This is a genomic window from Cellulophaga lytica DSM 7489, assembly GCF_000190595.1.
In the GTDB taxonomy this organism is placed as follows: Bacteria; Bacteroidota; Bacteroidia; order Flavobacteriales; family Flavobacteriaceae; genus Cellulophaga; species Cellulophaga lytica.
In genome coordinates this window covers 1,020,858-1,078,528 of record NC_015167.1, presented here as the reverse complement: position 1 = coordinate 1,078,528, position 57,671 = coordinate 1,020,858, and the positions used below count along the sequence as shown (strand labels likewise).

Annotated in this window: 64 protein-coding genes (1 of these 64 only partly in view); 14 read left to right on the top strand and 50 right to left on the bottom strand. The window is 31.9% G+C overall.

What is annotated here, in order from left to right; genetic code table 11:
• Positions 1-13: 13 nt before the first annotated feature.
• The 19 genes from CELLY_RS04845 to CELLY_RS04755 all read right to left on the bottom strand — a co-directional run bounded on the left by CELLY_RS04845 (position 14) and on the right by CELLY_RS04755 (position 16,291).
• Positions 14-475 (bottom strand): RDD family protein, encoded by a 462-nt coding sequence (locus CELLY_RS04845; protein ID WP_013620541.1) that lies wholly within the window; start codon positions 473-475, stop codon positions 14-16.
• A gap of 222 nt (positions 476-697) precedes the next feature.
• The gene (locus CELLY_RS04840; protein WP_013620540.1) at positions 698-1,687 is read right to left on the bottom strand and encodes a hypothetical protein; all 990 of its coding nucleotides are present in this window, start codon (positions 1,685-1,687) and stop codon (positions 698-700) included.
• Between the two features lie 242 nt (positions 1,688-1,929).
• Positions 1,930-2,334, bottom strand: a complete 405-nt coding sequence (locus tag CELLY_RS04835) for a hypothetical protein (protein WP_013620539.1) — start codon at positions 2,332-2,334, stop codon at positions 1,930-1,932.
• Positions 2,335-2,655: 321 nt separating this feature from the next.
• Positions 2,656-3,297, bottom strand: a complete 642-nt coding sequence (locus CELLY_RS04830) for a hypothetical protein (RefSeq protein ID WP_013620538.1) — start codon at positions 3,295-3,297, stop codon at positions 2,656-2,658.
• 163 nt (positions 3,298-3,460) lie between these two features.
• The gene (locus tag CELLY_RS04825; protein ID WP_013620537.1) at positions 3,461-4,192 is read right to left on the bottom strand and encodes an NAD-dependent epimerase/dehydratase family protein; all 732 of its coding nucleotides are present in this window, start codon (positions 4,190-4,192) and stop codon (positions 3,461-3,463) included.
• A gap of 195 nt (positions 4,193-4,387) precedes the next feature.
• Positions 4,388-4,615 carry a hypothetical protein gene (locus tag CELLY_RS04820; protein ID WP_013620536.1) on the bottom strand — a complete coding sequence of 76 codons (228 nt, stop codon included), beginning with the start codon at positions 4,613-4,615 and terminating at the stop codon, positions 4,388-4,390.
• 17 nt (positions 4,616-4,632) lie between these two features.
• Entirely contained in the window at positions 4,633-4,995 is a 363-nt protein-coding gene (locus tag CELLY_RS04815; RefSeq protein ID WP_244847070.1) for a DUF2185 domain-containing protein, read from the bottom strand.
• Between the two features lie 41 nt (positions 4,996-5,036).
• Positions 5,037-5,663 carry a DUF3885 domain-containing protein gene (locus CELLY_RS04810; RefSeq protein ID WP_013620534.1) on the bottom strand — a complete coding sequence of 209 codons (627 nt, stop codon included), beginning with the start codon at positions 5,661-5,663 and terminating at the stop codon, positions 5,037-5,039.
• Between the two features lie 24 nt (positions 5,664-5,687).
• A complete protein-coding gene (locus tag CELLY_RS04805) occupies positions 5,688-8,432 on the bottom strand; it encodes a hypothetical protein (RefSeq protein WP_013620533.1) in 2,745 nt (914 codons plus the stop codon).
• 219 nt (positions 8,433-8,651) lie between these two features.
• The gene (locus CELLY_RS04800; RefSeq protein WP_013620532.1) at positions 8,652-9,317 is read right to left on the bottom strand and encodes an SMI1/KNR4 family protein; all 666 of its coding nucleotides are present in this window, start codon (positions 9,315-9,317) and stop codon (positions 8,652-8,654) included.
• A 161-nt stretch (positions 9,318-9,478) separates the two neighbouring features.
• Positions 9,479-9,895, bottom strand: coding sequence for a hypothetical protein (locus CELLY_RS04795; protein WP_013620531.1), 417 nt, complete (start codon positions 9,893-9,895; stop codon positions 9,479-9,481).
• 329 nt (positions 9,896-10,224) lie between these two features.
• A complete protein-coding gene (locus CELLY_RS04790) occupies positions 10,225-10,884 on the bottom strand; it encodes a hypothetical protein (RefSeq protein WP_042256662.1) in 660 nt (219 codons plus the stop codon).
• A gap of 234 nt (positions 10,885-11,118) precedes the next feature.
• The gene (locus tag CELLY_RS04785; RefSeq protein WP_013620529.1) at positions 11,119-11,877 is read right to left on the bottom strand and encodes a porin family protein; all 759 of its coding nucleotides are present in this window, start codon (positions 11,875-11,877) and stop codon (positions 11,119-11,121) included.
• Positions 11,878-11,932: 55 nt separating this feature from the next.
• The gene (locus tag CELLY_RS04780; protein WP_013620528.1) at positions 11,933-13,120 is read right to left on the bottom strand and encodes a PDDEXK-like family protein; all 1,188 of its coding nucleotides are present in this window, start codon (positions 13,118-13,120) and stop codon (positions 11,933-11,935) included.
• A gap of 217 nt (positions 13,121-13,337) precedes the next feature.
• Positions 13,338-14,084: a hypothetical protein gene (locus tag CELLY_RS04775; protein WP_013620527.1), complete on the bottom strand. Its 747-nt coding sequence runs from the start codon at positions 14,082-14,084 to the stop codon at positions 13,338-13,340.
• A gap of 4 nt (positions 14,085-14,088) precedes the next feature.
• On the bottom strand, positions 14,089-14,664 hold the full coding sequence (locus CELLY_RS04770; RefSeq protein ID WP_013620526.1) for a hypothetical protein: 576 nt from the start codon (positions 14,662-14,664) through the stop codon (positions 14,089-14,091).
• Positions 14,665-14,825: 161 nt separating this feature from the next.
• Positions 14,826-15,245 carry a hypothetical protein gene (locus tag CELLY_RS04765; RefSeq protein ID WP_013620525.1) on the bottom strand — a complete coding sequence of 140 codons (420 nt, stop codon included), beginning with the start codon at positions 15,243-15,245 and terminating at the stop codon, positions 14,826-14,828.
• The gene (locus CELLY_RS04760) at positions 15,238-15,693 is read right to left on the bottom strand and encodes a hypothetical protein (protein ID WP_013620524.1); all 456 of its coding nucleotides are present in this window, start codon (positions 15,691-15,693) and stop codon (positions 15,238-15,240) included. The genes CELLY_RS04765 and CELLY_RS04760 overlap by 8 nt, the downstream gene beginning before the upstream one ends.
• Positions 15,694-15,856: 163 nt before the next feature.
• Positions 15,857-16,291, bottom strand: a complete 435-nt coding sequence (locus CELLY_RS04755; protein ID WP_013620523.1) for a hypothetical protein — start codon at positions 16,289-16,291, stop codon at positions 15,857-15,859.
• Positions 16,292-16,585: 294 nt separating this feature from the next.
• Here CELLY_RS04755 and CELLY_RS04750 point away from each other — a divergent pair, with 294 nt between their 5' ends.
• Positions 16,586-18,886 (top strand): DNA topoisomerase 3, encoded by a 2,301-nt coding sequence (locus CELLY_RS04750; protein WP_013620522.1) that lies wholly within the window; start codon positions 16,586-16,588, stop codon positions 18,884-18,886.
• Between the two features lie 7 nt (positions 18,887-18,893).
• Here CELLY_RS04750 and CELLY_RS04745 read toward each other — a convergent pair whose 3' ends face one another.
• From CELLY_RS04745 to CELLY_RS04725, 5 genes are all read right to left on the bottom strand, one after another.
• Positions 18,894-19,688: a CPBP family intramembrane glutamic endopeptidase gene (locus CELLY_RS04745; protein WP_013620521.1), complete on the bottom strand. Its 795-nt coding sequence runs from the start codon at positions 19,686-19,688 to the stop codon at positions 18,894-18,896.
• A 78-nt stretch (positions 19,689-19,766) separates the two neighbouring features.
• Positions 19,767-20,300 (bottom strand): DUF4269 domain-containing protein, encoded by a 534-nt coding sequence (locus CELLY_RS04740; protein ID WP_013620520.1) that lies wholly within the window; start codon positions 20,298-20,300, stop codon positions 19,767-19,769.
• Between the two features lie 60 nt (positions 20,301-20,360).
• On the bottom strand, positions 20,361-21,404 hold the full coding sequence (locus tag CELLY_RS04735) for an ATP-grasp domain-containing protein (protein ID WP_013620519.1): 1,044 nt from the start codon (positions 21,402-21,404) through the stop codon (positions 20,361-20,363).
• Positions 21,405-21,445: 41 nt separating this feature from the next.
• Complete coding sequence (locus CELLY_RS04730) at positions 21,446-22,198, bottom strand: hypothetical protein (protein ID WP_013620518.1); 753 nt, start codon at positions 22,196-22,198, stop codon at positions 21,446-21,448.
• A 184-nt stretch (positions 22,199-22,382) separates the two neighbouring features.
• Positions 22,383-23,384 carry an NAD(P)/FAD-dependent oxidoreductase gene (locus CELLY_RS04725; protein ID WP_013620517.1) on the bottom strand — a complete coding sequence of 334 codons (1,002 nt, stop codon included), beginning with the start codon at positions 23,382-23,384 and terminating at the stop codon, positions 22,383-22,385.
• An 82-nt stretch (positions 23,385-23,466) separates the two neighbouring features.
• On the opposite strand from CELLY_RS04725, the gene CELLY_RS04720 reads away from it, so the two are divergent.
• Positions 23,467-23,841 carry a Fur family transcriptional regulator gene (locus CELLY_RS04720; protein WP_013620516.1) on the top strand — a complete coding sequence of 125 codons (375 nt, stop codon included), beginning with the start codon at positions 23,467-23,469 and terminating at the stop codon, positions 23,839-23,841.
• An 11-nt stretch (positions 23,842-23,852) separates the two neighbouring features.
• Here CELLY_RS04720 and CELLY_RS04715 read toward each other — a convergent pair whose 3' ends face one another.
• The 3 genes from CELLY_RS04715 to CELLY_RS04705 form a co-directional block, all read right to left on the bottom strand.
• Positions 23,853-24,539, bottom strand: a complete 687-nt coding sequence (locus CELLY_RS04715) for a GNAT family N-acetyltransferase (RefSeq protein ID WP_013620515.1) — start codon at positions 24,537-24,539, stop codon at positions 23,853-23,855.
• Positions 24,540-24,639: 100 nt separating this feature from the next.
• Positions 24,640-25,017, bottom strand: coding sequence for a DUF2200 domain-containing protein (locus CELLY_RS04710; protein ID WP_013620514.1), 378 nt, complete (start codon positions 25,015-25,017; stop codon positions 24,640-24,642).
• 16 nt (positions 25,018-25,033) lie between these two features.
• On the bottom strand, positions 25,034-25,873 hold the full coding sequence (locus CELLY_RS04705) for a hypothetical protein (RefSeq protein ID WP_042256657.1): 840 nt from the start codon (positions 25,871-25,873) through the stop codon (positions 25,034-25,036).
• A 793-nt stretch (positions 25,874-26,666) separates the two neighbouring features.
• Here CELLY_RS04705 and CELLY_RS04695 point away from each other — a divergent pair.
• Entirely contained in the window at positions 26,667-27,203 is a 537-nt protein-coding gene (locus CELLY_RS04695; RefSeq protein WP_244847068.1) for an MCP four helix bundle domain-containing protein, read from the top strand.
• 49 nt (positions 27,204-27,252) lie between these two features.
• On the opposite strand, the gene CELLY_RS04690 is transcribed toward CELLY_RS04695, so the two are convergent.
• The 18 genes from CELLY_RS04690 to CELLY_RS04605 all read right to left on the bottom strand — a co-directional run bounded on the left by CELLY_RS04690 (position 27,253) and on the right by CELLY_RS04605 (position 42,002).
• A complete protein-coding gene (locus CELLY_RS04690; protein ID WP_013620510.1) occupies positions 27,253-27,831 on the bottom strand; it encodes a hypothetical protein in 579 nt (192 codons plus the stop codon).
• 161 nt (positions 27,832-27,992) lie between these two features.
• Positions 27,993-28,523: a hypothetical protein gene (locus CELLY_RS04685; RefSeq protein WP_013620509.1), complete on the bottom strand. Its 531-nt coding sequence runs from the start codon at positions 28,521-28,523 to the stop codon at positions 27,993-27,995.
• Between the two features lie 102 nt (positions 28,524-28,625).
• The gene (locus CELLY_RS04680; RefSeq protein WP_013620508.1) at positions 28,626-29,270 is read right to left on the bottom strand and encodes a hypothetical protein; all 645 of its coding nucleotides are present in this window, start codon (positions 29,268-29,270) and stop codon (positions 28,626-28,628) included.
• A gap of 136 nt (positions 29,271-29,406) precedes the next feature.
• Positions 29,407-29,652 carry a hypothetical protein gene (locus tag CELLY_RS04675; protein ID WP_013620507.1) on the bottom strand — a complete coding sequence of 82 codons (246 nt, stop codon included), beginning with the start codon at positions 29,650-29,652 and terminating at the stop codon, positions 29,407-29,409.
• An 89-nt stretch (positions 29,653-29,741) separates the two neighbouring features.
• On the bottom strand, positions 29,742-30,470 hold the full coding sequence (locus CELLY_RS04670; RefSeq protein WP_013620506.1) for a hypothetical protein: 729 nt from the start codon (positions 30,468-30,470) through the stop codon (positions 29,742-29,744).
• Positions 30,471-30,693: 223 nt separating this feature from the next.
• A complete protein-coding gene (locus tag CELLY_RS04665) occupies positions 30,694-31,329 on the bottom strand; it encodes a hypothetical protein (RefSeq protein WP_013620505.1) in 636 nt (211 codons plus the stop codon).
• Between the two features lie 421 nt (positions 31,330-31,750).
• On the bottom strand, positions 31,751-32,086 hold the full coding sequence (locus tag CELLY_RS04660) for a hypothetical protein (RefSeq protein WP_013620504.1): 336 nt from the start codon (positions 32,084-32,086) through the stop codon (positions 31,751-31,753).
• A gap of 186 nt (positions 32,087-32,272) precedes the next feature.
• Positions 32,273-32,476: a hypothetical protein gene (locus CELLY_RS04655; protein ID WP_013620502.1), complete on the bottom strand. Its 204-nt coding sequence runs from the start codon at positions 32,474-32,476 to the stop codon at positions 32,273-32,275.
• 180 nt (positions 32,477-32,656) lie between these two features.
• Positions 32,657-33,046 carry a DoxX family protein gene (locus CELLY_RS04650; RefSeq protein ID WP_013620501.1) on the bottom strand — a complete coding sequence of 130 codons (390 nt, stop codon included), beginning with the start codon at positions 33,044-33,046 and terminating at the stop codon, positions 32,657-32,659.
• 23 nt (positions 33,047-33,069) lie between these two features.
• The gene (locus CELLY_RS04645; RefSeq protein ID WP_013620500.1) at positions 33,070-33,726 is read right to left on the bottom strand and encodes a peroxiredoxin-like family protein; all 657 of its coding nucleotides are present in this window, start codon (positions 33,724-33,726) and stop codon (positions 33,070-33,072) included.
• A gap of 68 nt (positions 33,727-33,794) precedes the next feature.
• Positions 33,795-34,967, bottom strand: coding sequence for an MFS transporter (locus CELLY_RS04640; protein WP_013620499.1), 1,173 nt, complete (start codon positions 34,965-34,967; stop codon positions 33,795-33,797).
• An 85-nt stretch (positions 34,968-35,052) separates the two neighbouring features.
• Complete coding sequence (locus CELLY_RS04635; RefSeq protein WP_013620498.1) at positions 35,053-35,937, bottom strand: helix-turn-helix domain-containing protein; 885 nt, start codon at positions 35,935-35,937, stop codon at positions 35,053-35,055.
• Positions 35,938-36,225: 288 nt separating this feature from the next.
• Entirely contained in the window at positions 36,226-37,857 is a 1,632-nt protein-coding gene (locus tag CELLY_RS04630) for a M26 family metallopeptidase (RefSeq protein WP_013620497.1), read from the bottom strand.
• A gap of 282 nt (positions 37,858-38,139) precedes the next feature.
• Positions 38,140-39,006 carry an alpha/beta hydrolase family protein gene (locus tag CELLY_RS04625; RefSeq protein ID WP_013620496.1) on the bottom strand — a complete coding sequence of 289 codons (867 nt, stop codon included), beginning with the start codon at positions 39,004-39,006 and terminating at the stop codon, positions 38,140-38,142.
• A 68-nt stretch (positions 39,007-39,074) separates the two neighbouring features.
• On the bottom strand, positions 39,075-39,284 hold the full coding sequence (locus CELLY_RS04620; protein WP_052306518.1) for a cyclic nucleotide-binding domain-containing protein: 210 nt from the start codon (positions 39,282-39,284) through the stop codon (positions 39,075-39,077).
• Between the two features lie 134 nt (positions 39,285-39,418).
• On the bottom strand, positions 39,419-39,643 hold the full coding sequence (locus tag CELLY_RS04615; RefSeq protein ID WP_042256650.1) for a cyclic nucleotide-binding domain-containing protein: 225 nt from the start codon (positions 39,641-39,643) through the stop codon (positions 39,419-39,421).
• Between the two features lie 287 nt (positions 39,644-39,930).
• On the bottom strand, positions 39,931-41,547 hold the full coding sequence (gene pckA / locus CELLY_RS04610) for a phosphoenolpyruvate carboxykinase (ATP) (RefSeq protein ID WP_013620495.1): 1,617 nt from the start codon (positions 41,545-41,547) through the stop codon (positions 39,931-39,933).
• Between the two features lie 68 nt (positions 41,548-41,615).
• On the bottom strand, positions 41,616-42,002 hold the full coding sequence (locus CELLY_RS04605; protein ID WP_013620494.1) for a DUF423 domain-containing protein: 387 nt from the start codon (positions 42,000-42,002) through the stop codon (positions 41,616-41,618).
• A 79-nt stretch (positions 42,003-42,081) separates the two neighbouring features.
• Here CELLY_RS04605 and CELLY_RS04600 point away from each other — a divergent pair, with 79 nt between their 5' ends.
• The 6 genes from CELLY_RS04600 (at position 42,082) to CELLY_RS04575 (ending at position 47,553) form a co-directional block, all read left to right on the top strand.
• Entirely contained in the window at positions 42,082-43,455 is a 1,374-nt protein-coding gene (locus tag CELLY_RS04600; protein ID WP_013620493.1) for a saccharopine dehydrogenase family protein, read from the top strand.
• Between the two features lie 48 nt (positions 43,456-43,503).
• Positions 43,504-43,974 carry an Lrp/AsnC ligand binding domain-containing protein gene (locus tag CELLY_RS04595; RefSeq protein ID WP_013620492.1) on the top strand — a complete coding sequence of 157 codons (471 nt, stop codon included), beginning with the start codon at positions 43,504-43,506 and terminating at the stop codon, positions 43,972-43,974.
• 59 nt (positions 43,975-44,033) lie between these two features.
• A complete protein-coding gene (locus CELLY_RS04590; protein ID WP_013620491.1) occupies positions 44,034-44,393 on the top strand; it encodes a hypothetical protein in 360 nt (119 codons plus the stop codon).
• 236 nt (positions 44,394-44,629) lie between these two features.
• Positions 44,630-45,460 (top strand): MbnP family protein, encoded by an 831-nt coding sequence (locus CELLY_RS04585; protein WP_013620490.1) that lies wholly within the window; start codon positions 44,630-44,632, stop codon positions 45,458-45,460.
• Positions 45,461-45,543: 83 nt separating this feature from the next.
• The gene (locus CELLY_RS04580) at positions 45,544-46,572 is read left to right on the top strand and encodes a cytochrome-c peroxidase (protein WP_042256646.1); all 1,029 of its coding nucleotides are present in this window, start codon (positions 45,544-45,546) and stop codon (positions 46,570-46,572) included.
• Between the two features lie 3 nt (positions 46,573-46,575).
• On the top strand, positions 46,576-47,553 hold the full coding sequence (locus CELLY_RS04575) for a transporter family protein (RefSeq protein ID WP_081457530.1): 978 nt from the start codon (positions 46,576-46,578) through the stop codon (positions 47,551-47,553).
• Positions 47,554-47,697: 144 nt separating this feature from the next.
• Here the strand turns inward: CELLY_RS04575 and CELLY_RS04570 are convergent, their stop codons facing one another.
• From CELLY_RS04570 to CELLY_RS04555, 4 genes are all read right to left on the bottom strand, one after another.
• The gene (locus CELLY_RS04570) at positions 47,698-48,396 is read right to left on the bottom strand and encodes a zinc metallopeptidase (protein ID WP_013620487.1); all 699 of its coding nucleotides are present in this window, start codon (positions 48,394-48,396) and stop codon (positions 47,698-47,700) included.
• Between the two features lie 90 nt (positions 48,397-48,486).
• The gene (gene ald, locus CELLY_RS04565; RefSeq protein WP_013620486.1) at positions 48,487-49,587 is read right to left on the bottom strand and encodes an alanine dehydrogenase; all 1,101 of its coding nucleotides are present in this window, start codon (positions 49,585-49,587) and stop codon (positions 48,487-48,489) included.
• A 164-nt stretch (positions 49,588-49,751) separates the two neighbouring features.
• Positions 49,752-52,805, bottom strand: a complete 3,054-nt coding sequence (locus tag CELLY_RS04560; protein ID WP_013620485.1) for a leucine--tRNA ligase — start codon at positions 52,803-52,805, stop codon at positions 49,752-49,754.
• Positions 52,806-52,930: 125 nt separating this feature from the next.
• Positions 52,931-53,488 carry a porin family protein gene (locus tag CELLY_RS04555; protein WP_013620484.1) on the bottom strand — a complete coding sequence of 186 codons (558 nt, stop codon included), beginning with the start codon at positions 53,486-53,488 and terminating at the stop codon, positions 52,931-52,933.
• Positions 53,489-53,648: 160 nt separating this feature from the next.
• On the opposite strand from CELLY_RS04555, the gene CELLY_RS04550 reads away from it, so the two are divergent.
• From CELLY_RS04550 to CELLY_RS04530, 5 genes are all read left to right on the top strand, one after another.
• Positions 53,649-54,527, top strand: a complete 879-nt coding sequence (locus CELLY_RS04550; RefSeq protein WP_013620483.1) for a cell division protein FtsX — start codon at positions 53,649-53,651, stop codon at positions 54,525-54,527.
• A gap of 44 nt (positions 54,528-54,571) precedes the next feature.
• Positions 54,572-54,838: a DUF3098 domain-containing protein gene (locus tag CELLY_RS04545; RefSeq protein WP_013620482.1), complete on the top strand. Its 267-nt coding sequence runs from the start codon at positions 54,572-54,574 to the stop codon at positions 54,836-54,838.
• A 3-nt stretch (positions 54,839-54,841) separates the two neighbouring features.
• Positions 54,842-55,627: an undecaprenyl-diphosphate phosphatase gene (locus tag CELLY_RS04540; protein WP_013620481.1), complete on the top strand. Its 786-nt coding sequence runs from the start codon at positions 54,842-54,844 to the stop codon at positions 55,625-55,627.
• Between the two features lie 10 nt (positions 55,628-55,637).
• Positions 55,638-56,348 carry a tRNA pseudouridine(55) synthase TruB gene (gene truB / locus CELLY_RS04535; protein ID WP_013620480.1) on the top strand — a complete coding sequence of 237 codons (711 nt, stop codon included), beginning with the start codon at positions 55,638-55,640 and terminating at the stop codon, positions 56,346-56,348.
• Positions 56,349-56,458: 110 nt separating this feature from the next.
• Positions 56,459-57,136, top strand: a complete 678-nt coding sequence (locus CELLY_RS04530; RefSeq protein ID WP_244847066.1) for an energy transducer TonB — start codon at positions 56,459-56,461, stop codon at positions 57,134-57,136.
• Here CELLY_RS04530 and CELLY_RS04525 read toward each other — a convergent pair.
• Positions 57,119-57,671: the 3' portion of a thioredoxin family protein gene (locus tag CELLY_RS04525; protein WP_013620478.1), read on the bottom strand. The gene runs 77 nt beyond the window's last position; 553 of the gene's 630 nt are visible here — the last part of the coding sequence; its start codon lies beyond the right edge, outside the window — the gene reads right to left on this strand; the stop codon is at positions 57,119-57,121. The two genes, CELLY_RS04530 and CELLY_RS04525, sit on opposite strands and share 18 nt — an antisense overlap.

The following is a 57,671-nucleotide window of genomic DNA, read 5'->3' as shown; positions in this document are numbered from 1 at the left end:
TACCATACGTTTTTTATTCCGTTTTTTTTAATTCAGATGTTTTCACAACAATTGTATTTCCCCAAATATCTCCTAATCGTTGATTTTTATCTGTGTTTTTTATTGTTATAATTCCGATTAATCCAAAAAAGAACATATCGATTGGGTCAAGTAAATGTCTTTTAAAAGATTCTCCAAAAGTCAATTTTCGGTTTGTTCCGTTTTTCGGAATCGGTTTAAGTCCAACTAATGAATTCCCGAGAGTTGCTCCGAATCCAATTTCAAGTCCAACAGTCATAATCAGCCAAAAAGCAATTGGAATTAATCCTGGTAATCCATTCAAGGAATATCCTCCTTCGTCATTCGGTTCGCCAAGAGTATAAATCAGAAAGAATGTAACCGCATAAATTATAATGTAATCTACTAATCCAGCAGCAAATCGGTTTCCAATATTCGGTTCAGTTTTAATTTTGGAAGTCAAGTTTGTTTCGTTCATCGGTTTTTCTCAAATGTATGGTAACGGTTGGGCTAAGCGTAGTGCGGAGTCAAGGAAACTTTTCGTTTCCGTCTACGCACGAAGCTAAAGCTTATTGTTTTGATTTATTTTTTCTATTCTAAAGCTAAATCCATAAGATTTAGCGGACTTAGTAAACAAGCCCAAGCCCTTAAATATAGCACTTTTCGCCCTATTTGCTATAGGTATTGTTACCTGTAGTTTTCATTTCCGTTGGTAAATTGAATGCATTTGTCCATCCCAATTTTCACCTCCAATTTCTAGTTCCATTTCTTGCTCTGTCAAACGCACGATACGGAAGGTCCTGAACTTTTTACCATAAAGAAAAATTAATCCTCCAGACCCGCTGAGTTCCCACTTGCTTGTAGAATTCTGCCCTATACTAGTAATTTTAATTGAATCTTTAGAAACAGTAATATGTTCAATATAATTTCTCCAAAATGGGTCAATAATTGGAGTCGGTTTTTTTAGGTCATTTTGCTTTATAACTTGCCATTTCCCAATTAACTTGTCCAATTTAGTTTTTGCTTGCTCAACAAATACATAATTTTGAATTTTATCGTCGTATGTAGATAGATAAACTTTTTCATTGATTGCTGAGTCGATTTTTATGGGAATTGAATAAAGATTATTGCTAAATAAAAGGAACTTTAAATTTTCAAAACTTTCGATAGACCATTCGTTTTTGGATATTTTTTCATTATTCCCGTCATAATGAATCATCATAGTATCATTAACAAAATCTGCATTCATAATTGATTTATTACCATTATACCGATATGATTTACCTACTGGATTCCAACTCACATCTTTAAATTGCTTAGGTATTTTTTTAAAAACAGAATATGATTTTGAAGACTTAAAGTTATTAAAAATGATACTGTCTTTCGCAAAGATAAATTGCCCCTCTATTTGTCCGATTTGATCCTTAAATATTAGTTTTTGGGTTTTTGGTTGCAAATCTAATACTGTGTCCAATTGTACGAATTGGTCTTGATTGGTTGGGAATTTTATTATTCTTATTTTATTGTTCTTGATGTTTAACAATATTCTAGATTCCAAATCAAGATTCTGTATTTGCCCATTTTCATTTGAATAGTAGGTGTTTATCCAGTTTCCATTCAATTCAAGTTCATTCGAGCAGGAAATAATACCAATAAAAATGAGAATTGCAATTGGGACAAAGTTTTTCATAAATTACAGGTAACGGTTAGTATAAGAAACGTAGGGCGGTTAAAAAGCACTTTCGTTACGGTTTATTACTTAGCTAAATATAAATATTTTGTTTTTATCTTTTCTTCTATAAATGCCAAATTTTATATTTAGCGGACTTAATTAATATTCACAGACCTTTGGGTTAAGCACAAACGCCCGTATTGTTTATAGGTTTTGTTGTGCAACGTATTTTATTTTTTCCTTACTTCTCGCGGTCTTATTTAATCCAATGCGTTTTGGTCAACTCCGTAATATTCAGCTCCAAATCGGTCGCTCTTTTCCAAGTATTTTTTTATTAAACCGTTTTCATCTTCTACATAATTGTTTATACCTAAAAAGGAAACATTTTCCTCATATTTATGCACCATAATAACTCTAGGTTCTCCAACCATAGGAATAAATGGAGAATCCTTTTCATGTCCAATGGTTGGGTTATCCTTTTCTAAATCGTAAATGTATGTTACGTCCACTTTTCTGTTTTGATAGGCAAATTCTTTTTCGACTTTTATTATAAGTCCTTGCACTTCAACAAAGTCCTCTTCATTATAATCTTCAAAATTCTTTGTCGATTTTTCTCGACAACCGTGAAATAAAACGATAAGTGAAATAATCAGAAAATTTCTCATGGTCAATATGTTGCCCAACTATATATAAACTCAATTAATTGCGTTTATTTTGCCAATATGGGTGAGTAAACGCACATTTGGCTTTCTAGTTGTTTTATTTTCTTACAATATAAATTAATTTTTTATACTGTAATAATGGAAATGTGTAATTGGTATATTTTTTAGTACAATTGGTAATTATGCATAAAAAATTCTAGAGATGTAAGTTCCCTATACTTTACTTATGTAGTGGTTTTTTATAAGAATAGTTGCGGGTTTGTAACGCTTTTTTGTTAAGTACTAAGTAGCAATTATTTTATATGGTATTGGGCACAGTTTTTATTACAGGTTGTAATTTCCTTTTGCCCATTTTATTGTCGGTTCAATCCATTCCTTTAATGGTTTAAATAAAAATCCGTGTCCCATTCCAGAATTCAGTTCTATTTCTTTAAAGTGTTTTATTTCACAATTCGAGATTTTCTTTCGTTCCAATGCGGAAACTCCAAATGGGTCGGATTTTTCGTAAATAGTTAAAATATTTCCGCAAAAATTAATTTCAGGTATATTTTGAATATCGCTATTCCTAAAACTTGCAATAAATACAAAATTTAAATCCTGATTATTTGCTAAAGTCGAAACATATTGAGCTATATAACCACCTTTTGAGGTTCCAACAACAGTTATTTTTCTTGGTTCTACTCCATTTTTTATTAAACTGTCAATTTGGGTTACAATTCCAATTGCGTATTCTCTTGCGTTAACATTTCCACTCCGTTTTTCGCTTATTACTTTAAGTCCCCCTTTTTTAAGTTCAGCAATAATTTCGCTGTATTCAGTTCGCCCAAATTCGGGATGTAATTCATTCAGTGCGTGTTCTTCTAAAAATCGGTTATGAAGGAAGAAAACAAATCGGTCATCATTCTTGTTTTCGCATACAAACAAAATTGAGCAAAAAAGAATTCCAATTAATGTGCTTGTTTTCATCTTTTTTTTCGTTTCCTGAGGTTGCTTACAACGTTCTTGTAATTGGTTTGTTACGCCGTTTATGCACCTAATTTAGCAAATATAAACCTAATAGAATATTCCGCATAAAGATTCTAATGTAGGTTAAAACTAGCAATTAATTTTATACGGGTTGTAGCCAGTTTTACTCCGCTGCGAGCTTGAACAGGGTAAATGCGTCTGCTTTGGGTCTATACCCAACTTTTTCTTTCGATTCAGTAATATCCAATCGTTTATACCTGTTATCGGAAATAGCGTTCAGAACCTCATATTTAATATTTTCTGTTTCGATACATCCAATCAATAATTGATTAAAATCATCAGGATGCAGAAATGCACTTAAATCCCTCGCATTCATTTCAGTAAAGTCTTTTGGGAATTCGTACGCACCAATTCGCAGGCAAATGGCAGAAATTCCATTGTTATATGCATGGTAAGCCGCTAAAGCTTCTCCAAAACATTTTGATACTCCATAAATATTTTTCGGCTTAACGAGCATATTCTTGTTAACTTGGATATCCGTCGGATAGCTTTCTATGGTCTGGGCACTACTCGCAAAAATCAGTCTTTTGCATTTTGCTTTTACTGCTGCTTTAAAAATATTCTGTGTGGTTTTTATGTTAGTTTCTAAAATCTCGTCCGATTCAGAAATCGGGTCTACTATTCCGGCCAAATGAATTACGGTATCGATTCCTACGCATAGTTTTGAGCAAATTGAAAAGTCCATCAAGTCTGCTTTTTCAATTCGCACATTGTTCGAAAAAGTACTGCTGTCCGTTACAATGTCTGCAACGGTTATTTCATATTTGTTGCTGAAGTTATGAACGAAATGTTTGGCTATTTTTCCAAATCCGCCGGTTATCAAGATTTTTTTCATTGAATGTATGGTGTTTCTTTAAATGTCTAGTCCTGAAATATGGCTATAACGTTCTTGTAATTGGTTTGTTACGCCGTTTATGCACCTAATTTAGCAAATATAAACCGAATAGAAAGCCCGATAGTTCACAAGCTTAGGGATTCGTAAGTAGGCTAGAACCTAGCAATAAAATATATGCATTGTTGCCAGTAGTTTTTATTTTCGCAAATCTTTATCGGTCATTTCAGAATCGTATTTCTTTCCGTCTTTATCAAAACTCCAAACATTTGAGATTTCACGAACTTTAGGTAATTCAGACTCGTTAGATTTAACTTTCTGTTTTACTATCCTGCGATATTTTCTATTAGCATCTTGCTTATTTTCTTTCTCCGATTTCGCAGTTGTGATTCCACGAATTTTAGTTTTCTTTTCCGATTTGCTCATAAAAATCTATTTTCTGATTAGAGTCTAAAAGGATTCCATTTTTGACCAATTCCATTGCGTTCCGCTCCAACTCCAATCGGCATTTCAAATAATTCATTCAGAGTATTATCTAATTCAACCGCATTTTTCAAAGAAATGATTTTTGCGTTTTCCTCCGCGTGGTCATTTTGTCCGCATAAGAATTGCCAATCTCCGTCGCTGTCGTGTGTCGCATACAAAATCGGACTTTTCTCATCAGTTACGTGATTACAAGTAAAAACAGCTTTATTTTCAGGATCACTAAATTTAAATTCAGTTTTATTTTTGTCGTTTTTCCCTTGTCCAAATACATTAAATATGCTCATAAGAGTTATTGAAGTTATTAAAATTAGTTTTGTCATTCTTTCATAGATTGCGGTTATACATTGTTGGCAATAGTGATTTATTTAAATTGTTTTTCCATTTCATTTCGTTGATTTTCAACTATCCAATTGTCAAATTTCACCAAATTCTCTTTTAAATCGTCTGTTCTGTTACTAAACATTAAACAACCTCTGTCATCGTACATCCAAAACCATTTTTTCGATTTAGGTTGAAAAAAATAAACGAGTTGATGAATTGTTGGTGAAAATCCCATTTCTGTATTCGCTATTCCGTTAAATATTTTCGAGTATTTAATTTTGTCTCTTTCCGTTCTATAAATCGATAATTTGCCTTTTACACGCTCAATATCAAAATATCTTGTAACTAAATCCTCTTCAGACTGTTCAGCTTTTATGCTTTCCGATTTTAGTAAGCTGTAAATGTGATTTGGTGTTTGAGCAAACATTTCTTCGATAAAGTCATAAATTATAATGTAAATTTTCGAATTTCCATTTATTTGATTTTCAAACAATTCAGTCGCACGTTTTGTCGCTTGATTTACTCTTTCTTTAGTTCCATTTTCAAATGGGTCTCCAAGTTTAAATCTTAAATGAAATTTTAGTCCGCGTTCTATCGTATTGAAATCTGTCAGGTCAATAGTCGAATTCAAGTATTCTAATTCTTTTTCGAGGTCTTTTTTCATCATTATAGCCATTGTTGGCAAATCGTTTTAGTATCGTTCTTCGAAATTACCTTCAATAACGGCTTCCCAATATTTTCTATCATCTCTTTTTTTTATATTCTTTTTATTTTTTTTAAGAGAATAAGAATCCCACCAATCGTTCCAATTAGGGTCTGCTTGGTCAGATTCAATCAATCTGTCGAGGAGTTTTTTTAGATACTCATTTGCTTGGGGGTACATACCTGTTTCAAACCTCATTTGGGCTAATGTCTTAAATGCATCCTTATGGTATCCAAAATCAAATAACAACATTTCTAAAATTTCATATCCGCTTTTTATCAATTCAGCCTGTTGTTTATTATTAGCTGTAGAATTTGGGTTTAGCATCGGGCCGTTCCAAATAACATTTCTTAAGAAATTTCCTGACCGAAGAGTTTCATTGTTGTAATTATCTAATAATACTCTTACCATCTTAGAATCTTGTCTATAATAAATAGAAAAATTCAATAAATTCAATTGGTAAGTTTCTGGATTTGATGTTATAAATTCAAACATGATAGATTTATTCCAATCATCCTTATAACTACCGGTTATTCCCATTATTTCAGCATATTGTGTCCCTAGTTGAATGCCTAATAATTCAACTTGTTTATTTTTCAAACTAGAATTAACTATTAAATCATATCCCAACGCTGATTTACTTGACTCTTTCTTAGGCATGGACATATAATTCCAAGAATGGTTTAACCATACTTCGAAAAACGTAGCTAAATCATCTCCATACAGATTAACTCCATCAGCTAAAGGCAATAGATCTAGAGATAAGTAGCGGTGAACATGTTTGTTGTATTTATATAAAACTTCTTCACTGAACTGTTTGAAAATTTTTGCTCTATTTTCTTTAACCCAGTCGGCGTAGAACTTCTTATTAGCTTCAAAAACCATAAAGAAACCCTCTCTTTTTTTCGCATAGAGCAATAATTCGAGAGATTTGTATTTTGGGGTTGGCTTATTTAGTGAATTAAAGATATCTATTACTTTTATTGTGTCATTTACATCAGCAGAACGTAATAAATGTTGCAGTTTAATAACGTCAGAGTTCTCAATATTGTATTTCGTTTGGCCACCAAGTAACTCCGATATTTTATTGAAACTATTAACCGATAATGACTCTGCAGCAGCATCTAATGGAGTTTTACCAGCAATACTAAAATCAACAGAAAATCCTAGGTCAGCAAATTTTTGTATCGTATTTGGTGCATCTAATAATGCCGCCATATATAGAGCTGATTGAACTTTTTTATTTATAACAGTTTGAGGTTTTCCTACCAAATCGGTATTTAAAAATGCAAATACAACATCAGCTTTATCAATTTTGATGGCATAAATAATTGGTAGTGAATTATCAATCTTAACAGTTTGATGTAAACCTGCACCAACAATATTAGAAACCACTTCTTGATCATTTTCTTCAATGGCTTTTTTAAATGAAGATTCTAAACTCAATTTTACCATTGCAAATTCAGAAGCTTTTTCACCTGAAAAATAGTTTGAATTTTTAGATTTAGCTGTAAGGAAGCTAGAATAAGCAACTAAAGGGTTGTTTATTCCTGCATAATGCCCCATTGTGTAGTAGTAGTCAGCTTTGGGGTTTTCTGTCGCTGCTAATCCTGCAAATCTCATTGCTCCTTTTTGAAAGACTTGTTCGCCAGTTTTTTTATAAAGCGCATATTTTCTTTTTGCTGCATTTATATATTGAATATCCTTTGCAACAAGATTGTTTACAGTATAATTTTTCTTTACAGGAACAGAACAATTGTTTTTTAGCCATGATGTATTGTTATAGCTAAAATTATTTTCCATATTTTTTTTATGGCATTCTAAATTATCAATATAGGCTAGCATATAGGCTTCTTCTTCTTTACTGTATGCATATGCAGCTTTTTCATAATATTGATTAATAGCTTCATCATTAAGTTCTACTGCTTTGGTGTAAAAAGCAGTCATTTTTTGTTGTACTTGATAAGCCAAACGACGTTTAGTGGCTTCAGCCTTTCTTCTCGCTTCTCTTTTAGCTTCTCCTTGGTCTAGTAATGATAATGCACTAAACATAGCACCTTCATAATTTCCAGTACTTAAATCGTTTAAAGATGAACTTAATGTGTTGGATAGTTGACTTAAATTATCAGCTTTATTTTGAGCCTCTAAGTCTGCGATAGCTTGCATGTTAGAATTAAAATTTTCTAATAATACTTCTGGAGTACTAGTACTATTCAGTTGTCCATAAGACTTTACTTGTTGTGCATAAGCTCTTGCAATGTTTTCTCCTTGTGTTTTTAGGTTCATTGCTTTATTGTAGTTCACAAGGCGATTTTCCATCTCTATTTGAGTAGAAGACTTACTATTTGAATTATTATTCAGTTTTGATGAGGCATTTGACCCATTTTTTGTCTTTTTTTTGCAATCAGAAATAGACGTAGATGGAACACTTCCATATGATGAATATTTAGAGCTTATTTGTCCTTTTATCATATTAAGGTGATCTACTAATCGCTGAAGGTCAGTATCAGAAAGATTACCTCCATTCTCGCATTCGCACCTATAATTATACCAAGTACCTAATTGAGTCCAGGCTTGAATTTTATCACCACTACTTACTCGTTCTGTAGGTGTCCAAGAATCTGCTTGCTCAATTTTTGAAACGTAACTCTGAGCTTCAGGACATTGTGCATTTGTTTTATTTACAGTAATTAATTGTAAAATTAAGAGGAACAAGATATTAATATATTTCATGTCTTCGATTTGTCTTTTTTAATGTTAGCCAACGGTTTAGTATATGGTTTGTTACGCCGTTTATGCACCTAATTTAGCAAATATAAACCGAATAGAAAGCCCGATAGTCCACAAGCTTAGGGATTCGTAAGTAGTCTAGAACCTAGCAATTAATTTTATGCGGTGTTGTGGTTAGTATTTTATTTATTTCTAATATTTTAAGTCAGATAAAATGGTTATTTATCCTAATCCTAATTGATAGTCCAAATCTAATTCTCTAATTACTTCTCCTTTAGAATTTGTTAATATTTTTAGCCATTCTGCAAAATTTTCAACTTTAAAATGTAGTTTTTTGTCACTTAAACTATAATAAGCTAAGGGCCATTCTCCATCCTTGGTGTCTTCTGAAGTCAACCAACACCAAGCTCCTCCATTTGAATCTTCAGACATTAAACATAGTAATGAGTCCACTTTTATTTCTTTATTATCTAATTCTATTTTTTCATTCAATTCATTTCTATAATCAGATAGCCAAGACCTATTTCTGATACTGTCTATTGAATTTGTATAAATCCAAGTTCCACCGTCTCCAAAATATTTTAAAAACAACTTATATGATAGAGGTAAAGTTAAATTTATTTGCTTTTCAATTTCAATTATTTCTGTTTCTGTTAAAGTCGGTTGAACATCGTCGTGAAACTGAAACTCTTCTAACATTTTAATAAGTAGCCTAGATATTTTATGTTTATTATGTGAAGATTTGTTAATAGCTTGTATTCTTCTAGCTATTTTAGCCCTTTCCAACATTTTAGTTTTTATTTCATTAGATTTTTTTTTGTTTTCAAGATGTAAAAACCTAATTATTAATGAAGCAAAAAATACAATAGCTAAAATTCCAATTTTCATTTTATTTCATATAGGTTTTATGTTCTACGTATTGTTTGGATATTAACCACAACGGTAGGTATAACCGAAGTTACGGGATTAAAGTTAATGTTTTTCGGCTTATCACAGACATTAGCAATTGTGAGTGGATTCGGACGTAGTCGAATCCGCCGTAATTGCGGTTATACATTGTTGGCAATAGTATTTTTAATTATTATTTCATTCAGTTTTTGAGAGTCAGAATCCGCAATTTCATTCAAGTCAAACGTAATTTTATTCTCATTAGTTTTTGTAATAGTCAAAGTTTTTTCGTTCAGTTCAGTCGTTTTAATTTGGTCGAAACTCAAGGACTTTCCCCAAAAAGAATTCACTCTAATATTTGCTCCTTTTTTATTCCATTGAACATAATTTTTATACCAAAACATTCTACTATAAAAGGCAACTTGAAGTAAAAATCCGATTGCACTTATTCTTTTATTCAGTTTTGGATTTTCGAAATCAAAGAGTTCAAATGTTCCAACTAAAATAAAAATAAGAGAAAGGATTAAAATCGTAATCCAAATCAAACTTTTCATATTGTCAAAATGTATTCTTTTCATTTTTTATCAATTTTCCGTTTTCTGGGATATTATTGCCAACTATATATAAACTCAATTAATTGCGTTTATTCCGCTAATAGCGGTAAATAAACGCACATTTGGCCTACTAGTTTATTTTTTGTTGTTTAATTTTCCTACAATGTAAAACTATTTTTTTGCTTTACAAACAGTAGTATTACCGTATAACTAGTTTTCCTAGGTTAAACCAACAGTAATATCTCATTTCCCATATTTTAAAGTATGGTTCAAAAACATAAAACTATTACTAATCCAGAAATATTAAAACCCGTATATTTTATTTATTTAAGTATGTTGTATACTTTTTTAAACTAATTAATATGTACACCTTTTAATTCAGTTGGTGGTGGTGGGGCAGGTATATCTAAGTGGCTAAAATCTTCAAACAATATATTGTAATTAAAAAGAGTTGTATCTTTTTTAAATCTGGTAACAATTTGTTTTAGCACTTCTTTAGTTTTGGCTATTGGGTAGTTATCCTGTATGTGTAAATGTATTAGGGCTGGTTTAAGAGTGTCTGTATTGTAGTAATAATTGTGATCTTTAGCCTTTATTTTTAAAATTTCTGAATCTAGGTTTTTAATATGTACCAGTTTACTTAAATCTCCCGATATATTTTTTAAGGAATCGTTTTTTACAATAAGTACATTTCTTCTAAAATAGCAATTAATTTGGTCATTTGTGGGGCAATTAGCCAAACCTGTAAGTTTAAAAACAGTGTCGTTATCTTTAAAATTTAAACCAATAATTTTTTTTGAGCAAGACAGTTTTTTCATCTCGTTTAAAAGAGCACTAAAATTTTTAAAAGAGTCTATTTCTATGATTTTAAAATTTGCTTTATTAAAATTATCTAAATAATCGTTAGATGTTATTTCTGTTGTAGCTATGGCAAGTTTAGATTTTTTGTCGGTACCCAAACCACAGCCACATATTAAAAAGACCAAAACTATTATGCATAACCAATTTTTCATAAACATAAATTATAGCAATATTAACTAACTCTTTTTTATTAGTTTGACACCTAATTTAGCAATTTAAATTTTAAAGTAGCTTTAATACTACAAAAACACACAAGCCTTTTAGGCTACCATTCATTTTGGTTTACTAAATTGCTTAGCAATTGTAGGTATACACGTAGTGGCTAAAACCTAGCAGTAGGCATTATTTAATGTTGACCAAAGACTTTAATTGTCTAATCCTATTTTTTAATAAAACTCAAAGCCAAACGATAAAGCAATAGAACCATTTTTAGTTTTGTAATTGTATGAAGATTCTATATCTTTTTCTTCATACACATTTTGTAATGATTGGCTATACTCTAAACCAACTGTGAATTTATTTTTATTAATTTCTTTAAAAACATAGCTAAACCCAACCATAGAGTTTATTATAAAGGGTTTTGCATAATCAAATTCTTGAACTTCAAAGCTTTCTTCTACATTTACAAGAACGCCTCCACTTGAAGATCCCGGAATGTAACTATTATATCTAATATCAGACATAATATTAAACCCACCAGATAAACCTACATTAAAATAAATAGGCATCTGCTCAAAATTTTTAGACTTAAAAAGCTTTTTAAGGTTAATATTTGCCTTTACAGGAATTTCAATATAATCTAGCCTAAACCTAGTTTTATCATACCCACTATCAGAACCATTTTGGTCTATTATTATCACACTACTATTAGGTCTTCTATATTCAGTTCCTTTACCAACATAACTTAAGCCAGACTCTAACCTTAAATAGTCATTTATTTTGTAAAAAGTACTTAAATCTAATTTTGCAGAAACTCTTGCAGAATTTGAATATCCTAAAGATTCATTGTACCCTAATTCACTTACAGGAGTATTAAAAAAACTAATATTTGCTCCTAAAGCAACTCCAAACGATAGTTTGGGTTTGTTAGATTGTGAATAAGATAATGATGTAATTAAAAATGAAAGTAATATTATTTTTTTCATAGTATTTTATAGTATGGTTTTAATGTTTGTTAAGGTTATTTATGGCAACTGGCTTTTACTCTAAATGCTGTTGTAATTCCGTTTTATATTTTAATAATTCTGTTTCTACTTTGTTGACTATTTCTTGTACTTTACCCCATTCTTTATCTAAAACCTTCATTACTTCACTTTCGTCTGCTCCAATAAAATCCTCAACATCAAATTTCCAAGTATGAATAAAATGTACCAGCCATTTATTTCCTCTTGGTTTTTTTGCTCCTTCTATGTTACTCATTGCTTTCTTAAAAATATCGTGAATTTCTGGGGCGCCTGGTGAAACAATAGTTTTAAAAACAACTTTTTTTTTGCCCCAGAAATAGTCAATTTCAAAAAGAAAATTCTCCTTTAAAGGCCAACCTTTCCCTTTTTTTGGAATTATATTATCAAGTTCCGAAGTCAGAAATCGAGCGAAACCTTTATGTTTTGAACCCATTACCCAACCACTATTCTCAATTTTTTTAACAAAAACAGGATAAAGTTCAGATGCTATATCTGACTTATGTTCAAAAACAAAATCAATAAGTTCACGATGGTTTTTATATATTTTATCTGCAAGTTCGTTTAACTCATCGTTTTTCATAAGTTCTCGTTTTATTGTTGTTAAATAGTCCAAAATATATTGATTCACTCCATTGTTTAAAGAGTTTCCGTGAATTTTTAATATTCTGTCAAATTGTTCTATAATTTCTTGATAGGAATATGGCGCATAATACTCCCTTTCTGTTTTGTCTGTTGGTAATTCCCCAATTGGCGTTAAATAAACAAAAACTTTCTTTTTAGGCTTAAAATTAGAGTTTACAATTTCTCTGTACTTTGTAAGTTGGTTAGAATGGTCTTTACTATCAATTTTGTTTTCTATACAAATTACCAAAGAATCAAAAATCAATAGTAGGTCAATATTTTTCCATTCTCTTCTTATCTCTGCGTTGTTAAAATTTAGCTCTTCAATTTCAAATTCATCAAGCTCGGTTGCTACATCAGAAGTTGAAATTCCACGTAAGAATTTGGTCAAAAATAATTTCCCAAGTCCGTGACTTCCATTGGGGTTAAGCAACCAGGCTAAAAAATTTGAATGTCGAATTTCAGTTCTTGCAACACCTAAAATTTGGAAAATATTAGGCGTTTTTAATTGAAGTTCTAGTTTGTCAAAATCAATATCGTTTATTAGCTCTCTGTATTTCTCTCTTACGTTTATTTCGGTCACGGTTGTTTTTTTAAATTGTAGGCAACGGTTTAGTTATGAGTAGTTGCGTATAAATAATCGCTAACTTTTTGGATTTAACACAAGCCGAATTTTTATGTTTTGTTTTTACTTTTTATTCTAAAAGTCAAATTAAAAATTTGGCGGTCTTTGCAAATAAGTCAAACCTTTCGGTTAAGCACTTACTAGCTATGTTTTATACACGTTGTTGTACGCTGGCTTAATTCCACCTTTCTTTTATTTCTTTTATATGATTAGCTAATCTAATTGAGAATTTTTCTTCATTAAACTTCTCTTGTTTTTCCAACTTTTTGATAAGCTTTTCACTTTGATTCCAAATTTGTATTAATTTAGAAATTTTAGGTTTTAACGCTTTTGCATTGTCTGGTGTAAAATGAACTGTTTTGTTTCTCAAACTGAACAAGTTTACTATTTCATTAAGCTGAGTTTTTCCATTAGTCAAGTCTTCTTTGAAGATATAAATGATTCTTTCCATAACCTTTGCCACAGAGATTCTTGCGTAGCTAAAATCATCTATCACTTTAGTTTGTTTTAGAAATAAAAGGTGTCTATTTATTAGAGTCTCTATAAAAAATCCAAAGTTATTTAAGTGCCCAAGGATTTCTATCGAATCTATTCTGTGGTTTAGACCAAACTTGTGTTTACTATTGTTGGCTTTCAATTGAGATTTTTGCCAAGATACAGACATCTTACCTAAGGTTTCATCGGTAAGAATATCAGGAATATTCGATTGTAGAATTCCAACCGCATTATTTGGTAAGTTCATTGTATCCATTACCTTTCTATCAGCTTTTGAAGGTTCTATTTTTTCCAATTCTTCTGCAAATAAAATTGAAGCATATTCGTAGGATAAAGCACTATGAATGTGGTGAAAAGATTCTTGAAGGAAAAATGAAGCTCCAAGTTCTAGTTTTGAATAAGTATCTATGTCGTGTTTTTCTGCCATTCATTTAATATATATCTTCTGCTCTTTCTAATCCTTGTCCGATTACCCATTTGATTAATTCTTCAACTGTAATGGTTTTTACTTTACCAATGAATTCAGTTAGTTTGTTTCTTTTTGGGGTAGGTAAATTTTTACTGTTTTTTAGATAATTTTCAATGGTGTTATATAGTTCTTGGAATGCAAACATTTTGTCAGTTTGCTCTAATTCAATGATTTGTACATCATCGACATCTCCATCTTCCATTTTGAAGAATAGCACACAAGGTAATTCCGCTGTATTTTTGATTTCAAATGCTCCAACAAAAATTCTATTAAATGCTTTAACTAATTTTTTATTGTCAGAATGGATATAGAAAATGGATAATTCCGAACCTGAAAGTCGGTCAAGCTTTGCAAATCCTCCTTGACTTTTCAAAATATCTCGAATTTGTTTGTCGTGAAAATCGTAAAGTATAAATGCAAATGATTTTGCTCTTTTGTTTTTAAGGTGATTTTCGCAGATTTCAATAAATCTTTTTAAAAAGTTATTATATCCGTGACCAATTCCTTGTTGATGTCCTTGTTCAAAAATTGGAATCATAATTTTCTTTTTTCAGTTTGCGTACAACGGTCTAGTGTATGATTTCGTTGCGTGTTTAAGCATTAAAGTTAGCAAATAAATCACAGATAGAAAGTCCACGAGGACTTTCGTAAGTAGGCTATAACTAGCAATGAATTATACACATTGTTGTAACACGTTTTTTATTTCTTTTCTGTCTTATTTAACTGTTCCAATTTTAAAATCTGCTCTTTCGTTTTGTTAAGTTCTAATTTCAGCGATTCTATTTCAGCGTTTCTTTCCGTTAAATTTTTGTTTATTAATTCCAATTCTGTTATTTGGTCTTTTTGCCATTCTTTATCTCCAACGTAATCTAAACTTGCAAAAACTAACGTAATGACTGATAAAGCAATTACAAAATAAGTCAAATATGTAGATATTCGTGAATAGCGATTATTAGACCTTTTTACTAATTCATTATGAGCTAATAGAGCTATGTTTTTACTGCTATTCGGTGAAATACTATTTGTCTCAAGCCAATTGAAAAATCTCTTGCTATGGACTTTATAAATTGATTCTAGCTCTTCGTTTGTGCTGTCAAGTGTTGGTAGTTCGTTAGCCATTATTATCCTTTATGTATTTAAGTAAATTCACAAGATGTTGTTCTGAATGATGTTTCATTAAAAACTCAAATTGATAAAGTCCATCTTTTTCGCTGTTATTTTGCAATCTCCATTGAACCTCAATTAAATCTTTTATTATGTCAGTCAAGTCATCTATTGAATCTTCAGTAACTAAATCCGCATCTTCGTCAATCTTATGACTTTCCCAAGCAGAATGATACCAACCAAAATCTGGAAAATGTTCAGTTACTATACTTCTGATTCCGTCATAATCTAAGCGTAAAGGTTCTTCATAGTCAGTTTCGTCAAATTCCGTTTCTACATTCAGATATTCAGCGTAAATTCCAACTAACAGTCTTTGAATTTCGAGTGTTTTATTTTCGGATTCAAGTTTCTCATTTGTTCCAAACTCAATAATTCTATCTATTAATTTCTTTAATTTACTCAATGTTTCTTGGTTTGGTCAAATGTGTTACAACGTTAGGTATAACCGAAGTTACGGGATTAAAGTTAACGTTTTTCGGCTTGTCACAGACATTAGCAATTGTGAGTGGATTCGGACGTAGTCGAATCCGCCGTAATTGCGGTTATACATTGTTGCCCACAGTATTTTATTCAACATTTTTTAAAGGAATATTAAATTCGATTTTTTCTTTTTTTTCAATACTGATTTTAACTGACAAATTATCAGATTCATTATAATTATTGGGAGCAGTTATTTCCGTCTTCAATATCCCGTTAGAATTTCTAATGATTCGAATTCCTGCTCCATAAATTGTGATATCGTTTGGTTCAATATTAGTTATTAAGAATTCCGTTTCAGTTGGTTTGTCATAAATTAAATAATCTTTCCCATTTGAGATTTTCATTTCTATTTTTTGATTCCCATTTTGATAAATATAGCTGTTGGATGGATGGATAGAATTGTCAAATTTTTCAAAAGTTAATTCTTTAGTCATTTCCATAAGTTCAGAATTCAATTTTTCCAACTTATAGATATAAATTCCTGCAAGAACAATTAATATTATAGGGAATATTTTTTTCATATTGTGGGCAACTATATATAAACTCAATTTATTGCGTTTATTCCGCCAATAGGGGTAAATAAACGCACATTTAGCTTACTAGTTGGTTTTTTTGGTTGTTTAATTTTCCTACAATGTAAAACTATTTTTTATACTACAATTACGGAAATGTGTAATTGGTATATTTTTTAGTATGGTTGGTTATTTTTTACATACGTTATGCACAAAATTTTTACTACTACTTTTTTTTGTTAATTTTTTTATGCGCCAACTATAAATACATCCACTAATAAAATCCTATTTTTACGCCTTGTTATGAAAGTTTGTATTGCAGAAAAACCAAGTGTTGCCCGTGAAATTGCTACTGTATTAGGTGCTAATACAAAGCATGATGGGTATTTTATGGGTAATGGCTATGCAGTAACCTATACTTTTGGCCATTTATGCACACTTTGTGAGCCTAACGACTATAAACCACACTGGAAAAGTTGGGACCTTAACAACTTGCCAATGCTACCCAATAAGTTTAAAACCAAAGTAGTACAAGAGTCTGGCATACAAAAACAGTTTAAAATTGTAAAAAAATTATTTGACCAAGCTACTGTAGTAATTAACTGTGGTGATGCTGGGCAAGAAGGAGAACTTATACAGCGTTGGGTTATAGACCAAGCAGCGTACAAAGGAGAGGTGCAACGCTTATGGATATCGTCTTTAACAACAGAGGCAATAAAGGAAGGGTTTCAAAAACTACAACCTGCTACCAAATATGACAATTTATACTACGCAGGTTTTTCTAGAGCCATAGGAGATTGGCTTTTGGGTATTAACGCTACACGTTTGTACACCGTAAAACACGGTGGTTACAAGCAAATGTTATCTGTAGGGCGTGTGCAAACACCTACTTTAGCTATGATTGTGAATAGGTACCATGAAATAGAAAATTTTAAGCCGCAACCGTATTGGGAGCTACAAACATTGTACAGAGACACACTGTTTAATTGCGAAAAAGGAAGGTTTTTAAAGAAAGAAGAAGGAGAGGCTTTTGCTGCAAAAGTAAAAGAAAACGATTTTGAAATTGTGTCTACCACCAAAAAAAAGGGCAAGGAATATGCGCCTAAGTTGTTTGACCTTACTGGCTTGCAGGTATATTGCAATACAAAATTTGGTTTTTCTGCAGATGAAACCTTAAAAATAGTACAAAAATTATACGAGCAAAAAGTGGTAACCTACCCAAGGGTAGATACTACCTTTTTACCTAATGATATTTACCCAAAAGTAGCCGGAATTTTACAAAAGTTAACCAATTACCAAAACCTTACGCAAGTTGTTTTGGCGGGTAAAATTAGAAAATCTGCCAAGGTTTTTAACGATAAAAAAGTAACAGACCACCACGCTATTATACCTACTGGTGTGCAAATAAATTTACAGCACAACCAACAGTTGGTGTATGATATTATTACCAAACGTTTTATTGCTGTTTTTTATCCAGATTGTGAGGTGGCAAATACAACGGTATTAGGTAAAACAGACACAGTGCCTTTTAAAACAACGGGTAAAGAAATTTTAAAAAAGGGCTGGCGTGTTGTTTTTGAAAATCCGGATGCTAAAAATAAGCCAGAGAAAGGCATTTTACCATCTTTTGAAAAAGGAGAAAAAGGACCGCATGAACCTTCGTTTTTAGAAAAAGAAACCAAACCACCAAAGCAATACACAGAGGCTAGTTTGCTACGTGCTATGGAAACCGCAGGCAAGCAGGTAGATGATGATGAAATGCGAGAGTTAATGAAGGAAAACGGTATAGGAAGACCGTCTACCAGAGCAAATATTATAGAAACACTTTTCAGGCGCAAATACATAGAGCGTAAAAAAAAGCAATTGCTACCAACCCAAACAGGCATAAAACTTATAGGCATTATAAAAAATAAATTGTTAACCTCTGCCGAGCTTACGGGTATGTGGGAAAAACAATTAAAACAAATTGAAAGCGGAAATTTTTATGCAGGTGTTTTTATCAACAACATGAAAAAAATGATTGACGATTTGGTGTATGAAGTCCGTATTGAACAAAAGCACATTAAAATTTCGCATGCAGCCACAGAAAAAGCTGCAAAACCTGTAAAAGAAAAGAAAATTACCTCTGTACAAGGTAAAACGTGCCCTAAATGCAAACAAGGTGTGTTGTTAAAGGGCAAAACTGCTTACGGTTGTAGCGCCTATAAAACAGGGTGTAAAATGGTATTGCCTTTTGTATATATGGATAAAAAAATATCTGAAAAACAGTATTTACGATTGTTAGATAAAGGTTGTACTGTTAACCTAAAAGGTTTTAAAACCGAGCACGGAACCAAAGAAGGTTTGTTGCGTTTTAATGATGATTTTGAGTTGGTGTTAGAAGAAAAAAAAGTAGCACCAAAACAAAAACAAACTACAGTTACAGATCCAATGCCGTGTCCGCAATGCAAAACAGGAACTGTACTAAAAGGTAAAACAGCCTATGGTTGTAGTGCGTACAAAACGGGTTGTAACTTTAAGTATCCTTTTAGTGTTTTAAGAGAAAAAGCAGCAGGCAAAGCCCTAACCAAAGAGTTGGTGTATGCATTATTGTCTAAAAAGTAATGCTTTTTTAAGCATTATGAATAGTAGTTGCTGTAAGCTTGTATTTTTTCATTAAAAACAAGCCGTAAATAAAGCAAGGCAAAGCTAATACTGTAATAAGTGCAGCAGTCTCTAAGGACATTAATTCGCTTATTTTTTCTTTAATAGGCATACCTACCACATCTAAATCTGCTACAAAATCTATTATTGCGTGTACTATAATTAAGGGGTATAATCTTTTTGTTATCACAAGTAAAAAACCAAACATTACCCCAATAAAAGTAGCGTAAATAAGCTGTGCTAACTCGCCATAAATTCCGGTATCAAAATTTAATAAATGTATAGCACCAAAAAATAAGGCAGCTAAAAACACAGAAATAATAGTGTTTTTACGGCTGTTGCCTAAGTAATTTATAAGGTGCGACTGTAAAAAGCCTCTAATGCTTAACTCTTCTGCAAACCCTATAGATATAGAGTAAAACAAAAATAAGAAAACGTTAGGCAACAATGTTTGTATGTCTACAACATCTATAATTAATACATTTAATAACACTAAATACAAAAGCGGAAATAACAGCAGATACCATTTGTTTACGTTCCCTTTTTGGAGTCCTGCTAATTTACCGAGCTTATTTTTTTGAATAAAAAAGTACGAAACAACAATTAAAATTAAATTGGCACAAATATTTAAAAGTGTGTGTATGGCATAAGATTCAATATTTTTTTGAATAAAAAGGTATGATAAGGACTCTCTTGCAATTAAAATTAAAAGTAAAGCCGTAACAAAAAGTAAAAGCTGATTCCAGAACTGTTTTTTGGTCATAATTTTGGTCTTAGTTGGTTTGTTTACTTAATAGACGCTAATTATGCTTGTAACGTTGCTTGAATAGATGGTATTTTATCAATCTTTTTCTTCAAGCTCTAATAATGCTACATACGGATCTCCTTTTAAGCCCAGTAATTTAGCAAAAGCGGGTTCGGTTTTTATGCCGCTAACTTTTAATTCTCTTATTTGTTGCTTAAAGTCAGCTCCTTTTTTTTGTAAAATATGATGTTCTACAACCATATGTCGGTAAGCATTTTGCTTGGTAGTTGGAATATCTTGACCAAAAATTTCAACTAAAAAATGCTCCGTTTTAAACTCGGCAATAGTGGCAGCAATGTTGTTTTGTAAAGTAGTGTGTACCTTAAAGTTTTTAAAAGTAGAAAACTCTTGTTGTAGGTATGCCAAAAACTCAGCGTGATTTTTACATTCGCAGATAATATCTAAATCACTTTCTGCAATATCAATCTCTATTGGTATTGTGCCAGTTAAAATAGGATTGTATTTTTTAAGTTTTTCTAGAATTTTATAGTGGTTTAACTCATAAAAAGCCAGTTTTTGCCGTTGGTTTCCGTGGTTAAGATATGCTATGTTTTTAAAGTTTTTTGCCAAACCTTTATGCTTAATGTACTGTTTTTAAATTAGGAATTTTATTATTTTTTAGCTCTTCAGCTATAAATTAGCTGTCCATTTTTGATTTAACATATTTTTTAGCAAATCAAAATAATTCCAACCAATACCTCTAGCGGCTAATGAAGACAAGCTATCTTGGTTTTTTCTTTGTGGTCTAGATGGTCCTGTCATATTAGGCTTCATATTTACATCAAATAAATAGTAATTTCCTTTTTCATCTGCTCTACAATCTATTCGTATGGGGGCTTTAATGTGTAGCAATTCGGCCGCTTTTTCACACTGCTTACAAACAGCTATAATTTGGTTAGAATTACGTTCACTGTTATCTAATAGTGCACTATTTTTAATAACAGCAACAGTTCCGTTGTATGGTGCAATTCCGTTTTGGTGGTTAAAGCGTTTAACAGGAGGTAGGCACCAGGCCGTAGTAAATTGTTTTTTATTATTATTTATAATGTAACTACCAGACGGCATTACTGTAATGGTTATTTCTTGTCCGCTTAAAAATTGTTCTAAATAAACAGATGTTCCATACTGTTTGCTTAAAAATAAACTAGACAATTTTGCATTTAATTCTTTTTCGTTTTTAACCAGAGAAACACCTTGGCTACCTCTTCCTCTAATAGGCTTAACAACTATGGGGAAATCACCTTTGTAATTAATGGTATCACCTTCTGTTATTAAGGTTGTTTCTGGAATTAAAATTCCGTTTTCTTTTAACAACTTATTGGTTGTCCATTTATCATCGTAAATATCTACCACGCTAGGTAATTGCCCAACAAAGTAATTATTTAAGTTAAAAAACTTTTCTATAGGGTGCGTTTTGTACAATACGGTGTTTAACCAAAAAACGGTAGCGCCTTTATTTATGGCATTTTGTATACCTTCTTCAGTATCAGGAAAAACCCAATCTAAATTGTTCTCTATAGATGGGTTATCTACAGGAGTACTAATTTTTATATTGTTGTTGTGTAGTTCACAAGCAATATCAGCACCACTGTCTGAGTATCCACCTGGTTTCATTGGTTTTTGTATTCCGTCTCTTATAGGAGGAAGATTTTTTTGATATAAAATAGCAATCATAGTAATCTAAGGTACAATTTTAGAGTTACTTTTTAGCAGATTTAATTGTAATACTCGTTCCCGTTAGCGTCTATATAACCTGTTTTATTGTTGGTGGTTGTAAATTTAGCCAGTCCGTTAACAAAAGGTGCTAAGTCTTTGTATTTAACTTCTGTAATGTTATAGTACCCAACTTTATTGTTTGTCTGTACTTTTAAAATGCCATTAGCAGCGGTTACGGCATCATAATAATTTACGGTATTGTTATATAAAACACCTTTTTTTTTGCCTTTGCTAATTAGTACAGCATTTAAGAATGTTTCTGTGGCGTAAAACATAGATTCGTTAGCATCAAACGTTACTTTTTTTGTTCCATTTGAGAAATTAATTTTATCAATTCCAGCAGCACTTATACTTCCAATTTCTTTGGCAGCAAGGTTTTCTTCGCCATCATAGCCTACAAGTTCTGTTACAATATATGTATTGTCTCTTTTTATAATTTCATACGTGTAATTTGGTACTGTACCACAAACTTCTATTATTAAGTTAGCTTCTTCTACTTTGGAGCCTTTTTCATTAATGTAAAACATATTATTTTTTTCATCTAAAACTTGTAAAAAGCCATTTAAACGTACAGCTATTTTTAGGTTTTTAAAAATCACTTTTTCATCATTCTTATGTACCTCAAAAGTGTTTGTATTTCTATTTTTATACAGTTTTAAATTAATTCCAAAAGCAGAAATTAGTGAGTCTTTTTTTTGAGCAAAAGACCCCATTGTACTTATGGATAAAATAAAAATTAAAAATGTTTTCATAGGTTAGTTTTGCTAAACTAAGTTAGCAAATTAACGGAACTAATTATGTCATTACTCTTGTAACTTAATACGTAAACAGGTTTTTCCTTTTTAGATGGGTTGGCCATTACAAATTTTATGGTATTGTATGTTTACTTAATAGACGCAATTGTAGACCATTTTGTTGCCTGGTTTTTTACTACATTTAAAAATTTTCTTGAGTTAATTCGTTATTTAGCATTGCGCCCGCTAAGTTACCAGTATAAACTGCACTAGATAAAGCACGTAGTCTAGAGCTGTTGTCTCCGCAAGCATATACACCATCTACTGTAGTTTTTTGCATAGGGTTTACCTCAATATGTCCGTTTTCTGTAAGTTTACAACCTAGTTGTTCTGCAATATTAGTGCTTTGTTTAAAAGGTACATCTGCATAAGCACAATCATAATTTTCAGAGCTACCGTCTTTAAATTCAATTTTTTCTAACTGACCGTTTGCATGCACAATGGTTTCAATCTCTTTTTCGTTAATTTTAATATTATGTTGTTTTAGTTTTTTAAGTTCTTCATCACTAAAATTATTTTTGCCCATAGTAATAATTGTACTGTTATTAGTTAAGTTATTTACTAATGATGCCAAATGAAAAGCCCTATCTCCGTTAGCAATTATAGCTGTTTTTTTATTTTTGTACTCATAACCATGGCAGTATGGGCAATGTATTACAGATATGCCCCAACAAGAAGAAAAGCCTTGTATATTGGGTAATAGGTCTTTAATACCTGTGGCAATAATTATTTTTTTAGCAGTAAATACGTTTTCATTGTCTGTAGTTACACTAAAAATAGCATTGGTTTTTTTAGCGTTAACCACAAATCCGTTGTGGTAAGTAACACTGTTGTAGGCTGCTAGTTGTTCTTTTCCAATTTTTAAAATTTCACCAGGCTTATTTCCATCTTGACTCAAAAAATTGTGAGCGTGTGGCGTTTGTGCATTGCAAGGTTTGCCAGCATCAATAACTAACGTTTTTTTTAAAGATCTACCTAAGGCCATAGCAGCAGACAAACCTGCGTAGCTTCCGCCAATAATTACAACATCAAAATCTGTTTTATTCATTTTATACACGTATTTAGAAAAGTTCCATAAAGGATTTTGCACCGTAATGGCAATACCAGAAATTGCAAAAGCCTTAATAACAGCTCTCCTGATCATAATTTCACATTAATGCAACATTGTTGCAATTAATAACAAATATAGATAAATTTTTGTATTATTGCGAATTAATCGCAATAAAATGAATAGAAGAAATACACCAGCTAAAGAAGCGGTTTTAAAATTACTGTCTGGCTCAAAAAAAGCACTTAGCCAAGATGCTATAGAGAAGCAGTTAGATATTGCTATAAACAGGGCTACAATTTACAGGGTGTTAAATAGGTTTTGCGAAGATGGTTTGGTGCATAAAATTGTTGCAGAGGATGGCAAACAATACTTTGCTATTTGTAAAAAATGCGAAAACGAGGAGGAGGTAAAGCCTCATTTTCATTTTAGGTGTGTACGTTGTGATACTATAGAATGTTTGCAAATAACTGTAGAATATACCACCCCAAAAGGATACAGTGTTAGCAGTGCAAATTGTATTTTAACAGGCACTTGTAGCAATTGTGTGTAATGTGTGGTAGTTTATTTTTTAGTGTACAACCACCAGTTCATATCTCTTGTAAAAGTATATCCTAATTTTTGATATAGCGCTATAGCTGGGTTTCCTTTATTGGTATGTAAAATGGGTGTTTTGTTTTCTTTTAAAATTTCTTTAGTGTTGTGTGCAATTAACTGTTTTGCTAATCCTCTTCTGGTGTAATTAGGATGTGTAACAACAGCGCTAACCTCTATAAAAAGGTTACTTTGTAAACGTTGGCCAGCTATAGAAACCAGTTTGCCGTTTTTAAATATACCAAAGTACTTGCCCATTTCAAAGGTTCTTTTTCTATAGTAACCAGGCATAACCAACCAAACTAAATCATAAATTTCTTCACTAAAAGTTTCGTCCAGTAGTACTATTTCTTCAGTTATATTAACATTGGTTAGGGAGTCTAAAACCATTTGGCATCCATCAATTTTTTTAGTGAATTCTACTTTGGTTTCATCTACCACAGGAGTTAAATTTTCTGAGACATAAAAAAAACTATCAGACGTTTTTATGTACTCATTAGCAGCTTCTGCAGTATTGTTTTCATCAAAAAAAGCCCCAAAAGTGCAAACTTCAGAATTGTAAAATTGTACGTTGTTAAACTCAACCGCAAATTTTTTATGTGTTTCTTGTAAAGAAGACCAAACAGGGTTTTTTAGTTGATGCTCTAGCGTAGACATAAAATAAAAGTTACGTGAAAAATAAAGTTTTTATAAATAGATAAACTTGTTTGTACTGTAGTAATTTCAAAGAAATTAAAACAAAAACTAAAGGTATAAGTTATTTTTTTTCTTTTCGTAAAATTTTCTCCATTTTACGCCCTTTTGCCAATTCATCAATTAGTTTTTCCATTTGCCTGCATTGTTTGTATAGTTTAAACTCTTCTTCTATTTCTTCTATACGGTAACCACAAACAACACCTTTAATTAAATGTTCATTAGGGTGAATTTTAGCTTTGTCAAAAAAAGCTTTAAACGTCACTTTTTCATCAATAAGGTTTTGTAAGGTAGTAGCGTTAAAACCAGTAAACCATTCTATTACTTGGTCTAACTCTTCTTTTGTTCGCCCGTTTTTTTCTATTCTACTTAAATAGTGAGGATAAATAGAAGCGAAAATCATATTTGCGACTTGTTCATTTTTTTTGGTGGTAACTTTCATAATTTAATTTAGGTTACTATTTGTAATAGGTTATTTGGTAAGTGTACTCTTTAGTAATGGTTGCTAACGATCCTATCTCGCTAACAGTTTTAGAACTACTATTTTTTAAGTTGTCATAAGCATAACTTATAAATTTGGTTTCTTTTCCTTTTTCAAAAAAACGATGTTCATGTAACAATCCGTTTTGGTAGGCCATAGTCTGCTTGCTTTCTAAAACATTGTTTACATAAACCTTAATTTCTATATAATTCTTAGAGTCGTTATAAGTGTAGTGTTCTACAAACCCTACGTTATCATTTGCAACCGTATTGGTATGCTTCATTTTTGTAACTAAACCATCTGCGTAAGTATAAGTAATGGTATTACTGTAATTTTTGCCGTCTTGGTTATAGCAATTTTCTGTTACTGTTGTTAATTGGTTTTTTTGATTATGCTCGTAGTTTTTCTCGCAATAGGTATTAAATAAATGGTTATTATTTTTTGTAAAAATAATATTATTGTTCTTGTCCGTTTTGGTAATGGATGATTCTACCAATTCATCATCTTCATAAGTTTTAGTTTCTACCTCATTTTCTTTATAAAAATATTTTTTTACCGTTGTATAGCCGCTAGATCCAAGTATTTTTTCAGTTTCGGTGTCTAATTTATTATTTTGATAATCGTATGTTGTTATGCTGTATATTTTTTCTCCAGAAAATACGGTTTCCTTTAATAAAAATCCATTTTCATTAAACTCTTTTTCTGTGTTCAAAAGAGGAGATTCGCTATTATTTTTATTTTGTGTAAACTCTTTTATGCTTTTTACTTTTCCAGCTAAGTTTAATTTTTCTAAATGGTTCTTATGGTTTTCTTTCATTTTTGTTTGTTGTGCATTACAAATAGTTGTGATTAAAATATAAGGGGTATAAGTTTTTTCATATATCAAGAAATCTTACTTTTTGTTGGTTGAAGTTGTTTATTTTTTTTGTAGAAAATAATAGGTAAATATAATGATGTTAAAAATTGCCAGCATTGTACTTAAAGCCCAAGTCCAATTAAATTTATGAGTGTTGTATAGGTGTATAGAGGATAGTACACAAGTATACAACGCTAGTAAACCAGCAATTGCAAGTATAATTATACCTAAATATATTAAGTAGTCTAAATCTGACTTCCAAAAAAAATAGCTTAATTTTATAAAAATTACTATACTGCCAATTAAAGAGAACAGAAAAGAAATAATTAATAGCTTTTTTGTATTCATATTAATTTGTTAAAACAATAAAATTAGCGTTTAAAATAAAAATAACATTTATATGTTACACTAAATACCTTTTTTATTATTTTTTTTGGAGTCCTTTTGTTGCTGCTATTATTGCTAAATATCTAAGTAAAAAATTAGGCTTTATAATATGTTACTAAGTACTACTTTGCTTTATTGTTTAACTATAAACAGCTTTTACATTTTAGTGCTATTACTTTTTATGAATAAATTATACAAGTCTAATTTGAGTGTTGATATATATATTAATTTTTAGTATTTTTATTTTGTAAGATAAACTTAACACACCCACCACGTAGAGTTTATACAGTAAATAATAACTAAAATGGGATTTTATGCCAAGTTTAAATGGATTCTAGGAATTTTAATGATTTTTGTCTTAATTATAATGACAAACTTAATTGACAAAAACAATTTTGTGCGGGTTAGAGACTCTGTTGTAACCATTTATGAAGACAGATTAATAGCCAACGATTTAATTTTTGAAAAGTTAAAGTTGGTACAAGAAAAAGAGATTGCGGTTAAAACATTGGATAGTACTTTTTATGAAAACCGTAATTTAAAAGTAAACGATAATTTACAGTCGTTAATTTCTAGATTTGAAGAAACAAAATTAACTTCTAAGGAGGCAACCGTATTTAACGACTTTAAAAGTAACGTTAAGGTGTTGCAAAATGCAGAAACTAAGTTTATAAACTCTAGTTATAACAGTACATCTAAAGTAAATAGCGCTATAAATAGTTTAAAAACTAACCTTAGTGATTTATCTAAAATACAGTTAAATGAGGGTAGCAGGCAAATGTCTATTAGTAAACGTGCAGTAGATTCGGTAGAGCTATTTACACAAATAGAAATCTATATGCTTGTTTTTTTAGCAATTATTATTCAGATTGTTGTAATGTATAACCCCAAAGAAAAGAAGTGAGTTATACCGTAGCTGAAATAGAAGTGTTTATATAGGTTGTTTTGCTAAACTACGTTAGCAAATTAACGGGAGTAGTCATAGTATTACTCTTGTAACTTAATACGTATACAGGTTTTTCTTTTTTAGATGGGTTGGCTATTACAAATTCTATAGTGTTGTTTGTATACTTTTCAAAAATGATATTAGCTTTAGCGTTAGCTTCTTCTTCAGTTATTGTATTGGCTTCTAACTCTTTGTTAAGCGCCTCTATTTTAGGATTTACATCTTTATCGTTTACAATAAACTGCTCAAGCGCAATATTTTTTTTAGCTAAAATTTTAGCAGACTTATTAGCAATTATAACACCGCCAATTTGCCATTCTTTTTGACCTTGACCATTGGTTTCAAAAACAATATAGCCAACAGTACCAGATATAGAATATACAGGCGTATTATGTTCTAATTTAATCTTATATAGTTTTTTTAAAGTGTCTACCTCTTTTTGTGTGAGGACTCTATCATAGCTTAAGTTTTCTAAAATACTGGCTTGTGTCTTTTTCATATCTCCTTTGCCTTGGTAATAGCTAATGATACTTATAATACCTAGAACTAGCATAATAGCAAATAAGATTAATTTAATGTAGCCCATAATTTTTGGTGGTTTTTTGGTTTTTATAAAAGCAGAAATATTCTTTTTTTACAGTTTGGTTTAAGTGCAATGTATATACACTACAGTAGTAACTAACGCCTTTTTAATAGAATAGTTGTATGAGAAATAAGAAATTTAGGAGGTATTGTTTAAGTGATTTTTTAATTTTTTCTTAGTTGATGTTCACCTTGGACTAATTTCCAAATTCCTAAACCAAATAGTAATATGGCTGGTATGCTTATTCTTCCTTTGGTAAGTAAAAAGATATTAATTAAAATAGAAACAACGAGTAATACAATACCTATTGTTGTATTCTTTTTTCCTTTTTCTCTTAATTTATTTTTTATCTCATTTAAATAATTAGAATCAACATTAAAGTTTTCTTTTAAATCATTATCTATAGTTTCTTTTGATTCTCCTTCAAGTTTTTTAGACTCAATATAGTTTAGAATTATATTTTCTTGGGATTGTTCTTTCTTTATAATATCAAACATATCTATACCCATAGTTTTTAGTTTAAATTTGATATTCTCAATAGATTCGCCAGCTTCTAATTCTTCTTTAATGTAATTATCAGGATCAAAATTGTTTCTTAGTTCTTGCTCGTTCTTTTGGTTTATAAGGTGTTTGGTTATTTTAGAAACTTCATCTAACTCATTACGCTTAATTAACTCTTCTTGCAGAAGTACCACAGCTTCAGGTTTTAAACCGTTTATTTCTTTAGCAATACTTAATAGCTTGTCGGTAGAAAATACTGAATAGTTTTTTTTTATTTTTAATTCTGTGTGTCATTTTTACTCCTTAAAAAGCACTTCTTTAAACGAGTTTTCTTCATCCGTTATAATTAGCGGTGGTTCTAGGTGAGCGTGACCTTCATCAAACATTTTACCAGTCACTTTTTTAATTTTATACCAAGATTCTTGCGTTTCAGACACAACACTAATGTCATAATAGTCTTCTTTTTCTAAAATGCGCATTGTACCATTAAACTCGGCTATATCTGCATAATTAAAAGAGTCTATAGCATTACATACAAACGCTATATTTTTTTTGATAGATTCTGTTTGTACATAATAGGGTATGTTTTTTTGATTATTAAAGTCCAGTGGGTTTGCAACGGTACTTTTAGAACCAGATGCTGTAGTTAAGTTTACGCTAGCATTATCATAAAAAACGGTGTTTATAGGCAAGTACATTACAGGGTTGTAAAAAATAACGTAAAGCTCTTTACCATTGCTTTGTACGCTAGTTTTAGAAAAGTTTTCTAATCTTGCATTTTTATCCACCAAAGGCAATGCAAGCTTAATAATAGAATCTTTACCTAATTTTACTAATTCCTTTACTTCTTTGGTCATTTTAAACTTCTTTGTTTTTTGGGCATAACTAGATGAAGAAATAAGAGTAATTAGAATTAAAATTGATGTAAATTTTATTTTCATAAATTTCTATTTTAAAGTGTCTATTCCAAACGGACTTTCTGCATCTTCAGCATAATCTCTAAAAAAGCCCCATTTGGTTTTACTGGTAATATTTTTCTTTTCACCTCCGCTTTTAAATCCATCATTACAGTCAACATCAAATGAAATGGATTTTTAATCCGTTATTCTCATTAAAATCAAACGATTTGTAAGTAAGAGTAATTCCGTTAGAAGCTAATTTTTTCTTTATGCTAATTAAATCATCAGGCTGTAAATTACTGTTAAATATAATTTCAATTTTTAGTCCGTTTGGCTTTGTCTCAGAAATTTTTTCATTAGTGTTAAACGCACTAAAGGTTACAAATAGTAGTAGAATTGGTAATGTTTTTAATAGGTTTTTCATAATAATTATATTTTTTAAATTTAAAAAATATGATAATAAACACTAGCATTAAAGGCGTGTGCAATGGTTATTTTTATTAGTTATAGCAATTACTTACCAACTAGTCCTAATTCTTTCTTTATGTCGGTTCGTGTAGATAATTTAGTAGGGTTTACACCCCATTTTTCGGCAATCTCCATAACTAACATTTCATCTGCATAAGTCAAGTCCTCACGCTCAAAATATGCTTCATTTTTTGCGTCCTCGGATAGTGAGTTGAATAATTTTAGTCCTTCTTCTGCTTTAGTCGGTTCACCAAAAACTTTAATGTTTTCCATACTTTCTCCAAGATACGAATAAATTCGTTCCATTTTTCCATTCTTAGATTTCATCCAACTATGGTACTCCACAACTCGGTTGGTGCCAAAAAAATGAGCTTCTCCAAACTCCGTACTTAAATAATTTAAGAGGATTTCTACAGCAGCCATATTTTCTTTATCATCTCTTTTATTTACCAATCCGTTTCCGGTAATTAAAGTCCATTCTCCAATTTGTGGAGTAATATAAATTCCATCTTCATAAGCGGTTTCAATTCCGCTTTTCCAATTTGCTTGTTTAGTTTTTTTCAATTTAATAATTTCTGCAAGTCTTTTTTTCTGATTTGTTTTTACAGCAATCCAAACCATTTTATATCCAAAATCTAAGGGTTTATCTAGGATGTTAGAAACAGCTAACGCTTTTTGTTTATTATGAAATTCAGAATTTATTCCAGTTTTTTTGGCATACCAGACAGAAACTAAAACCAGTAAAACTATTCCAATGATGATTACAACTTTCATTTTTTTCTAATTGTGCTTAACGGACTAGTGTACAAAACGTAGCGTGTAAAAAAAACACTAACTTTTCGGATAAACACTTAGCCATCCCAAAGCCTCGGGATTCTATTTTGTTTTCATTTTTAAGGCCAAATCAAAAGATTTGGCGGACTTTATAAAAAGGCACTAAACTTTGCGTTAAGCACCAAAATCCGTATTAATTATAGCCAATGTTAGGTGTAGTTTTTTATTCTTTAGTTTGAAATATCAATATTCCTCCGTCATCAATTAGAAAAACACTACAATTATTGTTCTCTAATTTTAATAATGATTTGTATGGGTTTATATGATTTATATCAGTAAGAGTCCATAAAATCCAACGACTCGGGACATATGAACTACGCATTCGATACATTGGTTCACTTAAAAAGTGGTAGGCATTATTTCCAATTTCACCTGTCCCTTTTTTTATGAAATCATATATTTGGTCGTCTATTTCAATTGATATCATTTCTGAATAATTTATATCAGTTAAATCTGACATAGAATTACCTGTTCTAAATATAATTTTAGGATTGTTTAGTTCTTCTGAATAAGCTATTTTTTGTAAGTCATTAATAGCTTTCTGAGTTTCTGAAATAATCTCTTCTTTATTTAATTTTTGATTAAATTCCTCAATTAATCCATTTCTTAAATTATAAGCATTGTTTCCGATTTCAGTTCCTTTAGGGAAAGAATTGAAAAGTTCAATAAATTTGTTTTTATCTAATTCCCATATATCAAAGTGTAAATCAAAGTCACACTTTGGGTCAACTTCAACATTTATGGGTTTTTCCATAATCTGTCTCCATTCATTTTGCCAAATTTTATATTGTTTTTTCATTTTTCTTAATTACACCTAACGGTTTGTGTATGGTTAGTTGCATGTTTAAGTAACTAATTTAGCAAATAAAAACCGAATAGAAAATCCGCTAGTCCCGACGCTTCGGGATTCGTAAATTGGCTTGTACTAGCAATTAATTTTATACAATGTTGTACAATGTTTTTTTATCGGATGATGATTTTAACAGGCTTTTCAGTCAAGAACCAGTTAGTTGCACACCTTTAAAGTCAAAAAGTCGAATCATTTACGCAAGATATAGTCCTCAAAAATTTGGATAAAACATTGTGCAAGAGGTTAATTTTTAAAATAAGTTATATGTCAAGTGTAGATTTGTATTCAGGTGCTCTAAATCCAAAGTCAGAGTTTTATAACCCAAAAGAGGTTTTAAAAACATTTATTGAAGTTTTAGATAATTCAAAATTTAATGAAAGTGTTTCAGCAAATCATCTGATGGTTTTAGCGGTAGCCTTGTCCAAATTGCACCTTTCCCGTTTTGGACACGAATGTAAATTTTATCAAGACCTATATCGTCTATGTCAAAACCATATTTCTGGTCAGACAACAAATCGTGAAAAATCAACAGGTCATTAAATTCAAATAATTTGAAATCAATTCTGGTGTATTCTCCGTCTTTAATTTTTAAAATCATTAGTTTTTTATCTAATGATAAAGGTGGTAATACGTATTCAGTTCCACTTCCAACGTTCCATCGTGAGTATGTTACGTCTAAATCATTTTTTTCAAAATGTTTATTCATTTAATGTTCTGTGTTTAAATAATTATATAATGTCTGAAATATTACAAATTAAAGGATTGTCTGTTGACGAGTTGCGTCAAAAAGCGATTGAAATAGGAAAACAATTAGATGGTCTTTCTGTTAATCAGTCAAATTATGTTTTGCAATTGATTAAACAAGAAATGAGTTCTAATTCATTTATCAGATTTAATCAAGTCCTAGGGCTTGAACAGCACTTGCAACAGATGTCCAAGGAAGATTAACAACAAAAGAAACATTAACGTCGTTTTCTTTTTTGACATTAAGCGTCATTACTGTTTTATTATTTATATTTTCAACGGAAGCAATGTTATCAACATTGATGATTTTATTACCTTCATCGGTAATACATTCGTAAAATTTTGTTTTCATAATTCTGTTTGAAGTTAGTTATTTTAAATATTGTACAACTACTCAATAACCTCAATGTATTGCGTTTATTCCTCCAATACGGCTGTATAAATGCACATTTTAGTTTTAAGCGTTAAATTTTCCTACAATTTATAACTATTTTTTATTTTAGAAATGTAAAAACGTATATAAATAATCTTCTTATATAAACTTTATAATCAGTTGGGAAACTGCAATAAGCAGTAACGTAATAGCTAGGCTTACCAACATAGGCACAGGAGTTTCTCTTATAAAATATTCGGTAACCAACGCTCCAGCCATAGTACCAAATAGCAAAATATAGCCCGTTATTGTAGTAATGTTCCCTGCTTTTTCACTTAAAAAAACAGAAGCCAATAACACCAATGCAGTTAGCAATTCTAATGTACCGGTAAAGTGCATAAAGCCTTTGCCGCTTATACCTAAAACTTCGCCAAATTGTGTAAATGATTTTACGCTTACCGCTAAGCCACGTAGTTTAGGAAGGGCAAATGTAAACATAGCATAAGCGCTCAGTAATTTTAATCCTATTGTAATAATATTTAGTACCATTTTAGTTTCTATTTATAGTTCAACTAAAGTGTTTTTAATACGTCTATGATTTCTGAAATTTCTGCTCTTTTGCGGTAATCAGCATCAAGAAAAGCATATTGCACAATGCCTTTTGCATCTATAACATAAGTAGCTGTAATAGGTAGTTCGCTACTGTCATCGCCATTGTAATTTTTTAAGCCCAATTTGTTCTGGTATATTTCAGATAGCGCATCGGTTAGTTTATACACCAGTCCGTATTGTTTGGCAATCTTGTTTCCCACATCGCTTAAAACTTCAAATTGTAAATCGTGCTTTTCAGATGTGCTAAGAGATTTGTCCGGCAATTCTGGAGTTAAAGCCAAAAGATTTGCACCATATTTTTTAAATTCTGGCAGACTGTTTTGCAAGTACTGTAAGGTAATGTTACAGTACGGACACCAACCACCTCTGTACCACGTTAAAATCACAGGTCCGTTGTCTAAAACCGACTGTAAGTTGGTGCATTCTCCCAAGGCATTTTTTAATGTAAAATCGATTATTTTATCTCCAACGTTTACCGCATTTTCTAAAAATTGGGTAGCTACAATAGCCTCAAGGTTTTCAGTTGTCATTTCTTTTTGTGCCTCGGAAGCATTGGTTTCCCAAGCTGCTTGTTTTGCACTTAAAGCGTCTTTTAAATTTGTATGTTCTGTATTCATTTGTGTAATTTTTAAAAAGTGAATGTGTTTATTATCAATTGAAAGCGTAGTACAATTTCAATTGGTTTTTATTTCGATTTTCTCGAAATATGAAAAAGAAGGGCAATTGCAGCTAAAGCAAATCCAAAAATGGTAAGTCCTGTCCAGCCAAATTTGCTAATTACAGATACACCCAATGCAGAACCTGCAGATGCGCCTATGTAATAAAAAAGCATATAAATGGCATTGGCTCTACTTTGTGCATTTACATCTACCGAAAAAACACGCACCTGGTTTGGTATTTGAGAACCAAACACGCCCAAATCTAGCAGTACAATACCAATACAAAGCACCACCATATTATTTTGCCCTAATGCAAGCACCACAAAACTTACCAACACCAAACTAATGGAAACGGTCATTACCTTTCTAGCTCCAATTTTATCTGCCCATTTGCCCGCTATTTTAGCGCCAAAAATTCCGGCAGCACCAACAAACCCTAACAGACCTACTTGCTGTACCGATAACGAAAAAGGTTCTTCCATAACGTGTATAGCAATAGTTGCCCACATAGCGTTAAAGGCAGCAAACCAAAGTGCACCTACAAAAGCGGCTTCGCGTAAAAGTGGTTTGGTTTTTACCAAGGTGAACATTGATGCCAGTAACTGGTTGTATTTTAGTTTTGCCGTAGGTTTGTTTGATGGTAAGTAAACGTGTAACATAACACCAATTATGGCGGCAACAACGGCAGCAGTTAAAAACACACTACGCCAACCAAAATGCTCAGCTATAAATCCGCTTATAGTTCTAGACAATAATATACCGGTTGTTAAACCTGTCATTAATGTAGCCACTACTTTGCCTTTATTCTCTGGTGTAGCTAAAGACGAACCCAGTGGCAGCAATTGTTGCGTAATATTGGCTCCCAAACCTACCACAAAAGTAGCTGCCACTAAAATGCCAAAATTTGGAGCAAAATACACGCCCAGTAATGCTATAACCAAAGTGATAGATAAGTTTCTTATCACTGTTTTTCTGTTCATTACATCTCCCAACGGGGAAATAAAAAATATAGCCATTGCATACCCAATTTGCGATGCAGATGGTATAAAACCTAGCACACTTTCGCTAAGTCCTAATGATTCTCCAATAGACGGAATTAAAGGCTGATTGTAATATAAATTAGCTGCCGTTGCCGCAATGGCAGTTGCCATTATAAATAACAACTTATTGCTTAAAGGTTTTGTTTCTATGGTGTTCATTGTACTCTTCTAATTTGTTATGGGACAAAATTAGAGCAGAACAAAACCCTGTATAAGGTGAGTATTTTAGAGAAAATGATACTTTTTAAGGTAGTTTTCTAAAAGCGGCAGGTGTAATGCCTTCGTTGTTTTTAAAAAACTTGATAAAATTGGTAGGCTCATCAAAACCCATTTCATACGCAATTTGGGCAACTGAGCTGGTAGTTTGCTGTAACAAAGCCTTAGCGCGTAAGGTCATATAGTTAGATAAGATTTTTTTAGCCGTTACTCCTGTTACTTTTTTTACACATTCAGACAAGTAAATGGGAGTAATGTTTAATTGATCTGCATAGTCTGCAATGGTTTTATATTTTGAAGTTTCTTTAAGGATTAATTCTTCAAAATTGGCTGTAATTTCTTGGTAACGTTTTAGTTGCACCACTTCTGTAGCATTACCAACCACACGTTTTATTTGAAGCAAAAGTACCAGCACGTAAGAGCGTACTATTTCTACTTTATGGGAATCGTCCTTTTTAAATTCTTCATAAATGGTATCAAACAGGTTTTTAATTAAAGGTAAATCTAACTGTGATAATTTATAAGTGGGATTAGAGTTCAATTTAAAATAAGGAAACTCGTGCTGAATTTCGTATTGATGTTTTTTAGGTTCAAAGAAATCAGTCCCAAAAAGCAAGGAATAACCTTCTTCGCCTGGTATACCATTGGAGGTGTGTACCGAAAATAATTGTAAAGGCGAATTAAAAGCTATTGAATTGGTTAAGTCTTCAACCTTTGTGGTTCCTATTTGCCGTTTAGATAGGTTATCTGCATAAAAATCTATAGTAAAAAATGTTTTTAAATGTGGATTGAGTGCATCAGCGGCAATTTTGCTGGTCTCGTTAAATTTAAAAATATGAAAACCAGGGTGTATAGACTCACTTTTTACGTTTAAGTCTTTTAATAAGTCTGCAATGTTTAGATAGGTTTTCATAATTGTAAGTATGCTGTTTACATTGCTGTACAGGTTTGTTTTGTTAGCCGGATTAATTGCCTAATTTAGTGAATACACACCAAATTAAAAACTAACTATAAGAAATTAGTAAAGGTGATAAACTAGACGATAACGTTTAGTATTTAGCGACTTTATAATTAAACACAGACCTTTGGGTTAAACACCTAACCTCGTATTGTTTATAGGTATTGTTAGCATTAGTTATTATTTCTATGACCTGTTTTTTGAGTCACGATTTTCTGTCAATTTTAAAAAGGATAAAAACCACTAATATTTGCATTTTTTTTCAATCTCCAAATAAAGTGCTTCATATTTATAGCCTAGAGCTTTCAGAGAACTAACTTCTTTTAAAAAATTAGCTTTTGTTAGTGATTTAGTGCCATTTATAAACCTTTTGTTGTTTTTGGAATAACGTATTTTACCAATACCACTATTTTGATTTGTTAGTAATTTATTCCAATAACAGTTTTTAACTATAGCATAGCTTTTGTTACCTGCACTTTTTGTTGTTACTTGAGCTCCAACGTTGCCTAAACTGTTTTTTAATTCATTTGCTAATGTTTTAAAAAATACTTCATCATTTTCACTAAACTCAAGCATTCCAGAAATTACTCCTGCTATTCCTCCCACATTTTCTTTTCCAGTTATTTTTCCAATAGCACTTGTGTTTGATATTAGCCCATTAAAATTTAATTCACCTACAACACCTCCAACATTTTTTTCTCCAATAACATCACCTGTAGCATACGAATTATTAATATTGCCTTTTATAGAACCAACAATGCCTCCAACAAATTTTTTACCTTTTATATTTCCTGTTGAGTATGTTAGGTCTATAAATGAATCATATTCATGATAAATATCTCTCATTTCACCAACAATTCCACCAGCATATTCTTCAGTACAATTAATTGACCCGCTATTGTAACAATTAAAAACTAAGCTAGAAGTATCATTTCCTATAATGCCTCCAGTAGCATAATTTCCAAAAACACTCCCATTAAAGTAACAATAAAATATAGAACCAATCGAGCTTTGACCTACAATACCTCCTATTTCTCTCTTACCTTTTATAGTTGCAGAAGAAAAGCAATTATTTATAGAACCTGGACCTATTTCATTTTGACTTGATCCATTATCATAGTCGTAATCTCCTGAATTTCTACCCGCAATCCCTCCTATATTTCGCCAACCTATAACTTCACCAATGGAATTAGAATTGGTAATAATTGCTTCTTGCAAATCTCCGACTAGACCACCAACGTAACTCTTATTAGCTTCTAGTTTTCCTTTAAAAGAAGAGTAAGTTATTTTTCCATTTTTTTTTTCACCAATTAATCCTCCCAAAAAGAAATCTTCAGATTTTAGGGTTCCATTAACATGAGAATTACTAATTAAAGATTTATGGTCTTTACCAGCTAAACCCCCAACACTAGTTTTACCAGTAATGGAAATATTAACTAAATTAATACTATCTAAAGTACAATTTTCTAATACAGAAAATAAGCCTATTTGGTCTTGTTCTGGTCTATTAATATACAAGTTAGAAATACTGTAGCCTTTTCCATTATAAGTTCCGGAAAAAGGAATCCTTTTGGAACCAATAGGCATAAATCCAAGAGTATTTTCTTCTTTTTTAGTTTTTAAATCAATGTTATTGGTTTGTAGGTAATTAGCACTCCACTTAAACCTTAATTTATCCTCATCATCAAGTTTGTTTTGTGATGAAGATGTATCAAATTTTAAAAATAAATTAGGGTTAGATAACCATATTAAATCTTCTTTAGAATCTATAATGTAGTAAGTTTTTCCATCAATTATTTTTTTTTCAATATCGTTATTAGAACATCCCGTTATAAAAATAATAGTTGAAAGAATGAGTAATTTTTTTTTGAACATTGGTTTGATGATGTTAAAAACAATTAATATTAAAATAGGGGTGATTTCTTGAGTACAGCAGATGTATTTTTTAATTAATGCTAACGTTCAGTATAAGAAACGTAGGGCAGTTGATAAGCGATACGTTTCGGTTTGGTACTAAGCCAAATATAATATTTTGCTTTTATCTTTTTTGTTGAAAATACCAAATTTTATATTTGGCGACTTTATAAATAGACACAGACCTTTTGGTAAGCCTAAACTACCCTATGTTTTTTATACCTTGTTAGCCACTGGCTTTTATTATTCAGTTGGTAAATGCTTGTCTAAAAAATCATATACAAGATTAAAATGTTCCAAAGGTGCTATGTGCCCACCATCTATTGCTATATGTTTATTGTAATGCTTAAATTTTTTGTTTTTCAGTCTTTGGATTAATTGGTCAGACATTTCTGAAGCTGGCCATTGGTCATCGGTTTTACCTGATAATATCAATATAGCTCCGTTAATATTTTCAACTTCAATTTCAGCTTTTTTTAAAGCTTTTTTGTCTTCAAGCATCATTTTATGAGCAGTAAATAAATCTCCTTTTAATGCAGGTGAGATTGTTTTTAAAGGTGCTGGGACATAAGGAACGTCTTTTCCTTTGAAAGTCCAAGAAGAAGTGTTTGCAGACCAAGTAATTGCAGGGAAGCTTACATTCGATGTTGACATTGCAATAACAGCATTGAAATGGTCAAATCTACTAGCTAAATTTAAGACTAATTCTCCACCACGAGAACCTCCAATAAGTGCAATTTTTGATTCATTAATTTTAGAATTTTTTTTGGCAATGTTGATTATCGTATCTGAAATTGCATCAAGTGAAATTCTGTCGAGATTTTTCGGTGTTCCTTCTGAATTGAAATATCCAATAGCTAAAATCGCATAACCTTTTTGAATAAGACTGTCTCTCTTACTTTTCATATGGTTTCTATGCCAATCAATTCCACCTTCTGCACCACCAAAAGCTACAATTAAAGGTTGATTTTCAGAATCTCCTAAATATAATAGAGTTTCAACAACTCCATGTTGTTTTGATAAATTCGGTATATACGTAAATATGTAAACTATTCCTGAGATTAAAGCTAGCGTAAGGATTAATAATATTCTTTTCGTTCTTTTCTTCATTATGAGTTTTAATTTAGAGTTAAAGTTCGTGATTTAAATTATTAGAACTTTTGACCTAAATCAAATAATTACTTTTTAGCCCTAATTCTACTTAATGTTTCTTGCGTTATTCCTAAATAAGAGGCAACCATTCCTAAAGGAATACGATGATAAATCTTAGAGTAAGTTTCTTGAAAGTGATTGTATTTTTCTTTAGCAGAAGTAAATCTCATTGAGGTAATACGCTCCATAAAATGACCAAAAACTGTCCCCATTGATAAACGAGCATAACGTTCCATTTCTGGAAAATTATCAAAAAGATATACAAGGTCGTTTACATTTATAAAATATGCTTCGGTATTTTCAATTGCATCAATATAGTAGATGTCTTTTTCTCTTTGTGTAAAGCTTCTTGGTGAATTAACCCATTCATCTATTCCTGAAAAATATTCGCTGATTTCTTTTCCATCTTTAATAAAATACCTTTACTAATGAAATAACTTTTTTTAGAAATATTGTTTGCATCTAAAATAAGTTCTCCTTTTTTAAATTCAATCGGTTTTATTCGTTTTGAAAGTTCAGATTTTAACTTTTCTGAAAGTGTAATAAACTTTTCAAAGTGGGTGTATATAATTTCCGTTTTTTCGATGTTATTCAATTTTGAGTTCGGTTGTTTCTTTAGCTTGTGGCTAACTACTCAATAACCTCAATGTATTGCGTTTATTCCTCCAATACGGCTGTATAAACGCACATTTAAGTTTTAAGCGTTTAATTTTCCTACAATTTATAATTATTTTTTTATTTTAAAAATGTAAATAAGTGATAAAGCACGTTTTTTATTATAACTATTAAAACGTATATCTTTAAAAATAAAAAATCCAGAGAAGCTAGCTCCTCTGGATCTGTAATTAAAATTATTAAGCTGTATTAGGTACAGTGTTGTATTTAAAATGCGTAGCGTTGTGGGCCACCTCTTCTAATTTCTTCATTAGCGTAGGCTTCAAACTTTTTAAAGTTTTCGCGGAACGCGTTAGATAATTTAAAAGCTGTTTTGTAGTACTCTTCATCATTATTCCAAGTTGTTCTTGGGCTAAGTACTTCTGTAGGTACACCAGGACACTCTCTAGGTTGTGCAACACCAAATACAGAGTGTATGTGGTATTTGTCATAAGAGTATAAACCTAAGTCACCATTTAATACTGCATTAATCATAGCACGTGTGTACTTTAATTTCATACGTGTACCAACACCGTAAGGTCCGCCTGTCCAGCCAGTATTAACCAACCATACATTAACCCCAGCTTCTTGCATTTTTGTACTTAGCATTTCTGCATATTTAGTTGGGTGTAATGGCATAAATGGTGCACCAAAACAAGCAGAAAAAGATGGTACCGGCTCTACAACACCAGCTTCTGTACCTGCAACTTTAGCTGTGTAACCAGATATAAAGTGGTAAGCAGCTTGCGCAGGAGTTAGCTTAGATATTGGAGGCAGTACACCAAAAGCATCTGCTGTTAAAAAGAATATGTTTTTAGGGTTAGTACCTATAGATGGTTCTTGTATGTTTTCTATATTATAAATAGGGTAACTAACTCTTGTATTTTGAGTAATAGAGGTGTCTGCAAAATCTACAGCGCCCTTATCATCCATTACAATATTTTCTAGAATAGCACCTTTTTTAATGGCACCAAATATTTCTGGTTCGTTTTCTGCAGATAGGTTAATTACTTTAGCGTAACAACCACCTTCAAAATTAAAAACAGAGTTTTCATTAGTCCAACCGTGCTCATCGTCACCAATTAATTTTCTGTTAGGATCTGCAGACAGGGTAGTTTTACCTGTACCAGATAATCCAAAGAAAATAGCAGTGTCACCATCTTTGCCAACGTTTGCAGAACAGTGCATAGGCAATGTGCCTTTGTAAACAGGTAAAATAAAGTTTAACGCAGAAAAAATACCTTTTTTAATTTCTCCTGTGTAACCAGTACCACCAATTAAAGCAATTTTTCTTGTAAAGTTTAAAATTGCAAAATTGTGTTGGCGTGTACCATCTACTTCTGGGTCTGCCATAAAACCTGGGGCATTAACAACAGTCCATTCTGGGTTAAAGCCATTTAGCTCTTCTACAGTTGGTCTTAAAAACATGTTGTAAGCAAACATATTAGACCAAGGGTACTCGTTAATAACTCTAATGTTTAACTTGTAATCTTTATCAGCGCATGCATAAGCATCTCTTACATAAAGTTCTTTTTCGTTTAGATAATCAATCACTTTATCATAAAGTGCATCAAATTTATCTGGTGCAAAAGGAATGTTAATATCTCCCCACCAAACTTTGTCAGCAGTTACATCATCCTTTACAATAAATCTATCCATAGGAGATCTACCTGTAAATTCGCCAGTATTAATTGCTAAAGCTCCAGAAGAAGCTTCTTTACCCATACCTTTATCTAAAGTTATTTTGTGCAATTCTGACGGAGATAATTGATAATTAATGTCAGTGCTTGTAATACCATATTCCTCCAACGAAATCGTTTTCGTGTCTGGACTATAAGTGCTCATAGTTTTAGTTTTTTTGTTAATGCAAAGCTAAAAAAATTTTGCAGTTATATAGTTTAATTGTCAAATGTTTAGTTAAAATGTTTAAAAATACGATAACCCAATAAAAACCATCCAATTATTAAAAATAATCCACCAATTGGAGTTGCAAGTGCTATAGATTTTGCATTAAATCCTAAAATTGTATCAATACTTAAAATATATATAGAAAAACTAAACAGAAAAATACCTATTACCAAAACGTAAAAAATTTGCTTTTTATGCTTTTCTGTAAGTTTTGGTAGTACACCTAAAACCAACAATAAAAGTGCGTGGTACATTTGGTATTGTGTTCCTGTTTTGTATGATGCTATTGCTTTAGCATCTACCAAATTCTCTAATCCGTGTGCACCAAAGGCTCCAAAAATTACTGCAGTAAAACCAAAAAATACTCCAGCACTTAAAATTGTTTTGTTCATAACAAAAAACGTTTGTAAATTTATAAATGTAACAAAACTGATCATTGTATCAGTATCACAACCAAAAGTAATAAAACATATGTTAAGACAAATACTTGTATTAGGTGCCGGAAAATCTACCGCTTATTTATTAGATTATTTACTAGAAAAAGCTGCTGAAGAAAGCTTACATATTACTATTGCAGATTTACAACCACAAAATATAGCGCCACATATAGCAAATCATCAGGCTTGTAGTGTAGTTGGTTTAGATATTTTTAATATAGAAGAAAGGCAAAAACTGGTACAAAAGGCAACCTTAGTAATATCTATGTTGCCAGCAAGTTTACACATACAAGTAGCTAAAGATTGTGTTAATTTTAAAAAACATTTGGTTACAGCATCTTATGTTAGTGATGAGTTACTTGGTTTAAATAAAGAGGTAAAAGACAACAAGCTTGTTTTTATGAACGAGATTGGCCTAGATCCTGGTATAGACCATATGAGTGCTATGCAAGTAATAGATAGCATTAGAGAAAAAGGAGGTAAAATGTTGTTGTTTGAGTCTTTTACAGGTGGTTTGGTTGCGCCGGAGAGCGATACTAATTTGTGGAACTATAAATTTACTTGGAACCCAAGAAACGTAGTGGTTGCTGGACAAGGTGGTGCGGCAAAATTTATACAAGAAGGTACCTATAAATATATACCTTATAACAAACTGTTTAGAAGAACAGAGTTTTTTAATGTAGAAGGTTTTGGTAGGTTTGAGGGGTATGCAAACAGAGATTCTTTAAAATACAGAGAAGCGTATGGTTTGCAAGATGTGCTTACCTTATACAGAGGCACTATGCGCCGCGTTGGTTTTTCTAAGGCGTGGAATATGCTTGTAGAATTAGGAATGACAGATGATAGCTATACTATTGAAAACTCTGAGAATATGAGCTACAGGGCATTTACAAATTTATTTTTACCGTACTCACCAACAGATTCTGTAGAGCTAAAACTACGCCATTACTTAAAAATAGATCAAGATGATGTAATGTGGGGCAAGTTGTTAGAACTACACCTTTTTGACGACACCAAATTTATAACACTTAAAAATGGGACGCCAGCACAAATACTACAGCAAATTTTAGAACAAAGCTGGACACTAGATAAGGATGATAAAGATATGATTGTGATGTACCATAAATTTGGGTACAGCCTTAACGGAGAAAACAAGCAAATAGATTCTAATATGGTTGCTTTGGGTAAAAACCAAACGCATACAGCTATGGCAAAAACTGTTGGTTTACCGGTAGCAATGGCAGCTCTGTTAATTTTAAATAACAAAATAAAAACTTACGGTGTACAAATACCTATTACCAAAGAGGTGTATGACCCTATTTTAAAAGAATTACAGAATTTTGGGATTGTATTTAAAGAGTATAACACAGAATATAAAGGATACAATTCTGCTAAACTACATAGTTAACATTTAACGCTATTTAAGTATATTTACAGTTAATTTATAGCTAAACTTATGAAATTTGATAACGATAGAATAAAAATTGACGGAATAGACAAAAAAATTATAAGGTATCTTATGCAAGATGCTCGTAAGCCTATTTTAGAAATTGCTCGTAAAATAGGAATTTCTGGTGCAGCTATCCATCAACGTTTACGTAAGTTAGAAACATCTGGACTAATGTCCGGTTCTAAGTTTGTTATTAACCCAAAAGTTTTAGGGTATACTACAATGGCATACATTGGTATTTTTTTAGATAAGGCAATGAGCAACCCAAAGGCTGTTAAGGAGCTAGAGAAAATTCCAGAGGTTTTAGAGTGCCACTATACTACAGGCAACTGGTCTATTTTAATAAAAGTGTTGTGTAAAGATAATGAGCATCTTATGCATGTTTTAAATAAAGAAATACAGCAAATACAAGGTGTTTCTAGAACCGAAACTTTTATTTCTTTAAACCAGCAAATAGATAGGCAAATACAAATATAATTGTAGCTATTTATGACAAATGTTCTAGGTTTAATTTTTTTTAATTGTAAATTTGCGGCGTGAAACAGACCTTACTCATAATTGCAATTGTTATTTGCTTAAAGCCAATATTTCCGTTTATGGAGTATGTGGTTAATTATGATTATATTTCTAAAGTACTGTGTATTAACCAAGATAAACCAGAACTAGAATGTAATGGTAAATGTGCGTTAATGAAATCTATAGAAAAATCTACGCAAGAAGAACACAATGAGCAGGGTGTTGTAAAGTCAGAATTTCAGTTGTTATTTCATCAAAATAACCAAGATGTTTTTGTAAGCACACAAATTTCACCTCAAAAAAAATCAAAAATACTTTCTGCAGAGAGTAACTATCATTTTAAATCGGTTTTTAGCCTTTTACGTCCTCCTATTTCTTAAATTTTATTAGTTAAGCTTATTGTTTGTGTTGCTTTTTCAGTTTTTATTGAAAAATCATCATTTGTTGTGCTGTTTTTTAATCAGCCTATAGCTTAACAACGTCTCAGTTTATTTTATTAAAAAAATAATTCAGGTGATTCTTTTCTTAAGTATTCACGCCTTTATTTTAATTCTTTTTTATAAGCTAAACATCTAATAAAATCACATAAAAAATAAGGAAATAGTAAAAATTTAAAATGAAAACAAAATTTTTAAAATCGATAGTAGTAAGTTTTAGTTTAATTGCATTGGCATCTTGCTCATCTGATGATGACGGAGAAATGGACAATGTTAACCCAGGACAAGTTACACTAGAATTTGATAATGGTTTTGCAGGAAACAATTTAATAATAGGTAATGCTAATACAGCAAATGCTAATGGTGAGGCCTTAACCGTATCTCGTTTAAATTACATAGTAAGTAATATTGTTTTAATAGATGAGGATGGTATGGAGTACACTTACCCAAAAGAAAGTAGCTACTTTATTATTAGTGAAGATTCTAATGATGAGTTGGCAGACAATACAAAAGTAGTTTTAGAAGATGTGCCAGCAGGTACATACACAGCTGTTAAATTTGGTATTGGTGTAGATAGAGAAAAGTACAACCAGGGATTAAGCGGAGCAGGAGAGTTTTGGGATGCTGCTGGTGAGTATGACATGACGTGGTCTTGGGCTGCAGGTTACAAGTACATTAATTTTGAAGGTACTTACACATCTAACACAACTACAGATGAGCAGTTCTGGGTACACTTAGGTAGAGCTAGTGATGAGGTTACAAACTATACAGAAACTACTATAGAGGTGCCTTCTGGTTCTGCAATTATTGTAAATGAAGTAATGGCTCCAGAAGTACATATTATTACAGATGCAAATCAACTTTTAACAGCTGCTGAGGCTGTAAGTTTAGAGGCATATGACAATGCTATAATGGGTGGCGAAGGTGCAGTGAAAGTGGCAACTAATGTGCCGTTAGCATTTAAAATAGATCATGTACACAACAACGAAGCTGGTAACAGCAGTCACTAATTAATAATTGTGTGTTGCAGGCCTGGTTTTAGTTTTGGTTTTAGCTGGGCTTGTGGCACCTATTATTTCTTTTTTTAGTTGTAATGAAAAAAATTAGCTTCTTTTTGGTTGTATTGGCTTTTGTAAGTTGCCAGAGTGATGATGATGGGTATACTAATATTCCGGTAGAGTTAGAGGTGCCTGCTCATTTCCCTGAAGTAACTTATAATTTAGCTCACAATCCGTTAACAAAAAACGGAATAGAACTTGGCCGTAAATTGTTTTATGAAGGTGCAGTGTCTTCTACAGGTACGGTTTCATGTGGTACTTGTCATGAACAAAAATATGCGTTTACTCATCACGGACATACATTTAGCCATGGCGTAAACGATTTAGAAGGGACAAGAAATACACCTCCTGTACAAAATATGGCTTTTTTAGAAAATTTTGCTTGGGATGGTGCAACGGGTCATTTAGATCTTTTTCCTGTAATTCCTATTACTACAGAGGTAGAAATGGATGAGACCTTAGAAAATGTGATAGCAAAGCTGAAAAATAAACCAGACTACAAAGCACTTTTTGCTGCGGCTTTTGAAGATGGTGAGGTAAATTCTGAAAATTTTTTGTTAGCGTTGTCACAGTTTATGGTCACTATGATTTCTGCAGATGCTAAGTATGATAAGTACATAAATAACCAAGTGCAACTAACAGAGATAGAACAGCAAGGTTTGGTACTTTTTGAGCAAAAATGTGCTAGTTGTCACGCTACAGCATTATTTTCTGATGGTAGTTTTAAAAATAATGGTTTGCAACCCAATACCAAATTAAATGATTTAGGTAGGAGTGTAGTAACTGGTTTTGCAGAGGACAATTATAAGTTTAAAGTGCCCAGCCTTAGAAATATTGCGGTTACTGCACCGTATATGCATGATGGTAGATTTGGGTCTTTAGAGGCGGTACTTGCTTTTTATGATAGTGGAGTTGTAGACTCGCAAACCTTAGATCCTTTATTGCGTAGTGGTGAGAGATTGGGTATTGCTACAACAGCAGAGGAAAGGGTGGCAATTATTGCCTTTTTAAACACCCTTACAGATAATACTTTTTTAACGGACGAACGATTTTCAGAAAAATAGAATATGAAAAATTTAACAATAATAACGTGTCTATTGGTTGCGTGTAATGCGTTTGCAATGCATAAAACAGAACCAACAGACAGTTTGCCAGCAACAGCAACAACAAAGCATTACGTTTTTGAAGACTTTTGCGATACTTGTGGCTGTAGTGGTAATGGTGGTAGTATGGGGTTTGGTACAGGTTTAGACACTAATTTTGCAGGTGTGCGTTACATATCTCAAAGTTACAGGTCTAGAGATGGTATATTTAACAATTCACCTTGGATAGATGAAAACTTTAATACATTACAGGCTTGGGGTAGAATACCTTTGGGTAAGCGTTTTTTAGTTAACGCTATAGTTCCTTATCATTTTCATAATAGAGAGTTTGCAAATGAGTCTTCTCAAAATATTAATGGTTTGGGAGATATTACATTGTTGGGGTTTTATAAAATTTTAGCAAAGCAAGATAGTATTATGGTTGTTGGTCCGCAGCACTCTTTACAAGTTGGTGGTGGAGTAAAAATGCCAACAGGTAGTTTTGATAGGGCTAATAATACCGGAAGTGTAAACACTAGTTTTCAATTAGGAACCGGAAGTTGGGATTATGTTACTGCAGTTAATTACGGACTTACACATAACAATTGGGGGATGTCTGCAATGGTAAATTATACGTTTAAAACAAAAAACACTAAAGATTATCAGTTTGGTAATCAGTTAAACTATGGTTTAAATACTTATAAAACATATTACTTGTCTAATGATTTTGCATTAACGCCTGCAGTTGGTGTTAGTGGAGAAAATTATGATGAAGATGAGTCTTACGGATTAACAGTGTTAAACACAGGAGGTAATGTTTTTTTTGGAAAATTTAGTGTAGAGACTAGTTACAAAACATACTCGTTAGGGGTAACTACAATGTTGCCAATAGATCAAGATTTAAATAATGGTAAGGTTGAGGTAAAAAATAGATTGTCTTTGTACCTAAACATAAACATTTAGCAATGCATAATTGGGCGTAATGTATAACGCTAACTACAGTTAGTTCTAATGGTTTGGGGGAATTTTTTAGAACGTCATTATGTCCAATAAAAAAGGGTGTCTTTAAGTAGACACCCTTTTTGCTTTTTGTATTTTTTATAAAAATTAATCTCGTCCAAATACTTGGTAAGCCCAATACACTAATGATGCTAAAGCACCTAAAGCAGCTACAAGATATGTTCTGGCAGCCCATTTTAATGCGTCTTCTGCGCCAGCATATTCTTCTTGGCTAAGCATATTTTTGTTTTTTAACCAAGCTAATGCACGGTTACTAGCATCGTATTCTACTGGTAAAGTAACAAAACTAAACAATGTGGCAAAGCCCATCATTACCAAACCGGCAACTGCTATCCAAAATCCTACACCGCCAGCAACACCAGATACCGCCATTAGAACAACACCACCATAAACTACCCATTGAGACATACTTGATGTTACACTAACAACTGGCACTAATTTAGAACGCATTGTTAGCCATTGGTATGCTGTAGCATGTTGCACAGCGTGTCCACATTCGTGTGCAGCAACTGCAGCAGCAGCAGCATTACGTTGGTTGTAAACACCTTCACTAAGGTTTACGGTTTTGTTTGCTGGGTTATAATGGTCTGTAAGCATACCAGGGGTAGAGATAACTTTTACGTCTCTAATACCATTATCTGCCAACATTTTTTCTGCTATTTCTGCGCCACTCATACCGTTGCGCAATTGTACTTTAGAGTACTTTTTAAATTTGCTTTTTAGCCTGTTGCTAACAATCCAGCTCACTAAAGCAACTGCACCTATAATAATATAATATGTATACATAGTTTGTGTTTTAAAAAATAAATATAACAATTAAAAAGCAAAAACCTCGCCAAATTTAGCGAGGTTTATTTTACTGACAGTTGTTTGTATTTATGCTAATGCTTCTTCCCAGCCAAAAGCTTCAATAATTTCATTGTAAACTATTTTTCCTGATACAATGTTTAAACCTTTGTGTAAAGAGGCATCTTGTTCACAAGCTGCTTGCCACCCTAAGTTGGCTAGTTTTAAGGTGTATGGCAGTGTTACATTGGTTAATGCCATTGTAGATGTGTATGGTACAGCTCCTGGCATATTAGCTACAGAGTAGTGTACAACATCATCTATAATGTAAATTGGATCTTGGTGGGTAGTTGGTTTGGTGGTTTCTACACAGCCTCCTTGGTCTACAGCAACATCTACTATTACAGTACCTGGTTTCATTTCTTTTAGCATATCTCTGGTGATAAGGTTTGGAGCTTTAGCACCTTTTAAAAGCACACCGCCAATAATAAGATCATGTGTTTTTATGTGTTTTCTAATATTAAACTCGTTAGAAAACTCTGTTGTAACGTGTGGTGGCATTACATCATTAACATAACGTAAGCGTTTCATGTTTACATCTAGTATGGTGACGTGTGCGCCCAAACCAGCTGCCATTTTAGCAGCTTGTACGCCAACAACACCAGCGCCTAAAACCAAAACTTTACCCGGAGCAACACCAGGTACGCCACCTAAAAGTACACCTCTACCTTTAACAGGTTTCTCTAAGTATTTTGCACCTTGTTGTATTGCCATTCTTCCTGCAACTTCAGACATTGGAGTTAGTAGTGGCAAAGTGCCGTCATTGTCTTCAACAGTTTCGTAAGCAATACATATGGCTTTTTGCTTAATCATTGCTTTAGTTAGTGCTTCACTAGATGCAAAATGAAAATATGTAAATAAAATTTGTCCTTCTCTTATAAGGTTGTATTCCTCTTCTATAGGTTCTTTTACCTTTACAATCATATCACTCATTGCGTACACTTGAGCAATAGTGTCTAAAATAGCTGCGCCAGCTTGCTGGTAATCTTCATTGTTAAAACCACTGCCTAAACCAGCTCCAGACTGTACATAAACAGTATGGTTATTTTTTGTCAATTCAAAAACCCCACCTGGTGTCATACCAACTCGGCTTTCGTTATTTTTAATTTCTTGAGGAATACCAACAATCATAATTAACTATTTTAGATTTTGGTGCTAAATTAAATTAATTATTAAAAGTATTTCTAATTAATCGATAAAAATAAGGGGTGTGAGGTTAAAATAATCACTTTTAATAAAAAAACACCCCTGTAAAAACAGGGGTATGTGTAAAATTAAATTGCTTTTTTGTGTTGTTACCCTACAATATTTATAATTTTTCCAGGAACTATAATTATTTTTTTAGGTTCGCGACCTTGTAATTGAGCAATAGTTTTTTCGTGTGCCATTACTGTAGCTTCAATTTCATCTTTAGATAAGTCTAAAGGTAACTCTAGTTTAAATCGCATTTTACCATTAAAAGAAACAGGATATTCTTTACTGCTTTCTACAAGGTGTGATGCATCAAACTTAGGAAAAGGAGCTGTAGCAATAGAAGTGTTGTGTCCTAATTGCTGCCATAACTCTTCTGCTATATGCGGAGCGTAAGGAGAAACTAAAATAGCTAAGGCTTCTAAAATTTCTTTGCTAGTACATTTTTGACTAGACAACTCGTTTACACATATCATAAAGGTAGAGACAGATGTATTAAAAGAAAAGTTCTCTATATCTTCTGCAACCTTTTTAATGGTTTTGTGCAATGTTTTTAAATTGTCTTTTGTTGGTGCAGCATCTGTAAATTTAGCGCCATTATCATCTAAATATAAACGCCATAATTTTTTTAAGAAACCGTGTGTACCTGTAATACCAGCAGTGTTCCAAGGTTTAGATTGCTCTAGTGGGCCTAAAAACATCTCGTACAAACGCAAGCTGTCTGCGCCATATTCTTCACAAATACTATCTGGACTAACCACATTGTATTTGGATTTAGACATTTTTTCTACCTCACGACCAACAATATATTTGTCATTGTCACCATCAATAACTTCACCGTTTTCTCCAATAAAAATAGCATCTTTATACTCTTCTCTCCAGTTCTTAAAAGCTTCAATATCTAATTCATCAGAAGCATTTACAAAAGAAACATCAGAGTGTGTTGGTATGATAAGAGGTGTGTATTTGTCTATTTTTATTTTTAAATCTTTTGGTTCTTCTGTGTTTTTTAAATGGTATATTTCTGTTAATTTATGGCTAACTTCTTCGAATTTTTCTTGGTATTTTTTTAAAATATTCCTAGATCCATCACTAACGTTTTCTTCTTTTTTGATCTTGTCATAAAAGTCGAATATTTTTTTAGATATAAAAACGGTTGGAATAGAATTCCATTTTGGGGAATCTGAACTTTTTTGATTTCTTTCTGTGCTTAGACTTATTGCATACACAAAAGCACTAGTACCTGTAATCATTCCTTGGTTAATCAGTTTTTTAGCAAACTCATTTTTAGGAACAACGCCTTTATCAAACAAAAATTTCTGCCAAAAACGTGCGTATAATAAGTGACCGGTTGCGTGCTCACTACCACCAATATATAAATCTACATCTTGCCAATAGTTAATAGCATCATCAGAAAATATGGCATCTGCATTATTAGGGTCCATATAACGGTTAAAGTAAAAACTACTACCTGCCCAACCTGGCATTGTGTTTAACTCTAACGGAAATATAGTTTCATTGTTAATTTTACTATTGTCTACAACTTTATTTTCTTTAGTACACCAAGCCCAAACGTTAGCATTACCTAGTGGTGGTTCGCCAGTTTCTGTTGGTAAGTATTTTTCTACCTCTGGTAAGGTAATAGGTAAATGTTTAGCGTCTATCATTTGTGGCATACCATTTACATAATACACAGGAAAAGGTTCTCCCCAGTAACGTTGTCTGCTAAAAACAGCATCGCGCAAGCGGTAGTTAATTTTACCTTTACCGTGTCCTATTTTTTCTAGCTCGTAAATGGCTAGTTTCATTGCTTTTTTGTACGGTAAACCGTTTAGGAAATCTGAATTGGCAATTATAGTTTTGTCTTTATCTGCGTGTGCTTCTTCAGATATATCTACGCCTTCAAAAACATTAGGAATAGGAATATTAAAATGTTTAGCAAAATCATAATCGCGCTGATCACCACAAGGTACAGCCATTACTGCTCCGGTACCGTAGCCCGCTAATACGTAATCTCCAATCCAAATAGGAATAGGTTTTTTTGTAAAAGGGTGTTCTGCATAGGCACCCGTAAATGCGCCAGAAATAGTTTTTACATCTGCCATACGCTCGCGCTCACTACGTTTTGCAGTGGCTTGTATGTAGGCATCTACCTCTGCTTTTTGTTCTGGAGTAGTAATGGTTGCTACTAGCTCATGTTCTGGAGCAAGAGTCATAAAACTAACACCAAAAATAGTATCTGGGCGAGTGGTAAAAACATCTATTTGCTCTTTATGATTTTTTACATTAAAAGTAACAGATGCACCTTGACTCCTCCCAATCCAGTTTGTTTGTGAGTCTTTTAAAGGTTGTGGCCAGTCTATGGTATTTAAATCGTCTAACAAACGTTGTGCGTAAGCAGAAATACGCATACTCCACTGTGTCATTTTTTTACGAATAACAGGATGTCCGCCACGTTCTGATACTCCGTTTATAATTTCATCATTAGCCAATACTGTTCCTAAAGCAGGGCACCAGTTAACTTCGGTTTCTGCTAAGTATGTTAGTCTGTACTGTAATAAAATTTCTTGTTGTTTTTTAGTGTCAAATGCGTTCCATTCATCAGCAGTAAAAACACTAATATCATCATCAGAAACAGCATTTACGGTTGCGTTTCCTTCTTTTTCAAACAAATTAACAAGTGTAGAAATATCTTCAGCCTTATTGGTGTTGTTATTGTACCAAGAGTTAAATAGCTGAATAAAGATCCACTGTGTCCATTTGTAATAATCAGGATTAGAGGTACGTACTTCACGACTCCAGTCAAAAGAAAAACCAATTTTATCTAGTTGTTCTCTGTACCTGTTTATATTAGTTTTGGTAGTAATTGCAGGGTGTTGCCCTGTTTGTATAGCATATTGTTCTGCTGGTAAGCCAAAAGAATCGTATCCCATTGGGTGTAAAACGTTAAACCCTTGGTGTCTTTTGTAACGAGCATAAATATCACTGGCAATATACCCAAGTGGGTGTCCAACGTGTAACCCAGCACCAGAAGGGTAAGGGAACATATCTAAAACATAAAATTTTTCTTTATCAGAATTATTTTCTGCTTTAAAAGTTTGGTTTTCTGCCCAATATTTTTGCCACTTGGCTTCAATTTCTTTAAAATCGTAGTTCATATGCTTGTCTTCTGCTATTTAGAATGGGGCAAATTTAAGAATTACAAGCCAAACAGCCTACTATTGCTTTTACTAGTATTTAAAAACTTAAACACCCTGCAAAACAAGGTGTTTAATGATATTTTTTAAAAGATATAGCCTAATGAAATTTGTAGCACGCCGTTTTTAATATCTGGGTTTTCTGCAACTGTAGTAATGCCAAAATTATACCTTGCTTCTGTAAAAATACCAGCACCTAAATTAAGTCCAATACCAGTGTTAAAACCAAAATCTACACTTTTGGCATCTGTATCTAAAGTGCCAATATTGTCGTCATAAAAAACAGCTTTATCAGAAACTAAAAAAGAAACCTGTGGACCGGCTTGTAAAAAGAACTTAGGTAATACGTTGTATTTAAATTGAATAGGAATAGATATGTAGTCTAATTTTGCTTTGTACAGACTGTTTAAATCTGCGCCTTGCCTAGAGTACAGTAGCTCTGGTTGAATATTTAGCTTTTCTGAAATTTCGATTTGAGTAAAGAAACCAGCGTGAAAAGTAACAAGGCTATTTTTGTCTTGATTGTTGCCGTACAAATTAGAAACATTTAAACCTGCTTTTGCGCCATAATTTATTTTTTGAGCAATGGCATTACTGCTATAAACAAAAAGAGCTGCTAAAAGTAAAAAGGTAGTTTTTTTCATAATTATATGTTTTTTGTTTTGTAGGATTTTACAACTACTATGCCAAAAAGTGTTAATTTACAATAAGCTTATTCTTGTTTTTTGTAGATTACTAATTACAAATACCTTTAAAATGTATTATTACAAATTACTTTACTATTTTTACGTATTGTTATAAGTTATGAGTAAATCTTTTGAACGTTATCAAAAAAGGAAGTTAATTTCCTCCTATTTTTCTGTAGTGCTTAGTATAGCCTTAGTGTTGTTTTTGCTAGGTGTGCTAGGTTTGTTGGTGCTTAATACCAAAAAAATGGCAGATCATTTTAAAGAGCAAATTACTGTTTCTGTATTTTTGAAGGATGAGGCTAAACAGGTAGAAATAGACCAATTGCAAAAAAGTTTAGCTATGGCAGACTATACAAAGCAAGCAGTATTTGTGTCTAAAGAGGAAGCTGCAGAACAACATACAGAAGCTATTGGTGAAAATTTTATAGAGTTTTTAGGATATAATCCTTTAAAGAACTCTATAGATGTACAACTTAAAGCAGATTTTGTATCTCCTACCCAAATAGAAGAAATAGCAGAAACCATACAAGAAAAAGACTATGTAGAAGAGGTTAGTTATGATAAGCCTTTGATATCATTATTAAATGATAATGTTAAAAAAATTAGTTTATGGATTTTGGTAGCTAGCGGAATATTTGCATTTATTGCATTTTTGTTAATTAACAGCTCTATACGCCTGTCTGTTTACTCTAAACGTTTTATTATAAAAACAATGCAAATGGTTGGGGCTACAAAGCGTTTTATACGTAGACCATTTTTATGGACAAACATAAAATTGGGTATGTTGGGAGCCTTAATTGCAATGATAGGTTTGGCGGTGACTATATATTACGTAAACGATTTTTTTCCGGAGTTAACACTGCTTAAAGACCCAACAACTTTAGCGTTGCTTTTTGCAGCTATTTTTGTTTTAGGCGTCTTAATTTCGTTTATAAGTACATTTTTAGCTACACAACGTTTCTTAAATCTTAGGACAGACGATTTATATTATTAGATTTGCACTGTTAAAAATTAAACAAGGATTAAATTTTTTACAAAATGAAAAAAAATAATAGCACCACAGAAGAAAGCTCTAAAAAAGAATTTATTTTTCAGAAAAAGAATTACATTTTTATGGCTATTGGCCTAGTTTTTCTTACACTGGGTTTTGTTTTAATGAGTGGTGGTGGTAGTGATGATCCTAATGTTTTTAATCCTGAAATATATAATTTTAGAAGAATTCGCCTAGCACCAACTTTGGTGCTAATAGGTTTAGGCATAGAGGTGTATGCCATTTTGTTAAATCCGCACAAGAAGAAAAACTAAATTTTGGACATATTACAAGCAATTATTTTAGCAATTGTAGAAGGTATAACTGAGTATTTACCAGTATCATCTACAGGGCATATGATTATAGTTTCTTCTTTTTTTGGTATTGCCCAAGAAGAATTTACAAAATTATTTACCATAGTAATACAATTAGGAACCATACTATCTGTAGTTGTACTTTACTTTAAGCGCTTTTTTCAGAGTGTAGATTTTTATTTAAAACTATTGGTAGCATTTATACCTGCTGTTGTTTTAGGGTTGTTGTTAAGTGATGTAATAGACTCATTACTAGAAAACCCGTTAACAGTAGCCATATCCTTAGTAATAGGTGGTGTTATTTTATTACGAGTAGACCATTGGTTTGCGGACTCTGAAGAAAAAGAAATTACGTATTTAACCGCATTAAAAATTGGTTTTTTTCAGTGCTTGGCTATGATACCAGGAGTTAGCAGAAGTGGTGCAAGTATAGTGGGTGGTATGTCTCAAAAACTATCTAGAACTGTAGCGGCAGAGTTTAGTTTTTTTTTAGCAGTACCTACAATGTTAGGCGCAACATTAAAAAAGAGTTACGACTTTTATAAGCTAGGGTACACCTTAACAGGAGAGCAAATTAACTTGTTAATAATTGGTAATGTAGTTGGTTTTTTAGTAGCACTATTAGCCATAAAAACATTTATAGGGTATTTAAGTAAACACGGTTTTAAAATGTTTGGTTATTACCGTATTGTAGTTGGGTTGGCTATATTAGCAATTCATTACTTTGTACACCCGTTAATAATAATCTAATTTTTATAGCGTGACAACTAAAGAAGAATTTTTAGAAGGACAAATATTGCTTATAGATAAGCCGTTAACTTGGTCATCTTTTCAGGCAGTAAACGCTTTAAAATGGGGTATTCGCAGAAAATTTGATTTAAAGAAAATAAAAATTGGTCACGCTGGTACTTTAGATCCATTAGCTACGGGTTTATTAATTATATGCACAGGTAAATTCACCAAAAAAATACCTACACTACAAGGCCAAATAAAAGAGTATACAGGAACCATAACTGTTGGGGCAACTACACCGTCTTATGATATGGAAACCGCAGTGGAAAAGACCTATCCAACAGAACATATAACTACAGAAAAAATACACGCAGCAACAACTAATTTTATTGGAAAAATACAACAAGTGCCACCAGTTTTTTCAGCATTAAAAAAAGATGGTAAACGGCTGTATGAGTATGCAAGAGAAGGACAAGCAGTAGAAGTAAAATCTAGAGAAATAGAAATTACTGAGTTTGAAATTACCAATATAAATTTACCAGAAATAGAGTTTAGAGTAGTGTGTAGTAAAGGTACCTACATACGCTCTTTAGCAAATGATTTTGGTAAAGCACTGCAAAGTGGTGGGTATTTATCTGCTTTAAGAAGAACCAAAATAGGTGATTTTAACGTAGATAATGCAATAACCCCAGCAGATTTTCATACAACAGTATTGGGGATGCCTAAACCAAAAGAGTAGTAAAAAAACACCTTTTTTGATTAAGAATAAAATATTTTTATAAAAACAAGGTTATAAGTTATATGTTTAAAGATAGTAGATACTTATCATTTTTAATCACATTCTTTTCTATGTCTATTGTTATATTGTCTTTATACAATATACATTTAGGAGCAAAGGAGAAGGAAGAGTATGTGGTAGAATTAGCTATGCTAGAAGAAGATGAGGAGTTAGAGGAGATGCAGAAAGAAGAAGAGCAACAACCTACGCAGCAGCAAGAAATTAAAAGCCATATGGCGTATAATGAAAAGGCAAAACCAACTTATGGTAATCCAGAGCCTTTAAAAACGCTTGAAGAGTTAATGGAAGAGGCTAAGTCTGATGCGGAAAGCGATCCTAACTCTAAATTAGTGAGTTCTGAAAATGGTTACGCAGCCAGTTTGAAAGAATTAGCAAAAAAACGAAAAGAAGCCAAACAAAAGTTAGGTGAAAAAGACGCTAAAAAAGATGAGGTTTCTCATAACTTAGCAAAACGTAAAACGTCTATTTCTTTTTCATTAGTAAAAAGAAGCGCTTATGATTTGCCACCACCAACATACACTTGTATAGAAGGAGGTAAAGTGGTTATAAATATAGTAGTAGATAATTTAGGCAATGTAATAGATGCAGAATTTAATAAAAAAAGTTCTGGTACTAGTAATGGTTGTTTGGTAGATAATGCTATTGAATATGCATTAAAGTCTAAATTTAGCAACGCATCTAAGGAGCGCCAAAAAGGAACAATTACTTACCTATTTCAAGGCAAGTAATTGTGTAAGATCTTCAATAATAGTATTTCCTTTATCTTTATTGTACCACACTTGTAACTCTTGTTTAAACTCCGGAGTTAAACTTCCGTTTTTAGCTTTAAAATTTTCAACAATTTTAGTTAGTTTACTTGGTCTTGGCCCCCAATCACCTATAACTTCTTGTGTATCTTCATTAAAAGCAATAAGTCTAGGTATAGATAATGTGTTGTTGTATAAAAAATGATTCATCAGCTCTAAATTTTCATCTCTAAGAATCACTTTTACATTAATATTAGAACTCTGTTCTGCAAATTTTTGCATTACAGGCATAGACTGTGCAGCATCTCCACACCAACTCTCTGTTAATACAAGCCAAGTAACTTTAGCAGTTACTTGTTTTATTTTGCTAATAGTAGCATCGGGTAGCTTTGTTGTTTTATCTAACCGCTTCATACGTTTGTCATTTAGCATCGTATAGTTTGCTAAAGCATCAGATTGTATTTCTCCGGTAGACTTGTTGTTAGCTACTAAATTGCGCATTTGTTCTCTGTACTCT

Coding starts and splice junctions, on each gene's coding strand:
- CELLY_RS04810 (WP_013620534.1), bottom strand. CDS start 5,663: ATGATGAAAAAAGACCTCGAAAAAGAATTAGAATACTTGAATTCGACT.
- CELLY_RS04705 (WP_042256657.1), bottom strand. CDS start 25,873: ATGAAAGAAAACCATAAGAACCATTTAGAAAAATTAAACTTAGCTGGA.
- CELLY_RS04570 (WP_013620487.1), bottom strand. CDS start 48,396: ATGTATACATATTATATTATTATAGGTGCAGTTGCTTTAGTGAGCTGG.
- CELLY_RS04715 (WP_013620515.1), bottom strand. CDS start 24,539: ATGTCTACGCTAGAGCATCAACTAAAAAACCCTGTTTGGTCTTCTTTA.
- CELLY_RS04745 (WP_013620521.1), bottom strand. CDS start 19,688: ATGACCAAAAAACAGTTCTGGAATCAGCTTTTACTTTTTGTTACGGCT.
- CELLY_RS04815 (WP_244847070.1), bottom strand. CDS start 4,995: ATGACAAAACTAATTTTAATAACTTCAATAACTCTTATGAGCATATTT.
- CELLY_RS04675 (WP_013620507.1), bottom strand. CDS start 29,652: ATGAAAAACCTATTAAAAACATTACCAATTCTACTACTATTTGTAACC.
- CELLY_RS04530 (WP_244847066.1), top strand. CDS start 56,459: ATGTCTATTGTTATATTGTCTTTATACAATATACATTTAGGAGCAAAG.
- CELLY_RS04595 (WP_013620492.1), top strand. CDS start 43,504: ATGAAATTTGATAACGATAGAATAAAAATTGACGGAATAGACAAAAAA.
- CELLY_RS04765 (WP_013620525.1), bottom strand. CDS start 15,245: ATGGCTAACGAACTACCAACACTTGACAGCACAAACGAAGAGCTAGAA.
- CELLY_RS04830 (WP_013620538.1), bottom strand. CDS start 3,297: ATGAAAACAAGCACATTAATTGGAATTCTTTTTTGCTCAATTTTGTTT.
- CELLY_RS04820 (WP_013620536.1), bottom strand. CDS start 4,615: ATGAGCAAATCGGAAAAGAAAACTAAAATTCGTGGAATCACAACTGCG.
- CELLY_RS04695 (WP_244847068.1), top strand. CDS start 26,667: ATGACAAACTTAATTGACAAAAACAATTTTGTGCGGGTTAGAGACTCT.
- CELLY_RS04730 (WP_013620518.1), bottom strand. CDS start 22,198: ATGAAAACATTTTTAATTTTTATTTTATCCATAAGTACAATGGGGTCT.
- CELLY_RS04660 (WP_013620504.1), bottom strand. CDS start 32,086: ATGAATAAACATTTTGAAAAAAATGATTTAGACGTAACATACTCACGA.
- CELLY_RS04805 (WP_013620533.1), bottom strand. CDS start 8,432: ATGAAATATATTAATATCTTGTTCCTCTTAATTTTACAATTAATTACT.
- CELLY_RS04800 (WP_013620532.1), bottom strand. CDS start 9,317: ATGAAAATTGGAATTTTAGCTATTGTATTTTTTGCTTCATTAATAATT.
- CELLY_RS04720 (WP_013620516.1), top strand. CDS start 23,467: ATGAATAGAAGAAATACACCAGCTAAAGAAGCGGTTTTAAAATTACTG.
- CELLY_RS04555 (WP_013620484.1), bottom strand. CDS start 53,488: ATGAAAAAAACTACCTTTTTACTTTTAGCAGCTCTTTTTGTTTATAGC.
- CELLY_RS04840 (WP_013620540.1), bottom strand. CDS start 1,687: ATGAAAAACTTTGTCCCAATTGCAATTCTCATTTTTATTGGTATTATT.
- CELLY_RS04750 (WP_013620522.1), top strand. CDS start 16,586: ATGAAAGTTTGTATTGCAGAAAAACCAAGTGTTGCCCGTGAAATTGCT.
- CELLY_RS04650 (WP_013620501.1), bottom strand. CDS start 33,046: ATGGTACTAAATATTATTACAATAGGATTAAAATTACTGAGCGCTTAT.
- CELLY_RS04585 (WP_013620490.1), top strand. CDS start 44,630: ATGAAAACAAAATTTTTAAAATCGATAGTAGTAAGTTTTAGTTTAATT.
- CELLY_RS04630 (WP_013620497.1), bottom strand. CDS start 37,857: ATGTTCAAAAAAAAATTACTCATTCTTTCAACTATTATTTTTATAACG.
- CELLY_RS04725 (WP_013620517.1), bottom strand. CDS start 23,384: ATGATCAGGAGAGCTGTTATTAAGGCTTTTGCAATTTCTGGTATTGCC.
- CELLY_RS04825 (WP_013620537.1), bottom strand. CDS start 4,192: ATGAAAAAAATCTTGATAACCGGCGGATTTGGAAAAATAGCCAAACAT.
- CELLY_RS04690 (WP_013620510.1), bottom strand. CDS start 27,831: ATGGGCTACATTAAATTAATCTTATTTGCTATTATGCTAGTTCTAGGT.
- CELLY_RS04835 (WP_013620539.1), bottom strand. CDS start 2,334: ATGAGAAATTTTCTGATTATTTCACTTATCGTTTTATTTCACGGTTGT.
- CELLY_RS04665 (WP_013620505.1), bottom strand. CDS start 31,329: ATGAAAAAACAATATAAAATTTGGCAAAATGAATGGAGACAGATTATG.
- CELLY_RS04545 (WP_013620482.1), top strand. CDS start 54,572: ATGAAAAAAAATAATAGCACCACAGAAGAAAGCTCTAAAAAAGAATTT.
- CELLY_RS04635 (WP_013620498.1), bottom strand. CDS start 35,937: ATGAAAACCTATCTAAACATTGCAGACTTATTAAAAGACTTAAACGTA.
- ald (WP_013620486.1), bottom strand. CDS start 49,587: ATGATTGTTGGTATTCCTCAAGAAATTAAAAATAACGAAAGCCGAGTT.
- CELLY_RS04735 (WP_013620519.1), bottom strand. CDS start 21,404: ATGATTGCTATTTTATATCAAAAAAATCTTCCTCCTATAAGAGACGGA.
- CELLY_RS04600 (WP_013620493.1), top strand. CDS start 42,082: ATGTTAAGACAAATACTTGTATTAGGTGCCGGAAAATCTACCGCTTAT.
- CELLY_RS04640 (WP_013620499.1), bottom strand. CDS start 34,967: ATGAACACCATAGAAACAAAACCTTTAAGCAATAAGTTGTTATTTATA.
- pckA (WP_013620495.1), bottom strand. CDS start 41,547: ATGAGCACTTATAGTCCAGACACGAAAACGATTTCGTTGGAGGAATAT.
- CELLY_RS04550 (WP_013620483.1), top strand. CDS start 53,649: ATGAGTAAATCTTTTGAACGTTATCAAAAAAGGAAGTTAATTTCCTCC.
- CELLY_RS04775 (WP_013620527.1), bottom strand. CDS start 14,084: ATGGCAGAAAAACACGACATAGATACTTATTCAAAACTAGAACTTGGA.
- CELLY_RS04580 (WP_042256646.1), top strand. CDS start 45,544: ATGAAAAAAATTAGCTTCTTTTTGGTTGTATTGGCTTTTGTAAGTTGC.
- CELLY_RS04710 (WP_013620514.1), bottom strand. CDS start 25,017: ATGAAAGTTACCACCAAAAAAAATGAACAAGTCGCAAATATGATTTTC.
- CELLY_RS04670 (WP_013620506.1), bottom strand. CDS start 30,470: ATGAAAGTTGTAATCATCATTGGAATAGTTTTACTGGTTTTAGTTTCT.
- CELLY_RS04790 (WP_042256662.1), bottom strand. CDS start 10,884: ATGAAAAATTGGTTATGCATAATAGTTTTGGTCTTTTTAATATGTGGC.
- CELLY_RS04770 (WP_013620526.1), bottom strand. CDS start 14,664: ATGATTCCAATTTTTGAACAAGGACATCAACAAGGAATTGGTCACGGA.
- CELLY_RS04560 (WP_013620485.1), bottom strand. CDS start 52,805: ATGAACTACGATTTTAAAGAAATTGAAGCCAAGTGGCAAAAATATTGG.
- CELLY_RS04645 (WP_013620500.1), bottom strand. CDS start 33,726: ATGAATACAGAACATACAAATTTAAAAGACGCTTTAAGTGCAAAACAA.
- CELLY_RS04625 (WP_013620496.1), bottom strand. CDS start 39,006: ATGAAGAAAAGAACGAAAAGAATATTATTAATCCTTACGCTAGCTTTA.
- CELLY_RS04575 (WP_081457530.1), top strand. CDS start 46,576: ATGAAAAATTTAACAATAATAACGTGTCTATTGGTTGCGTGTAATGCG.
- CELLY_RS04785 (WP_013620529.1), bottom strand. CDS start 11,877: ATGAAAAAAATAATATTACTTTCATTTTTAATTACATCATTATCTTAT.
- CELLY_RS04620 (WP_052306518.1), bottom strand. CDS start 39,284: ATGGAACGTTATGCTCGTTTATCAATGGGGACAGTTTTTGGTCATTTT.
- CELLY_RS04655 (WP_013620502.1), bottom strand. CDS start 32,476: ATGAAAACAAAATTTTACGAATGTATTACCGATGAAGGTAATAAAATC.
- CELLY_RS04845 (WP_013620541.1), bottom strand. CDS start 475: ATGAACGAAACAAACTTGACTTCCAAAATTAAAACTGAACCGAATATT.
- CELLY_RS04680 (WP_013620508.1), bottom strand. CDS start 29,270: ATGAAAATAAAATTTACATCAATTTTAATTCTAATTACTCTTATTTCT.
- CELLY_RS04755 (WP_013620523.1), bottom strand. CDS start 16,291: ATGAAAAAAATATTCCCTATAATATTAATTGTTCTTGCAGGAATTTAT.
- CELLY_RS04605 (WP_013620494.1), bottom strand. CDS start 42,002: ATGAACAAAACAATTTTAAGTGCTGGAGTATTTTTTGGTTTTACTGCA.
- CELLY_RS04795 (WP_013620531.1), bottom strand. CDS start 9,895: ATGAAAAGAATACATTTTGACAATATGAAAAGTTTGATTTGGATTACG.